At 41.1% G+C, this 52,510-nt stretch carries 45 protein-coding genes (1 of these 45 only partly in view); 23 read left to right on the top strand and 22 right to left on the bottom strand.

What is annotated here, in order from left to right:
• Positions 1–132: 132 nt before the first annotated feature.
• From ACHSBP_RS12395 to ACHSBP_RS12385, 3 genes are all read left to right on the top strand, one after another.
• Positions 133–2,727 (top strand): TonB-dependent receptor, encoded by a 2,595-nt coding sequence (locus ACHSBP_RS12395; protein WP_395388975.1) that lies wholly within the window; start codon positions 133–135, stop codon positions 2,725–2,727.
• A gap of 239 nt (positions 2,728–2,966) precedes the next feature.
• Complete coding sequence (locus tag ACHSBP_RS12390) at positions 2,967–4,076, top strand: DUF3083 family protein (RefSeq protein WP_395388973.1); 1,110 nt, start codon at positions 2,967–2,969, stop codon at positions 4,074–4,076.
• A gap of 54 nt (positions 4,077–4,130) precedes the next feature.
• Positions 4,131–5,240, top strand: a complete 1,110-nt coding sequence (locus ACHSBP_RS12385) for an isocitrate/isopropylmalate family dehydrogenase (protein WP_010560209.1) — start codon at positions 4,131–4,133, stop codon at positions 5,238–5,240.
• On the opposite strand, the gene ACHSBP_RS12380 is transcribed toward ACHSBP_RS12385, so the two are convergent.
• From ACHSBP_RS12380 to ACHSBP_RS12340, 9 genes are all read right to left on the bottom strand, one after another.
• Positions 5,232–5,684, bottom strand: a complete 453-nt coding sequence (locus tag ACHSBP_RS12380; protein WP_010560208.1) for a hypothetical protein — start codon at positions 5,682–5,684, stop codon at positions 5,232–5,234. The genes ACHSBP_RS12385 and ACHSBP_RS12380 overlap by 9 nt on opposite strands.
• A gap of 136 nt (positions 5,685–5,820) precedes the next feature.
• Positions 5,821–6,765: a LysR family transcriptional regulator gene (locus ACHSBP_RS12375; protein WP_010560207.1), complete on the bottom strand. Its 945-nt coding sequence runs from the start codon at positions 6,763–6,765 to the stop codon at positions 5,821–5,823.
• Between the two features lie 238 nt (positions 6,766–7,003).
• A complete protein-coding gene (locus ACHSBP_RS12370; RefSeq protein ID WP_010560206.1) occupies positions 7,004–7,252 on the bottom strand; it encodes a hypothetical protein in 249 nt (82 codons plus the stop codon).
• Positions 7,253–7,264: 12 nt separating this feature from the next.
• Entirely contained in the window at positions 7,265–8,344 is a 1,080-nt protein-coding gene (locus ACHSBP_RS12365; protein WP_010560205.1) for a CsiV family protein, read from the bottom strand.
• Positions 8,344–11,811, bottom strand: coding sequence for a transcription-repair coupling factor (mfd, locus tag ACHSBP_RS12360; RefSeq protein ID WP_395388971.1), 3,468 nt, complete (start codon positions 11,809–11,811; stop codon positions 8,344–8,346). Before mfd ends, ACHSBP_RS12365 begins: the two co-directional genes overlap by 1 nt.
• Positions 11,812–11,826: 15 nt before the next feature.
• Positions 11,827–12,714: a carbon-nitrogen hydrolase gene (locus tag ACHSBP_RS12355; RefSeq protein ID WP_010560203.1), complete on the bottom strand. Its 888-nt coding sequence runs from the start codon at positions 12,712–12,714 to the stop codon at positions 11,827–11,829.
• A gap of 2 nt (positions 12,715–12,716) precedes the next feature.
• Positions 12,717–13,754 carry an agmatine deiminase family protein gene (locus ACHSBP_RS12350; protein ID WP_010560202.1) on the bottom strand — a complete coding sequence of 346 codons (1,038 nt, stop codon included), beginning with the start codon at positions 13,752–13,754 and terminating at the stop codon, positions 12,717–12,719.
• A gap of 60 nt (positions 13,755–13,814) precedes the next feature.
• Positions 13,815–14,396 carry a PilZ domain-containing protein gene (locus tag ACHSBP_RS12345; protein ID WP_010560201.1) on the bottom strand — a complete coding sequence of 194 codons (582 nt, stop codon included), beginning with the start codon at positions 14,394–14,396 and terminating at the stop codon, positions 13,815–13,817.
• A 79-nt stretch (positions 14,397–14,475) separates the two neighbouring features.
• The gene (locus ACHSBP_RS12340) at positions 14,476–16,137 is read right to left on the bottom strand and encodes a SulP family inorganic anion transporter (protein WP_010560200.1); all 1,662 of its coding nucleotides are present in this window, start codon (positions 16,135–16,137) and stop codon (positions 14,476–14,478) included.
• A gap of 193 nt (positions 16,138–16,330) precedes the next feature.
• Between ACHSBP_RS12340 and ACHSBP_RS12335 the strand changes: the two genes are divergently transcribed.
• From ACHSBP_RS12335 to ACHSBP_RS12310, 6 genes are all read left to right on the top strand, one after another.
• The gene (locus ACHSBP_RS12335) at positions 16,331–17,527 is read left to right on the top strand and encodes a lipoprotein-releasing ABC transporter permease subunit (protein ID WP_395388970.1); all 1,197 of its coding nucleotides are present in this window, start codon (positions 16,331–16,333) and stop codon (positions 17,525–17,527) included.
• The gene (lolD, locus tag ACHSBP_RS12330; RefSeq protein ID WP_010560198.1) at positions 17,520–18,203 is read left to right on the top strand and encodes a lipoprotein-releasing ABC transporter ATP-binding protein LolD; all 684 of its coding nucleotides are present in this window, start codon (positions 17,520–17,522) and stop codon (positions 18,201–18,203) included. Before ACHSBP_RS12335 ends, lolD begins: the two co-directional genes overlap by 8 nt.
• A complete protein-coding gene (locus ACHSBP_RS12325) occupies positions 18,200–19,426 on the top strand; it encodes an FtsX-like permease family protein (protein ID WP_010560197.1) in 1,227 nt (408 codons plus the stop codon). Before lolD ends, ACHSBP_RS12325 begins: the two co-directional genes overlap by 4 nt.
• The gene (gene gltS / locus ACHSBP_RS12320) at positions 19,427–20,632 is read left to right on the top strand and encodes a sodium/glutamate symporter (RefSeq protein WP_010560196.1); all 1,206 of its coding nucleotides are present in this window, start codon (positions 19,427–19,429) and stop codon (positions 20,630–20,632) included.
• Position 20,633: 1 nt separating this feature from the next.
• Entirely contained in the window at positions 20,634–21,164 is a 531-nt protein-coding gene (locus ACHSBP_RS12315) for a DUF924 family protein (protein ID WP_010560195.1), read from the top strand.
• 68 nt (positions 21,165–21,232) lie between these two features.
• On the top strand, positions 21,233–21,673 hold the full coding sequence (locus ACHSBP_RS12310) for a DUF4826 family protein (RefSeq protein ID WP_010560194.1): 441 nt from the start codon (positions 21,233–21,235) through the stop codon (positions 21,671–21,673).
• On the opposite strand, the gene ACHSBP_RS12305 is transcribed toward ACHSBP_RS12310, so the two are convergent.
• From ACHSBP_RS12305 to cspD, 8 genes are all read right to left on the bottom strand, one after another.
• Positions 21,657–22,118 (bottom strand): GNAT family N-acetyltransferase, encoded by a 462-nt coding sequence (locus ACHSBP_RS12305; protein WP_084616533.1) that lies wholly within the window; start codon positions 22,116–22,118, stop codon positions 21,657–21,659. The genes ACHSBP_RS12310 and ACHSBP_RS12305 overlap by 17 nt on opposite strands.
• Before the next feature lie 8 nt (positions 22,119–22,126).
• On the bottom strand, positions 22,127–23,296 hold the full coding sequence (locus ACHSBP_RS12300; protein WP_010560192.1) for a cupin domain-containing protein: 1,170 nt from the start codon (positions 23,294–23,296) through the stop codon (positions 22,127–22,129).
• An 81-nt stretch (positions 23,297–23,377) separates the two neighbouring features.
• Positions 23,378–24,748 (bottom strand): adenylosuccinate lyase, encoded by a 1,371-nt coding sequence (purB, locus tag ACHSBP_RS12295; protein WP_010560191.1) that lies wholly within the window; start codon positions 24,746–24,748, stop codon positions 23,378–23,380.
• A gap of 28 nt (positions 24,749–24,776) precedes the next feature.
• A complete protein-coding gene (hflD, locus tag ACHSBP_RS12290) occupies positions 24,777–25,376 on the bottom strand; it encodes a high frequency lysogenization protein HflD (RefSeq protein WP_010560190.1) in 600 nt (199 codons plus the stop codon).
• The gene (mnmA, locus tag ACHSBP_RS12285; protein WP_010560189.1) at positions 25,376–26,476 is read right to left on the bottom strand and encodes a tRNA 2-thiouridine(34) synthase MnmA; all 1,101 of its coding nucleotides are present in this window, start codon (positions 26,474–26,476) and stop codon (positions 25,376–25,378) included. The genes hflD and mnmA overlap by 1 nt, the downstream gene beginning before the upstream one ends.
• 87 nt (positions 26,477–26,563) lie before the next feature.
• The gene (locus ACHSBP_RS12280; RefSeq protein ID WP_010560188.1) at positions 26,564–27,232 is read right to left on the bottom strand and encodes an rRNA large subunit pseudouridine synthase E; all 669 of its coding nucleotides are present in this window, start codon (positions 27,230–27,232) and stop codon (positions 26,564–26,566) included.
• Positions 27,233–27,321: 89 nt separating this feature from the next.
• The gene (locus ACHSBP_RS12275) at positions 27,322–29,550 is read right to left on the bottom strand and encodes an NADP-dependent isocitrate dehydrogenase (protein WP_010560187.1); all 2,229 of its coding nucleotides are present in this window, start codon (positions 29,548–29,550) and stop codon (positions 27,322–27,324) included.
• Positions 29,551–29,824: 274 nt separating this feature from the next.
• Positions 29,825–30,040, bottom strand: coding sequence for a cold shock domain-containing protein CspD (gene cspD, locus ACHSBP_RS12270; protein WP_010560186.1), 216 nt, complete (start codon positions 30,038–30,040; stop codon positions 29,825–29,827).
• A gap of 257 nt (positions 30,041–30,297) precedes the next feature.
• Here cspD and clpS point away from each other — a divergent pair, with 257 nt between their 5' ends.
• Together clpS and clpA are read left to right on the top strand one after the other, a co-directional pair.
• Positions 30,298–30,615: an ATP-dependent Clp protease adapter ClpS gene (clpS, locus tag ACHSBP_RS12265; RefSeq protein ID WP_010560185.1), complete on the top strand. Its 318-nt coding sequence runs from the start codon at positions 30,298–30,300 to the stop codon at positions 30,613–30,615.
• A 23-nt stretch (positions 30,616–30,638) separates the two neighbouring features.
• Positions 30,639–32,909 carry an ATP-dependent Clp protease ATP-binding subunit ClpA gene (gene clpA, locus ACHSBP_RS12260; protein ID WP_010560184.1) on the top strand — a complete coding sequence of 757 codons (2,271 nt, stop codon included), beginning with the start codon at positions 30,639–30,641 and terminating at the stop codon, positions 32,907–32,909.
• A 64-nt stretch (positions 32,910–32,973) separates the two neighbouring features.
• On the opposite strand, the gene infA is transcribed toward clpA, so the two are convergent.
• The 4 genes from infA to trxB form a co-directional block, all read right to left on the bottom strand.
• A complete protein-coding gene (gene infA, locus ACHSBP_RS12255) occupies positions 32,974–33,192 on the bottom strand; it encodes a translation initiation factor IF-1 (RefSeq protein ID WP_010560183.1) in 219 nt (72 codons plus the stop codon).
• A 97-nt stretch (positions 33,193–33,289) separates the two neighbouring features.
• Positions 33,290–33,994 carry an arginyltransferase gene (locus ACHSBP_RS12250; protein WP_010560182.1) on the bottom strand — a complete coding sequence of 235 codons (705 nt, stop codon included), beginning with the start codon at positions 33,992–33,994 and terminating at the stop codon, positions 33,290–33,292.
• Positions 33,987–34,706, bottom strand: a complete 720-nt coding sequence (aat, locus tag ACHSBP_RS12245; RefSeq protein WP_010560181.1) for a leucyl/phenylalanyl-tRNA--protein transferase — start codon at positions 34,704–34,706, stop codon at positions 33,987–33,989. The genes ACHSBP_RS12250 and aat overlap by 8 nt, the downstream gene beginning before the upstream one ends.
• A 41-nt stretch (positions 34,707–34,747) precedes the next feature.
• Positions 34,748–35,701, bottom strand: coding sequence for a thioredoxin-disulfide reductase (trxB, locus tag ACHSBP_RS12240; protein ID WP_010560180.1), 954 nt, complete (start codon positions 35,699–35,701; stop codon positions 34,748–34,750).
• A gap of 245 nt (positions 35,702–35,946) precedes the next feature.
• On the opposite strand from trxB, the gene pssA reads away from it, so the two are divergent.
• A complete protein-coding gene (gene pssA / locus ACHSBP_RS12235) occupies positions 35,947–37,272 on the top strand; it encodes a CDP-diacylglycerol--serine O-phosphatidyltransferase (RefSeq protein WP_395388981.1) in 1,326 nt (441 codons plus the stop codon).
• A 76-nt stretch (positions 37,273–37,348) separates the two neighbouring features.
• Here the strand turns inward: pssA and ald are convergent, their stop codons facing one another.
• Positions 37,349–38,467: an alanine dehydrogenase gene (ald, locus tag ACHSBP_RS12230; protein ID WP_395388968.1), complete on the bottom strand. Its 1,119-nt coding sequence runs from the start codon at positions 38,465–38,467 to the stop codon at positions 37,349–37,351.
• A gap of 146 nt (positions 38,468–38,613) precedes the next feature.
• Between ald and lrp the strand changes: the two genes are divergently transcribed.
• The 11 genes from lrp to ACHSBP_RS12175 all read left to right on the top strand — a co-directional run.
• Positions 38,614–39,081 carry a leucine-responsive transcriptional regulator Lrp gene (gene lrp / locus ACHSBP_RS12225; RefSeq protein WP_010560177.1) on the top strand — a complete coding sequence of 156 codons (468 nt, stop codon included), beginning with the start codon at positions 38,614–38,616 and terminating at the stop codon, positions 39,079–39,081.
• A 96-nt stretch (positions 39,082–39,177) separates the two neighbouring features.
• Positions 39,178–41,784 (top strand): DNA translocase FtsK, encoded by a 2,607-nt coding sequence (locus tag ACHSBP_RS12220; RefSeq protein WP_010560176.1) that lies wholly within the window; start codon positions 39,178–39,180, stop codon positions 41,782–41,784.
• Position 41,785: 1 nt separating this feature from the next.
• Positions 41,786–42,451 carry an outer membrane lipoprotein chaperone LolA gene (gene lolA / locus ACHSBP_RS12215; protein WP_010560175.1) on the top strand — a complete coding sequence of 222 codons (666 nt, stop codon included), beginning with the start codon at positions 41,786–41,788 and terminating at the stop codon, positions 42,449–42,451.
• Entirely contained in the window at positions 42,444–43,787 is a 1,344-nt protein-coding gene (locus tag ACHSBP_RS12210) for a replication-associated recombination protein A (RefSeq protein WP_010560174.1), read from the top strand. Before lolA ends, ACHSBP_RS12210 begins: the two co-directional genes overlap by 8 nt.
• Complete coding sequence (gene crcB, locus ACHSBP_RS12205; RefSeq protein ID WP_010560173.1) at positions 43,774–44,160, top strand: fluoride efflux transporter CrcB; 387 nt, start codon at positions 43,774–43,776, stop codon at positions 44,158–44,160. Before ACHSBP_RS12210 ends, crcB begins: the two co-directional genes overlap by 14 nt.
• Positions 44,161–44,166: 6 nt before the next feature.
• Positions 44,167–45,459 (top strand): serine--tRNA ligase, encoded by a 1,293-nt coding sequence (serS, locus tag ACHSBP_RS12200; RefSeq protein WP_010560172.1) that lies wholly within the window; start codon positions 44,167–44,169, stop codon positions 45,457–45,459.
• A 244-nt stretch (positions 45,460–45,703) separates the two neighbouring features.
• On the top strand, positions 45,704–46,954 hold the full coding sequence (locus ACHSBP_RS12195; protein ID WP_395388967.1) for an efflux RND transporter periplasmic adaptor subunit: 1,251 nt from the start codon (positions 45,704–45,706) through the stop codon (positions 46,952–46,954).
• 12 nt (positions 46,955–46,966) lie between these two features.
• The gene (locus ACHSBP_RS12190) at positions 46,967–47,689 is read left to right on the top strand and encodes an ABC transporter ATP-binding protein (protein WP_395388966.1); all 723 of its coding nucleotides are present in this window, start codon (positions 46,967–46,969) and stop codon (positions 47,687–47,689) included.
• 3 nt (positions 47,690–47,692) lie between these two features.
• Entirely contained in the window at positions 47,693–50,089 is a 2,397-nt protein-coding gene (locus ACHSBP_RS12185) for an ABC transporter permease (protein WP_395388965.1), read from the top strand.
• Positions 50,090–50,095: 6 nt separating this feature from the next.
• Positions 50,096–51,463: a sigma-54-dependent transcriptional regulator gene (locus ACHSBP_RS12180; protein ID WP_395388964.1), complete on the top strand. Its 1,368-nt coding sequence runs from the start codon at positions 50,096–50,098 to the stop codon at positions 51,461–51,463.
• Positions 51,450–52,510: the 5' portion of a sensor histidine kinase gene (locus tag ACHSBP_RS12175; RefSeq protein WP_395388963.1), read on the top strand. It continues 223 nt past the right edge of the window; only the first 1,061 of its 1,284 coding nucleotides appear in the window; it begins with the start codon at positions 51,450–51,452; the stop codon falls past the right edge of the window. Before ACHSBP_RS12180 ends, ACHSBP_RS12175 begins: the two co-directional genes overlap by 14 nt.

Genomic DNA, 52,510 nt, shown 5'->3' with positions numbered 1-52,510 from the left:
TATATCCGAAGCCATGTTTCTAGCGTCAATTTAGGAACAACAATCTGTATCTGAAAGTGGGTAATGCAACAAGTTATTCACTTAGTTGAAGTGCTTTCAACTAAAGGGTTAGACAACTAATAAAGGTTTATTATGAATAAAACTAAATTGGGCTTAGCGATTGCCGCAGCAGTTCCACTATTCTCTGCTCATAATGCTGTAGCAGCTGAAGAAACGTCAGCAAGTGCTGTAGAACGTATCGAAGTAACAGGTTCACGTATCAAACGTACTGATATGGAAACAGCAAGCCCGGTAACAGTGATTGGTGCTGATGAAATTCGTGCCTCTGGCGCAGCGTCAATTGATGCCGTTTTACAAAAAATGACTGCTGCAAGCGGTGCAATGACTAACCCAGCAGTAAACAATGGTTCTGGTGGTAATGCGCGTGTTGATTTACGCGGTTTAGGTGCACAACGTACATTAGTACTTGTTAATGGTCGTCGTATGATCAACTCAGGTACAGGTGCTGCATCAACCGTTGATTTAAACACAATCCCAGTGTCAATGATCAAACAGGTTGAAGTACTAAAAGATGGTGCTTCAGCAGTATACGGTACTGACGCAGTAGCGGGTGTTGTAAACATTATCTTAAAAGATGATTTCGAAGGTCTAGATATGAACCTTAACGGCGCGATTAGCGGTGAGGGCGATGCAGACGAAACATCATTTGATATCACAATGGGTTCAAGCTTTGACCGCGGTAACGTGGTAATTGGCTTACAATACACAGACCGTGGCGATGCGTCTCAAGCGGACCGCGATTTCTCTGATTGTCCAATCGAAGAAGATTTCGACAATGGTAGCTTCTACTGTGGTGGTTCTCCTTACTCACCGTTCGGTCGCGTATGGGGTGACACTGCTGATCTTCAAGGTAACGCAGACGGCAGCTGGCATGACTATGTAACTGAAAACGATGCGTATAACTTCTCACAGGCGAGCTATTTATATACGCCAATGCGTCGTTTAAACCTAACGGGTGTTGGTAACTTTGACCTAACTGACGATACACGTTTAGTAACTGAATTCACTTACTCAAAGCGTTGGTCAGATCAGCAAATGGCACCACAGCCAGTATGGTTTGATTTTAAATACGATGCTGACGCAATGGGTGATTCACTATTATCTCACGGTGTAGTTGATGGTGAGGAGATCTCTTACGGCCGTCGTATGACTGACGTTGGTCCTCGTGGTTACGAGCAAGTTGTTGATACAGTTCGCGCAGTAATTGGCTTAAACGGTGAATTCGATAACGGTTGGGGCTGGGATACGTCAGTTGTATTCGGTCGTAACGACTCAGTTGACCGCGCTACAAACTTACTAAACATGGGCTCAATTCAAGACGCTATCAGCAAGCAAGAATTCAACCCATTAGATCAAGGCGACTGGTCAAAAGAGAACTTAAAGCCTTACAACTACACTGAAAACAACTCAGGTGGTAGCCAGTTATTAGTTCTTTCAGCTGGTTTAAACGGCGAAGTAATGGAATTACCAGCAGGTTACGTAGGTTTTGCTGCAGGTATCGAGCACCGTGAAGAAAAAGCATGGTATGTGCCAGATTCACTTACATCACAAGGTTTAGCTAACGACCCTCGCGTTGATCCTACAGGCGGCCGTTTTGACGTAAATGAAGCTTACGTTGAATTAGCAGTACCACTTCTAGCTGACGCACCGTTTGCAGAAATGGTTGATTTAAGTGCAGCAGTACGTGCATTCGATTACAGCACATTCGGTTCTGACGAAACGTGGAAACTAGGTTTAACATGGCGTGTAAATGATGAGTTTATGGCTCGTGCAGTACGCTCAACCGCTTTCCGTGCACCAACAGTTAACGAACTATATGCAGGTCAAGGTCCGTCATTTGAGCAAATTGATTTACCATATGCTCAAAAGCAAGCTGAAGTAACGGTTGGTGGTAACGAAAACCTAACACCAGAACAAGCTGACACACTAACAGCTGGTTTTGTATATGCACCATCTTGGTTAGACGGTTTCTCAATGACGGTTGATTACTTTGATATCGAAATTGAAAACGCAATCGCACGTGAAAACGAGCAATACATTGTTGAAACATGTCTTGATGCGACAGGTCAAAACGTTAATAACGATTTAGCACTATGTCAGTTCGCATCTGTTAAATATAACGACAAAACACGTCGTGTAACGTTTAACAACCAACTTAAAAACATTGGTACTGAGCACACTAAAGGTTACGATGTAAACTTCAAGTATACATTCGACGCACTTGGTTTAGCTTGGCGTACTGGTCTAGATGTAACAATTCTAGACGAATACACAGTTGAATCGGCAGGCGCAGGCAGCGTAGATTACGCAGGCCTAATCACTTCGGGTCTAGGTAGCTACGCAGAGCTAAAAACTAACTTAAACCTTAAAGTGTCTGGCGACAACTGGGATGCACAGTACGAAGCGCGTATGATCGATGGTGTTGATGACTACTCATGTCAAAAAGCAGACGCAAAATGTTTAGTACCAAGTGTTGGTACTGTGGTTTACCACGACATCAGCGGTTCTTACATGCTTAATGACACTGTGTCATTACAAGCTGGCGTAAACAACTTATTTGATAAGCAAGCGCCTTACTACACAGGTAACAACGATTCAAACACTGACCCGTACACGTACGATGTACTTGGTCGTCGTTTCTTCGCTGGTGTAAACGTTAAGTTCTAATTTAAGAATAATTAGCGATAAAGCCGCAGGTTAATAACCTGCGGCTTTTTTATTCACAAAACGATCATTGTGATGTCATTCAAATGTAATATTTGACATTAATTATCGAATAAAATGCGTTGTAAACTACTTCAAGAATGCATTTCTCGTCTATTTAATTTACCTGTCACTAAACTGCAAACTAATTGTCATTAAACCCACCTAAGCTCTCGGCAAATCCACAATTGAGTTGAAAGCACATGGGAATCATCAGGAATAGAAGTTTAATTAGTCGTAATAAGCAGCAAGATAATCGCGTTTATGTACCGGCTGATTCAAGGGATAATCAGTATGTGATCGCGGAGATCGCGGTAAATGACGCGCTTGTTGCACAATTATCTGACAAAACACTTAACCCATCGCCAAAAGAATTACTTTCGTTATTGCTTAACAAGGTAAGACGTATTGTCGCAAACCATGAGATAGATTTTGTTGCCTTGATTGCGTCAAACAAGTTTATCCGAGTACGTTATGGTGTTGATAATGAAATTAACACCACTAATGAGCAGCACATCGTTTACTACAACCCAGAAAAAAGTAAAGGCGTGGTGGGTGTATGTGCAGACGATGCAAACGCAATCCACTCTTTTCGCTTAGTGTGTTTCGCTACCGGCGAAAATTTACGTGAAAATGCAGCGTTATTTCATCAAAAAGTTGTGATGTTGGTAAATGAGATTAAAGCGGCGTTTAGCTTTGTTGATGCAATTAAACTACAAGATCACCAACACATTAGTTTCGGACTTGAAAAGCACTCTTCGGCTACCCAATCGAAAGCTCATGGTTTTCGTGTTATTGAAAAACGTTATGAAAGCTCTGGTTTAACCTTGCCGCAAGAGCGCAACAGTAAAGCCTTTATCGTGGTAAAAGCCAATTTTAGTGAGCTACTGAGTGAAAAAGTGCTGAATCATGAATACGATGTCAGTCAGATACATGGTGAAGTATCACACTTGTTTATTCAACTTGCACAAGAAGCTGGCATCAGTCATTTAGCCTATGTTGCATCGAATCGCTACCCGGTTGTTAAGTCAAACTTAGTCTCAGGCAGTGCTAATCAAAACGGTGAGCTAGTGAGTTTAAATTTTGGCAATACAGAACATGAAGTGATCCAATTAATTGACGACGACTACATCAACAGTAACGCCTATTTAGTATTTTACATGCCTGAAAACTGTGTAGTGAAAGCAGGGTATGCTGCCTACATTAACAAGGTGATTAAATTGATTGATAAACTTGGCCAAAAGTTGCACCTCGCTGAGCACGACAAAGCCATGTTACTAAGGTTTTATCAACACTTTAGTTATAAAGCTTGAACCTAAGCTTACATATTTGTCATAGTGTAGGAAAATAAATCAATCAACCACACTATGACAATCCAGTCCAATCAAGAATTTTGTGTACCTTATGTTGAAGGTGATGGTGTAGGCCCAGAGTTAATGAGCTATGCCCGTGCCGTCGCTGATCAGGTGCTTAAAAAGTGCTATGGCGAGCAGCGTAGAATTATTTGGAAAGCTGTACTTTGCGGTGAGAAAGCCGCAGCGCAGTATCAAGGTGATTGGTTTCCTGAAGAAACATTGAATGTAATTGAACAATACAAATGCGCATTAATAGGGCCTATTACCGCACCGATAGGTTATGGTTTTAAATCCCTTAATGTTGCGCTACGCCACGAACTTGGATTGCGCGCGTCGTATACACGATATGTATCACATAATGGTAATTCTCTTTATGTTTTGCGCGATAACAGTGAAGATTTACCGATAAAGCTTGAGTGGCAAACGGATTCATTTGATGGCAATTTACTTGCGACATTTTTAAAAGAAGAGCTAGGTGTCAATAAGGTGCCACTGGCAGAAAAAAGTGTAATGGCACTTAAGTATATTTCAGAAAGTGGCGTAGATATGTTGCTATCTTCTGCAACTGAGCTCGCAAAATCGCGCAATATTAAAAACATTACTATAGTGCACCATGCCAATAGTTTACCGATTTCTGAGGGCAGTGTTGTGCGTTGGGCGCTCAGTTCAATCAAGCGTTACAGTCAAAACTCAGACGATGATTCATTGCCAAAATATGTTGATGATATTGCAATTGATGTGTGCTCTTTGCTGCAGTTTTTCACGCAAAACCGCACAGAGCAGGGCGATACCATTTATATTTCAGCGAACTATTTAGCGACCATTTTAAATGAATATTTTACGGGTAGTTTAGGGCAAATAAACAAGGTAAGCCAAACTAATTTTGGCAATGACATCTGTATTTTTGAACCAAAACACGGACCGTTGCACAGTTTAGTGGGTAGTGATGAGATAACCCCAGTTGCACTGATAAATGCAGTTGTTTCGCTGTTTTATCATTTGGGTTGTTTAGAAGCGGCTAACTATCTAACAAAGGGTTTATTTGAGGCGGAAAAAAGCTTAAAGGATAACACGATATCCTTTAAGCAATTTCAAGAAACATTAGCCTTAACATTAGGCTGATAGTTTTAGTTGTGATTGATAAAGCGGTCGCAAGTAATCAACGCATTGTTGATATACCGACAGCAGCGCTGCATCAATATTCTTAACATCAACGACTTGCGCATTACCTGCGGCAGCAATAAAAGCTGCAAATACTAACGTTGGCGTGGGACAGCTGTATTTATCTTTAATTTCTAATGTTTCACCAGCCAACAGGCGAGCCGTAATGCTTGGTGTTGTAACGCTTGCAAGTTCACAGAGTGATTCATTGCTAATCGTGTGTTCGCACGGCTTAGTAATCGCTTTTCTGATTTTGCCACCAAATTCTTTTAATAGTTTGATGTAATTCTCGATAAACTGCGCCTGACATTCTGCATTATCTAAATGGTAAGTTGCTGTTAGCTGGTTAAATAAGTTTTCTTCGATGTATAAGAATTGATGTTTATGAAATTGACCTGAGCTCATTGTAATGTTCCTCGTTTTTGTTGATAAATTGGCATTTGCCTTAACAAAAAGAGTAACTAACCTAATCAAAATTTAAAAATTGAATAATTCAATTATTGATATAGATGTTGTCTATATTGCGGTGCTAAACCTAAGTTTAACTCGGTAAACTCGATGCAAACTCTGTCAGTTGCTGGCGCAGCCAAGTGTGCGCAGGATCGTAGTGCTTTATGGGGCTCCAAACCATGCTGATTTCTTGCGGCACCATTTGAAATGGCAATGGCAGGGTAACCAATGGTTCGTTTTGAAAACTCGCCAATGCCAAGCGGTTAGGAATAGTAAGCAGTAAACTTGTACTTCCGGTGATTAACGCTTGTGCTTGAAAATGACGGGTAAAAATTTGAATATTACGCTTTTTTTCCATCTGCCAAAGGGCTTCGTCAAGCTCGCCAAGCTTACTGGGATGACTATCTTTTGAAATGCGGTTTTCACTGATAATACCACTGCGACTCACCCAAATATGAGGCTGTGTTAAATAGCTATCAAGACTTGGCATTTGTGCAAACGGATTATCCTGATGACAGATCACCCTAAAATTATCGCGCCATAATCGTTTTTGATGAAATGACGTCGGCGCTTGTTTAAAGCGGTTAATTGCGATATCAACACTGCCTTCTTGCAATTCACCAAGTGAACTGTCGCCAGGGGACGTAATGTTGTAGCTAATATTCGGATAACACTCAGCGGTTTTCGCTATAAACGGAAACAGTAAACAGCTTTCAATATAATCGTTGGTTAAAATTTTAAAGGTGTGTTGCGCAGTAACCGGGTCAAATTGACTGTCGGATTGGGTGATCGATTCACTGAGGCGAATAAACTCATTGATCTGCGGTTTTAGTGCTAATGCTTTTTCAGTTGGTTGCATGCCACCTGCGGTGCGAACCAATAAAGGATCAGAGAAATATTCACGTAGTCGTTTTAATGCAGCACTGACCGTTGGCTGTGTTAAAGCAAGCTTGTTTGCAGCGCGTGAAACACTTCGTTCTTCTAATAAGACGTTTAAATATACCAGCAGATTTAGGTCAATATTGCGAATATTCATAAGTTTCTGTACAAGCTTTGCGTTAAATCAAGGTACAACTTATACCAATTTGAATATTTATGCGATGCTTCTCGCACATAAAAATATGTATTCAGAACAGTTAGATGTGAATGCACTTAGCTTAATAATAAATATGTTTGTGCGGTAATTACGGCTTAGTATTAGTTAAACTTAGCGTTATTTAAAAATAAAAAAAGCCGAGATAGCTCGGCTTTTTTACGGTATCGGCAATAAGCGATTAAAGGCCTTTCTCTGAGTAAAGGGTTACTTTACCGCCTACAAAGGTTACCTTAATGTTTGTGCTGTCATTGCCCCAAGTACAGTCTGTGTGCATGGTTTTTTCTTCACATTGTGATGCGCTGCCAAGGATCGCTTCAACTTCTTGCTTGTCTTGACCTACTTTAATTTTTTCGTAGTTTTCTAAGGTCACTTTTGAACATGCAGTTAACGTAAGTAGTGCAGCAGCAGTAATAAATAATTTTTTCATAAGACAAAGTCCTTAATGGTTATAACGACGAATTTGCATAATAATGCCGAGCTTTGGATGGTCGAAATAATGTATTTCGGAGCTTATCACACGACGGAATTGTGAAAATCGTTCGGTTTTTAATACAGTTTCAGTGAGTTGTTGCAAAGCTAAGCCATTGTCACCATCTGTAAAGTTGATGTTGTCAACGGTCTGTTCCACTAACTCGTTAAGATCAAAATCGGCTTCAATATTGAGATAATTGCGACGAATAAATACTTTAAATTTGCCTTGTAGCTGCCATGTTTGTTCAGTTAAAAGCGGGCTAGGAGTGTTTTCGAACGGTTCAACGTTGTTAACAATATCGTTTGGAAACGCATCTATGTCTGAACTTTGCGGCACGCCATTTAAATCAATTGCCTCGCTTTGTCCAAATCGCGTATATTCATTAAGTATTTGTTCAAGTGATTTCTCATTTTCTGATCTATTAATAACTGCCGATAGGTTCTTTCCACCATACAAGTACATAGGTGTCGCGTTACGAATATTACTTTCAGGTTGGCGCCAACCGGTGTGCAATAACGGCGTTAAGCCACGTCGTTTTAAGCGGCTTACGGTTTCGTTAAGCTCTAGCTGCTCTTTTGATAACAAGTAAATGTAATCGGTGTGTTCGAACGTCAGTGCATCTGGGGTAAGCGGTAACGCCTCTAATTCGGCTACATTGCTATAACGTTGGCACTCAAGCTGCGCTAAGTTATCAAGTTCATCATCGTTATTAATTTGTGATGATGTCTCAAACGCTTCAATAACGTCATCGTTACTAATGGCAGGCTGGTCAAGGCCGTCAATCTGGTCGCCATTTTCATTATCGACTTCGATACCCATGCATTCTTTATATTTCACATTTTGCAGTTCTTGATAGGCTTCAGCGATAATGTCTTTACTGTTAGTGTAGTTAATCGCTGGGAAGTCTTCGGCTGAAAGATCTTCTTTTAATTCGCTGTCGGTGGGTCTTTCAAAAAAGATCAATTCAATATCAAACCAACGTAAATTGGCGCTGGCCATAAAACTTGCGCTAAGCAGGCTTAACGGCAAAACATATTTTATTATCATTATTTTACAACCTTTTGGGCAAAGTCTCTTAGCATTGCAGTCACGAGCTTTAAGCGCTCTTGGTTATTCTTTTCTTCAATCATAAAGCGCAATTTACTGGCGCCTTCCATCTTATAAAATTGCGGATTGGATTGCAGTAATCCAATAATAAAGCTCGGATCGACTTTAGTATCTTGGCCAAATTCAAAATAACCGCCTTTGATATTGGCATCAATCTTAGTTATACCAAGGCTTGAGGCTGTAATTTTGAGTTGTTGAATTGCAAATAGGTTTTGCAACGCTTCTGGTAGTAAACCAAATCGGTCAATTAATTCAACTGACAATTCATCCATTGCATCTTTATCAGTACAACTTGCAATACGTTTGTACATGCTTAAGCGTGTATTTACATCATGAATGTAGTCGTTTGGAATAAGTGCAGGAATTTTTAAATCAACGTCACTTTGTTTGCGTAGCAAGTTTTCAAGGCTTGGCTCTTTGCCTTGTTTTAACGCTTCAACAGCTTGGTCGAGCATTTCCATATACAAGCTAAAGCCTATGCTTTCAATCTGACCGCTTTGCTCATCACCTAATAGTTCACCCGCACCACGAATTTCTAAATCGTGCGTTGCTAAAGTAAAACCAGCACCAAGATCTTCAAGTGATGAAATTGCTTCTAAACGTTTCTTCGCATCTTTACTGATAAGTTTTTCATTTGGTGTCAGCAAATAAGCGTAGGCTTGGTGATGACTACGACCAACGCGGCCACGTAATTGGTGTAATTGTGCAAGGCCAAAACGGTCGGCTCTATCAATCAAAATGGTATTTGCGGTTGGAATATCAATACCAGTTTCAATAATAGTGGTACATACCAACACGTTAAACTTTTGGTGGTAAAAATCCGACATTAATGATTCGAGTTCTTTTTCGCGCATTTGCCCATGGGCGTACTGAACATTTGCTTCAGGTACTAACGCGGCGATATCGTTTGCGAAGCTGTCGATGGTTTCAACATTGTTATGTAAGAAGTAAACCTGACCACCGCGTTTAATTTCACGAATGATTGCTTCTTTAATCAGTTCATCGTCGCTTTGACGAACGAAGGTTTTGACTGCTAAACGTTTAGCCGGTGGGGTGGCAATAATTGATAAATCGCGCATGCCACTCATTGCCATATTCAGCGTACGCGGAATTGGCGTTGCGGTGAGGGTTAAAATATCAACATCAGCACGTAGCGACTTAATTTTTTCTTTTTGGCGTACGCCAAAACGGTGCTCTTCATCCACAATCAGTAAGCCAAGATCATCAAACTTAATGTCTTGCTGCAATAACTTATGTGTTCCAACAACAATATCAATTTTACCTTCTGCTAAGCCTTCAAGCGTTTGTTTTTGCTCTTTTGCCGTTTTAAATCGCGACAATAAGGCGACTTCAACGGCAGAGTTGGCGAAACGGTCTTTAAAGTTTTCAAAATGCTGTTGAGCGAGCAGGGTAGTTGGCACTAAAACCGCGACTTGCTTAGAGTCGTTTACTGCGACAAACGCGGCGCGCATCGCAACTTCAGTTTTACCAAAACCAACATCACCACACACAAGTCTGTCCATCGCTTGTGCTTTTTGCATATCATTCAGTACGGCACCAATGGCATTTTGTTGGTCATCGGTTTCTTCAAACGGAAAGCTATCGGCAAATTGGCGATAAGCGCTGCTGTCGTGATTAAATGCGTAACCAGGCTTAACTTCGCGCTGGGCATAAATATCAAGCAATTCAGCGGCAACATCGCGTACTTTTTCGGCGGCACGACGTTTGGCTTTTTCCCACGCTTCGGAGCCCAGTTTATTGAGTGGTGCAGTTTCTAAGTCGCCACCTGAATAACGCGATAATAAATGCAGTGATGCCACAGGCACATAAAGCTTTGCTTCGTTTAAATAATGAATGGTAACAAACTCAGTACTGACACCTCCGGCGTCAATGGTTTCTAGCCCTTGGTAACGGCCGACACCGTGATCTAAATGCACTATGGGTTGACCAATTTGCAGTTCAGCAAGGTTACGAATAATTGAGTCTTGACTGACTTCGTATTTATGTTTGCGACGGCGTCTTTGAGATATTTTTACACCAAGCAGCTCTTGCTCAGTGATAATGCATAAGTTCTGCGTAGTAAGGTGAATGCTTTGCTCAAGCGGTGAAACAATTAAGCCAACATCACTGTTTGCTGCTACAAATTGATCAATAGACTCGAACTCTGAAAGCTTTAACCCAGTTGGTTTCAGCAAGGTTAATAATGATTCACGGCGGCCGTCACTTTCTACTGAAAATAAAATACGCGTGTTATTACTTTTTAACGCGCTAATGTAGTTTAAGACGTGTTCAAACGGCTGCTTAAGTTGATGGTTTACACGGATATCAGGCACTGCATCAAGGGCGATATTGCTATTGCCTGCTTTCGTACCAAGCATTGCTTGAGAGAGCGCAACGCGCGGGGAACCATTTAGCGCAGAAAATAAGTTTTCTACATTAAGATAAAGCTTTGACGGTTCGAGCAGTGGGCGTAATGGATCAACTTTACGATTTTCGAAGCGTTTTTCAATATCTTGCCAAGTTTCACGGCAGCTGTGTTCAATATCGCCCAAGGTAAAAATAACGTTGTCACTTGGTAAATAATCAAACAGGGTTGCAGTGTTATCAAAAAACAATGGTAAATAATATTCAATACCTGCGGGTAAACTACCTTGGCTGACTTGTGAATAGACAGAGCCTTTTTCATGCGCCATGCCAAAGGTTTCACGATAGTTAATACGAAAACGCTCTATGTCATCTTCGTCGGTACCAAATTCGTGCGCGGGCAATAAGTCAATTTCTTGAATGTTGTCCCGTGAGCGTTGGGTCTCCGGATCAAATTGGCGAATCGAGTCAATTTCATCATCAAATAAATCAATACGCAGCGGCGTATTACTGCCCATCGGGAATAGATCGATGATGGAACCACGAATCGCAAATTCACCATGGGCCATTACTTGTTGTACGTTGATATAGCCAACCGACTCGAGAGCGGTGCGCAACGTCATGCTATCGAGTGTGTCACCAACTTTATATTTGATTGCCTTACCGTAAATAAATTCACACGGTGCGGTACGCAACATAAGCCCCTCAATAGGCACAATCAACACTCCATTATGCTGATTTCTAAGCTGACTTAATAGGCTTAAGCGCTGGGAAATTATATCTTGGTGCGGCGAAAAATGGTCGTAAGGCAAGGTTTCCCAGTCTGGAAATAAGTTAACTGGGATACTTGGCAATAGGTAATTTAGCTCAGCTTCAAGCTTAAGCGCCTGCTGCGTGTTTTGAGTGACAATTAATTTAAATCCAGCGTGGCTTTTTACCGCATCTGAAATTGCTAAACTTAAGGCTGAACCTGCTAAATTGCCCCACGCAATTTTGTCGTTTTGGGTTTTGATCCAGGGTAAGTTAAGCCACTGACTTTGCATTAATGTCACTCCTTACTAATCTCGGTATAATTTCGTTAGATCTTGGTAATGGTCGATACGACGGTCACGTAAATACGGCCAAATACGACGTACGGATTCACTGCGTGCACGATCGATATCGGCATACAGGATTTCATCGTCATTATTTGACGCGTGCGCCAAAATTTCGCCCTGTGGACCAGTAATAAAACTATTGCCCCAGAACTGAATGCCCTTACTTTGCTCGCTTGGATCGGCTTCATGGCCTTGGCGGTTACAGGCAATCACAGGCAGTCCATTTGATACCGCGTGAGCACGCTGGGCAATAACCCAAGCATCAAGTTGACGTTGTTGTTCAGCACTGTCGTCGTCTAAATCCCAGCCAATGGCAGTTGGGTAAATTAAAAACTCTGCACCTGCCATTGCCATTAAACGCGCAGCTTCAGGGAACCATTGATCCCAGCATACTAACACGCCAAGTTTACCAATTGAGGTCTCGATTGGTTGAAAACCTAAATCGCCCGGTGTGAAGTAAAACTTTTCATAAAAGCCAGGGTCATCAGGAATATGCATTTTACGGTAAGTGCCCGCGATTTCACCGTCAGTATCAAGTACAACGGCGGTATTGTGATACAAGCCCGTTGCACGTTTTTCAAATAATGAGGTAACAATAACGACATTTAACTCTTTGGCAAGGGCACCGTAAAGCGCTGTACTTGGGCCTGGAATCGATTCTGCTAAGTCAAAGTTATCGGTACTTTCGACTTGGCAAAAGTAAAGACTGCGATGCAGTTCTTGCAATACAATTAACTTGGCACCATTTTTTGCGGCCTCTTTTATGCCAAGTACTGTTTTGTCTTGGTTATGCTGTAAATCACCGCTATTTGAATGTTGAATTGCCGCAACTTTAATCGTTTGAGACATAATTAGCTCCGTAAAAAACCGTAAGGTAATTGCATGGTAATACAGTGTAAGCTGCCAAATTGGTGAATTAATGGCAGACAGTCAATACCAACAACTTGATGTTGAGGGTAGGCTGCTGCGATTACATCAAGTGCAGCTTGATCATTAGCATCTTGGTAAGTAGGTACCAATACCTTGTTATTGATAATTAAATAATTGGCATAGGTTGCTGGAAGGCGCTCGCCATCGTTATCGTATTTCGCGTGTGGCCAAGGTAAGGCGTGCAAAGTATAAGGCTCGCCACTTTTTGTAGTGAATGTCTGTAACTGCTTAGCCATTGCGTCTAACGCTTGAAAGTGCTCATCGTTTTGATCAGGGCAAGAAACGTAAACTAAGGCATCATTTGGCGCAAAACGCACTAACGTGTCGATATGGCTGTCGGTATCGTCTCCTGCAAGGTAACCGTGATCAAGCCAAAGAAAGTGATTAACGCCTAATAATTCCGTTAGCTTTGCTTCTAGCTGTGCTTTGTTTAAATTGTTTTCACGATTGTCGTTTAATAAGCATTCGCTGGTTGTTAACAGTGTGCCGTTACCATCGCTTTCAATACCACCACCTTCGAGTGCCAGCGGCACTTTTTGTGATGAAGCGTTATTGGCTAATACTGTGTTAAATAGCTGCTGATTAATCGCATTATCTAGTTCTGATTGAAACTTATTACCCCAGCCATTGAAGGTAAAATCAAGGGCATGAAGAGTGTCACCACGATATGTGCTAATTGGCCCATGGTCACGCGCCCACGTATCATTAGTTGGGCATACAACAAAATGGACCTTGTCTAGTGTTAGGTCGTTGCTATGAAAAAGCGTACTAATATGTTGTTTTAGCGCATCATTATGCGCAACAATCACAAGTGCTTGCTGCGACAGAATTTCTTTTGCGATAGCAAGGTAGGTGAGCTCAACTTGAGGCAAAATATCGGCCCAATCAGTATCTTTATGCGGCCAAGTTAAAAGCACGGCATCTTGCAATGCCCATTCAGCTGGAAAAACAGTGTTCATAGTAGTTAACAAGGGTAATTTTGGCCAATATTAGCAAATGGCGACACTATTTATTAGTGTTTAATTGATGTTTTTCTTTGATTGCTTCTTTTTTAACACTTTGGCTTGTGTATGCAGGCTTGCTCTAACCATAAGCTCTTGATCTTGCTCTCGAATGTGGCTGAATATAAATCGTGTCTTATATCCATCTTGGTGCGGTTCACTATCCACAACTTGGGTAAAGCAAAACACTGCTGCCGCTTCATCCGCTAAAAACAGTTTGCTCCGAAAAAAACTGTTGGGGGTATAGGAAGTGTTTGTTTGCAGTACAAAGCCGCTGCCACCAAAACTTACCGTTTCTAGCTGAGCTTCGTCTTCATTTTCCGTCGCTAATATATGCGACAAAATAAGGTCAATTTTACGTGACTGTAATTTAAGGTACTGCGCTAAATCATCTGCTACATCACCTAACTGTCTGAGTGGGCGAAGGGCGGTTTGCTCTAGCACGTTTACTTCATTGGCTAGTTTAAATAGCGGTGGGATTATTCTGTCTATGTCACTGTCATCGCTAGGCAATTTATCTTCGTTAACCTGTTCTAAGTTAATGCTAATTGCGTGTTCGATTTGAAAGTATTGATTAAATTGTTCGATGAGGTCGGACATATGCATTGTAAATAATTAAATAATAAATAATCTTAGCCCGAACAGGGGAGTTCAGGCAAAGAATTTATTTAACTTTCAGTTAGCTGCCGGTGAACGGCACGTTCTCGATAACTTCTAACGACTGATTAAGTGCCTCAAGTCGTGTATTTACAAAACGCTCTTTACCGATTAATTCATCAATGCCAAGCCTTTCAAGTTGATGTTTAGCATCATTATTTGGGCAATATAAAAAGACTTCACAGCGTGCTTCTATAGCATCTTTAATGGCATTTTCTAAGGCGAGGCCAACGGTCATATCGATCATTGGTACATCACTTAAATCTAGGATCATCGCTTTGTACTTATGTACAGAAGAATGCTGACGAGAAATCGCTTTAGATACACTGAAAATCATTGGACCCGACAAGTAAAAGAACAGAATATTGCCTTTTGCTTTGTCTAAAATTGCGCGCTCTTGTTTATTTAACGGTACATCATCGTCATCAGCATCACTAATAGCTTTGACTTGTTTTGCCTGCTCACGACTTAATCGTTCAATCACGATGATATTTGAGATAAATACACCCAAACCAACCGCAATAAGTAAGTCAACAAAAACAGTTAATAGCATTACCGCATACATAATCGCGGTTTGCTGCATGCTGGCTTTGTGTGCGCGCTGCAAAAAACTCCAATCGAGAATCGAGATACCAACATACAGCGCGATACCTGCAAGCACCGCCATTGGAATTGGCTCAATTAAACTGCCCGCAACTAATACCACAAGCATCAAAATAACGGCGCGAATAATTGCCGCGGCAGGAGATCGAGAACCCACTTGAATACTTACAACTGTGCCCATGGTTGCGCCTGCGCCCGGCAGTGCGCCAAATAAACCTGAGATCATGTTAGCAATACCTTGACCTTTTAGTTCTTTATTTGAATCGTGTTCTTGACGCGTTAATGAATCCGAGATTACGGCAGTCAACAGGGTATCAATACAACCAAGTGTGCCAAGTACCATGGCCTCAATGATCATGGTAACGAATTGGTCGGCGGTAAATGTCGGGAATACTAAATTAGGTAATCCAGTTGGAATTTCACCGATACGGCGAATCGATTCATCGCTAAATAAAATTACGGAAACAAGCGTAATTGCGATAAGTGCAACGAGTTGAGCGGGGATATATTTACGGTATTTCTTTGGGAAGTAAAATAAGATACCGAGCGTTGCAAGACCTAAAAATAATTCTGAAAAGTGAAGATTGAAAATTAAACTGGGGAGTTCAGTCAGCGTGCCGACTACGCCACCAGATGGCGTTTGATGGCCTAAAAGTGGTGCTAATTGTAAGATAATTAAAATAACACCAATGCCTGACATAAAACCGGAGATAACACTGTAAGGCATTAAGGTAACGTATTTACCCAGTTTTAATGAACCAAGTAAAAATTGAAATGCGCCGGCCATCATCACCACGGTAAAGGCCATTGCCATGCCTTGCTCTGGATGTTTGGCCATCATTGCAGTGAGTACTGCGGTCATTATCACGGTCATCGGACCGGTCGGCTCAGAAATGAGCGAGTTAGAACCACCAAACAGTGCAGCGAATAAGCCCACTAAAATAGCGCCCCAGATACCGGCTTCGGCACCCGCGCCTGACGCCACACCAAAGGCTAGGGCAAGTGGTAGTGAGATAATTGCAGTAGTGACACCACCAAATAAGTCACCACGGAGTTGAAAGTGCTTAAATCGCTCGAACAAAAGGCATACCCCTATATTGCAGACGCGGTATTCTACCTAGACTGTTTAAATAGTTACAGTAGCTTAGCTGGAATTATGGCAAAAATTTCACTGATCAGATCTGTTATTCTGAGATTGCCTAGAAAATAATACACTTCTTATTAATAAGTGTTAAACTTCCAAAAAATTACACTTATTAAACAATCAGTAATCTATGTTTCAGCCAGTTAGTTTGTTTATTGGCATGCGCTATGCGAAATTAGCCAAGGGCAACGGCTTTATCTCCTTTATTTCATTTTTCTCTATCGCGGGTATTACGCTTGGTATTATTGCGTTAATTTGTGTGACCAGCGTAATGAACGGGTTTGAGAACCGACTTAAGCAATCTATGCTTCAAATTACGCCGCATTTATCTGTTGCACTACCTGATAAGCAAAACCACCCCTTATATCAAACCTTGGCAACACATCCAGATGTTACCTCAATATCACGTTTTAAAAGCAGTGAAGGGTTGGTTGTGTCAAATACTAAATTATTAGCGGCAAAAATTTATGGCATAGATGATAGCCAAGACACGCCTTTGACAGCCATGCTTAATAGTGAAACCGTTAAACAATTGGCGAACACTAAATATTCGGTAGCGATTACGCGGCGCTTAGCAACAGAGCTTAATGTTTTTGTCGGCGATAAAATTCGCTTAATGCTACCGAGTGTCACTACCTTTACCCCAGTTGGACGTATGCCATCGCAACGTTTATTTACCGTTGCAGTACTGCTTGATAACAGCGCGTTTCACAGTCAGGTAATTTTAACGAGTACATCAAACTTATTAAGACTTAATCGTATAAAACCATCGAGTTTTGACGAATTTGCACTGTATTTAACCGATCCATTTAAATTAGATGACCTAATTAATGACATGCCAGAGCTGAAAACGCTGAAGGTAGCAGATTGGAAAGATACCCAAGGTTCGCTCTTTTCTGCAGTGGCAATGGAAAAGCGCATTATGAGTTTATTACTTGGACTGATTATTTTAGTTGCGGTATTTAATATTCTCTCGGCTTTGACCATGATGGTATCTGAAAAACAGTCTGAAATTGCTATTTTACAAACCTTAGGTTTAACACCCAACGGTGTGTTACAGGTATTTATGGTACAAGGTTTATACAATGGCTTAGTTGGCAGTGTACTTGGGGTATTACTTGGTCTAGCTGTTGCACTAAACATTAATGAAATATTAGCACTGATTGGCATTCAAATTATTGCAGGTATGCAGTTACCGGTCGATGTCTCTTGGTTACAAGTAGGTGTGATCTTTACGTTAAGTATTGCGATGAGCTATTTAGCCACTTTTTATCCCGCTAGACGCGCTGCGAAATTAGCACCAGCACAGGTTTTACGATATGAATAATCACCTAGTAGTAAAATGTGAACACCTCGCTAAGTCTTATCAAGATGGCGATGTTAAAGTTGATATTTTAGATGATTTAAATTTAACCCTCGAAGCGGGCACAACACTTGCCATTGTTGGCAGCTCAGGTTCGGGAAAAAGTACGCTATTACATTTGCTTGGTACATTAGATAAGCCTAATAGCGGTAAAATCGAAATAAAAGGTGTCGATACAACGACGCTTAATCGCAAGCAGCAAGCCGATTTTCGTAATAAGCACATTGGTTTTATATATCAATTTCACCATTTACTGATGGAGTTTAGTGCGCTTGAAAATGTAATGCTGCCGCTATTGATTGGGGGAATGGCAAAATCAGACGCCAAAATCCAAGCAAGTGAAATGCTCGAAAACGTGGGATTAAGTCATCGAATTACGCATAAACCGGATCAACTCTCGGGTGGTGAACGTCAGCGTGTTGCCATTGCCCGTGCGCTTATCACCAAACCTGCATTAGTGCTTGCTGATGAACCGACAGGTAACCTTGATAAAGATAATGGCGAGAACATATACGAACTGATTAACCAGTTAAAAACCACCCACAATACTGCGTTTATTGTGGTGACCCATGATTTAGAGTTAGCGGCAAAGCTTGATAAAGCCATGTTTATTAAACAGGGAAAGTTGGTTAGCCAATGAGTTTAAGTGTTTATTTAGTTAAAGGCTTTCGACGCGGCAAAGGCGATACCACGGTTAGTGGCTTTTTTAGTAAGTCATCAACAATTGGTATTTCACTTGGTGTGGCGGTGCTTATTTTGGCGCTATCGGTGATTAACGGCTTTGAAGTTGCACTAAAAGAGCGCTTATTAAGCGTTATTCCACATATTGAGTATTATGCGCCAGCAAAACCGCTGGATAATTTCGCTTCTCATCAAGAAAAACTACTCAGTCACCCAGAAGCGGTCGCAGTTGCCCCTTATATTAAGCTAAATGCAATGGTGTCGCACAAAGGTAAAATGCATGGCGTGCTATTAAAAGGCGTCGATCCAGAGTTAGACGCGACCGTGTCAGACAGCGCTAAGTACATTTCCCCTAAAAGCAGCGTTAATCTTGAAAAGGGTGAGCTTATTCTCGGTAAGGCTCTGGCAAATAAGTTACAGCTGGAAATTGGCGATATGGTATCTGTGTTACTGCCAGAGCCGGGCACTCAATCGCTCGCGAGTATTAAGCGAATTAATTTAAGCTTAGTTGGCACCATTAATTTAGGTGGTCAACTTGATATGAATTTTGGCCAAATTACATTAAGCCAAGCGCAACAGCTAAAAAATGTGAGCAATACCCAGTTTGATGGGCTGCAAGTTAAGATACGTGATGTATTTAATGTGCGAAACAGTGCGCTTGCGATAGGTCAAAAATTAGATGAATTGGTGTATATCGAAACCTGGTACCGTAGTCAGGGCAATTTGTATCAAGATATACAAATGGTGCGCTTAATTGTTTACATCACGGTGTTTTTAATTGTTGCTGTTGCCAGCTTTAATATTGTCTCTACCTTGATTATGGAAGTGAAAGAAAAGAGCGCGAGTATTGCGATTTTAAAAACCATGGGTGCAACCGATGGCACAATTGTGCGCTGCTTTTTACTGCAAGGTATTCATCAGGCGGCAATAGGGTTAGGTATTGGCTTGATTCTAGGCATTATTTTATCGCTGACAGTAAGCGATATTTATTTATTAATAAGTGAATTGCTAGGCAAAAATGTGTTGTCTGGTGTTTACTTTATAGACTATCTACCAAGTCAGCTTAACGTAAACGATTTACTGATCACCACGGTGATTACGTTTACAATGGCGATAATTGCGTGCATTTATCCAGCAGTTAAAGCCAGCAAAACGGACCCTGCAAAAATACTAGGACATTAAATGCTGATAGATGAACGGCTTACCTTAATGGCGGCAATACTGGTTTACTTTTTAGGTAAATGGTTAAACCGTCGTTATAAGCCGTTACAAAGCTTTAATATTCCAGAAGCCGTTACCGGCGGCATTGTTGCCTCAAGTTTAGCGGCTTTGTCGTTTTATGTTTTCAATACTGAAATCACATTCTCACTTCAACAGCGCGATGTGCTACTCATCATTTTCTTTACCACGATTGGCTTAAATGCACAGTTAGATAGCCTAATAAAAGGCGGTAAAAGCTTAATGATTCTATTACTACTGGCAGTCGGCTTTTTAATCTTACAAAACCTTGTTGGGATTGGTGTATTTACCTCGTTTGGCATGCCACCGGTGAGCGGATTGCTAGGTGGCTCGATTTCATTAAGCGGTGGGCATGGCACGGCAATCGCCTGGTCGCCATTTTTTAGTGAGCAGTATCAGATTGAAGGGGCGTTGGAACTCGCTTTGGCGTGCGCGACATTTGGCTTAATTTTTGGTGGTGTGCTTGGTGGTCCTATCGCGAAGTTCATAATAGAGAAACACCAGTTAAAACAAACGGTTTATTCTGCTAAGCCACTGAAAGTTGGGGTTTCCCATGACAATGCGAAATTTGCAAGTGTTAACATAGATCAGTTTCTGATCAGTATCTTTGTTATTTTACTGGCAATTGGACTAGGTAATCGTATTGAAGCCGCATTAGTTTATTTTGATTTTGAATTACCATTTTTTGTATGTTGTCTGTTTGCCGGCATCATTATTAGTAACACGGTACCACGCTTAATATCAGTCAAGCTTTGGCCTACCAATAGTGCGTCGTTGTCGTTTATTTCCGATGTCTGCTTAGGGCTATTTTTAGCAATGTCGTTAATGAGTATTAAGATTTGGACATTGACGAGTTTAGCAATGCCATTTGTTGTGTTACTTGTTTTTCAAGTGTTGGCGACAATACTCTATAGCACCTATGTTGTGTTTCCTAGTCTAGGTAAGAACTACGATGCAGCGGTAATGGCTTCTGGCTATGCTGGGTTGACCTTAGGCGCGACACCAACAGCAATTGCTAATATGACGGCGGTTACGCAACATTATTCGCCTTCAGCTAAAGCATTTATTGTTGTACCTTTGGTTGGCGCATTCTTTATTGATATTGTAAATGCGTTGGTGATTAATCAATTTATTAGTTGGCTGGGATGATATGAATTATCAAGATATATATGACTTTTGGTTTACGGAATTAACGCCAAATGATTGGTTTTCAGTCAATGACGCGCTAGATAAAACAATCGACAATAAATTTAAGATTATTCTTGATGCAGCGATTGCAGGTGAATTACATCATTGGCGACACACTGCGATGGGTTCGCTGTGTGAGATAATAGTGCTCGATCAGTTTTCACGGAACATTTATCGAGGCCAAGCTCAGGCGTTTCGCCAAGATCCGTTGGCGCTAGCTTTGGCGCAAACAGCAATTGATAAGGGCTTTGATAAGCAACTTAATGAAACTGAGGTCGGGTTTTTGTACTTACCATTTATGCACAGCGAAAGCGCGAAAATTCATGAATTGGCGATGATGCTGTATAAAGATCATCCTAGTTATGAATTTGAAGCGGCGCATAAGGCAATAATCGACCAGTTTGGGCGTTATCCACACCGCAACGCTATATTAGGGCGCAAATCGACTGAGCAAGAGTTAACATTTTTGACACAACCAAATTCATCTTTTTAACGTTACATCTTGCTTTGCAAAGGGTGACACAGTACAGTGATGAAATTGAAATTTTCTAAAGATGTATTATGGAAAACCAAGAACAAAAACCACAACCAACTCAAGCAGAAATTCAAGCTGCTCAAAATCAATGGATCCGCTCTACACTTGATCGCGCTAATAAACATTTAGCTGAAAAAGGCGTTATTCCAAAGACGATTCTAGATAAAGAAAGCCGTTATATTGCGCCTATGTGTGCAATTTGGAAAATCAAAAGTCAACAAGGCAAAACATATTGGGTTGTATCTGGCAATTTACCGACAGATCACGTTGAGGTGACTGCGGCAACCAATGCCCGTGACGCACTTCGCCATTTTTCGTTTCAATGGCAATTAAAAGCAGACCAGCTCGCAAAAAATAGTGCAGGTGACAAAGCGCAAATCGATTTTGCTAACTTGCTTGTGAACCGTGCTGAAGGTCTGTATGACTTATACAGCAATGAAAAACTTTGGACTAATGAACCAAAGTAAAGGGTTTAGGATCAAAACGCGATAACGGACACGATAATCGTTGTCGCGCTATTCCAGCCTCCATAAACACATTGCCTTGTTCGGCATAACCGCATCGCTTAAATTTTTCTTTCTCAACAATATTACAATTGAAACTTAGTTCTTCGGCACCTAATTCTTTTGCACACAGCGCAATTTGCTCAAACATTAGATTATAAAACTCATGAGTTCGGTAAGCTTGCAGCACAGCAACGCGGCCAATTTCACCTTGTTGCGTTATTCTTGCGGTTGCTATGCTGTTACCTTGATGATCAAACCCAAGCAGATGCTGACAACTTAAATCGCACTTATCAAATTCAACGTCTTTTGGGATATGGTATTCATAAACAAATACTTTTTCCCTCACTTGTTTGAGTTCGTTACGCTTTTCTCGCCATGTGACCTGTTTAAATGTGAAGCTCATCATTTCCTCTACTAATCGAAATACCAATAGCCCTCATTTAAAAGATTAGTAAAGTTTTGCATAAAGTGTGAACAAGTTGTGGAACTTTTAATCTGATCGGATGTCACTGTTACGTTTTGGCAAAGTGTTTCCACCCATGAAAGGCACGAAAGTGGTAGGGTAAGTACATCACCGTTTACTGCAAACAACACATTGCTTTCTGTTGATAAATAAAAGCAGCGAAGACCACCTAGGCGATGAATTTCAATATCTTGGTTTAGTAATTCAAGTACATAACTTGGATCGTATTCATCTTCAAGCGGCGCTAAATCGAGATCGTGTTTTGCTTCACTCAGACTTTGTAACAACCATAAATTAAAATCTTGATTGTTATTAAGTGCATCTAGCATTTGTTGTTTAACATCTGCGACTTCATTTGCTAAAAACTCACCGGGGTTATTACGTAATTGAAGCGTTGGATCACTGTAACGTGTATTACCCGAATCGTTATCAATGAGGTAATCTGAAAATGACGACAATAATTCGCGCTGATTTGGCGCTCTAAAGCCAACTGAATAGTTCATGGCGTTTTCGACTGCGTAACCTTCGTGAGGGCAGCCAGGTGGAATATATAAAATATCGCCTGGTTCAAGTACTTCATCAATACAGGCATCAAACCCGTCAATTTGCAGCAGATCTTTACACGGAATAACTTCATTGAAGGTTTGCTTAGATTCGCCAACGCGCCAATGTCGTTTACCTTGGCCTTGAATAATAAATACATCGTATTGGTCTAGGTGAGGCCCAACGCCGCCATCGGGCGTAGAGAAGCTGATCATCAAATCATCAATACGCCAGTTTGGAATAAAGCGAAACGGCTCGATTAACTCGGCAGCCTCAGGATGCCAGTGGTCAACGGCTTGCACAAGAAGTGTGCTGTTTTTTGGTGTTAATAATTCGAAATCTTCAAACGGGCCGTGGTGTGCTTGCCATTCATTGTTGTGATTAGAAATGAGACGCGACTCAATGCATTCCTCCATCGCAAGGCCTGCAAGTTCATCTGGACTAATTGGATCAACAAAGTCAGCAAACCCCGACTTGATTAACGCCGGTTTTTTTTGCCAATACTCATTAATAAATTCTTGTTGAGAGAGGGTTTTAACACCATCTGGTGTTTTGATATTGAAACTGAGTTGATACATAGGCGTCTCTAAAAATTGATAATAAAAAAGCGAAAGATATTAGAAATACCTTTCGCTTTTTATTCAAGCTAAAACTGCTAGTTATTTGATGTCGTCGATAAATTCAACTGCACGGCCAATATAATTAGCCGGTGTAAGTTGTTTTAATTCTTCTTTTACCGCTTCTGGTAAATCAAGATTATCGATGAAATCAGCCATGATCTCTTTGTTAACGCGCTTACCACGTGTTAACTCTTTAAGTTTTTCATATGGCTTTTCAATGCCATATTTACGCATTACAGTTTGGATTGGCTCAGCAAGTAGTTCCCAGTTCTGGTCAAGTTCAGCAAGTAGCTTCTCTTGGTTAACTTCTAATTTGCTAATACCTTTAAGTGTTGCTTGGTAAGCGATTAACGCATAACCCATACCTACACCTAAGTTACGTAACACGGTTGAATCCGTAAGGTCACGCTGCCAGCGAGATACTGGTAGTTTTTGCGCTAGGTGTGCAAAAATTGCGTTCGCAATACCTAAGTTACCTTCAGAGTTTTCAAAATCAATTGGGTTAACTTTGTGTGGCATGGTTGATGAACCAATTTCACCTGCAATTGTTTTTTGCTTGAAGTGATTAAGCGCAATGTAGCCCCAAACGTCACGGTCAAAATCAATTAAGATAGTATTGAAACGTGCAATTGCATCGTAAAGTTCTGCGATGTAATCGTGTGGCTCGATTTGTGTTGTAAACGCATTCCACTCAAGACCAAGACTTGTTACAAACTTTTCAGCATGTGCATGCCAGTCGTAGTTAGGGTAAGCGCTAATGTGTGCGTTGTAGTTACCAACTGCACCGTTGATTTTACCAAGTAATTCTACATTAGCGATTTGGTCGCGTTGACGCTTTAAGCGCATGTACACGTTTGCCATTTCTTTACCCATAGTTGAAGGTGAAGCTGGCTGACCGTGAGTACGACACATCATCGGAATTGTTTGGTATTCTTTTGCAAGTGCGTGAACAGCATCAAGTAGCTTATCGCAGTATGGTAAAAGAACATTTTCACGTGCTTCTTTTAACATTAAACCGTGTGATAGGTTATTGATGTCTTCTGAGGTACATGCAAAGTGAATAAATTCGTTAATTGCATTAAGCTCGGCGTTGTCAGCTACTTTTTCTTTTAGTAGGTATTCAACCGCTTTCACGTCGTGGTTTGTGGTGCGCTCAATGTCTTTAACACGCATTGCATCTTCTACATTAAAGTTTGCAACGATGTTATCTAAGATTTGATTTGCTTCAGCGCTTAGTGATGGTACTTCGTCGATACCCTCGGCAGCAGCAAGTGCTTGTAACCAGCGAACTTCTACAGTAACGCGGTATTTAATTAGGCCATACTCACTAAAGATTTCTCTAAGCTCAGTTGTTTTGCTGCCGTAACGACCATCAACAGGTGAAATAGCAGTTAACGCTGAAAGCTCCATAATCACTCCTAAATATTTGTACTAGAGATTAACAATACTGTTTTGCAATTTTGACAATTTTACCTTTGCCAAAGAAAAAGTGGCGGCGTTTACCACCAACTTGGCGCCATAATACTGCGGCGCGTATACCAGCTAACAACAGGGCGCGAATACGATGTTGCACCGATTTTTGTTGTAGCAATGCTGGTTTACCAAATACTTGAATACGTTGTCCAAGCGGACTAATTACATCTGCATAAATATCCGCAAGGCTTGCAATAATGGCGTCATCTGAAATTGATAAATGTGCCAATCGTGTGTCGATTGAATTAATGCGTGAGCCAAGTTCATTTAATGCTTTGGGGTTTGCGTTTAAAGCACGTTCTAACTGAATTAAACCGCCAACGTACTTTACAAGCTCAATGCTTTTATTTTGGCCTGATTCGAGTTGTTCAACAACTAATTGATAACCTTGGCGTAAATCCATATCACGAAATACATCTGACGGTGCATCTGGATTGGTTACTAAAATACCCGAAAGTAGTTGCTGCATTTCATAATCGGTAATTGAACCGGTTTGCGCAACTTTTTGCACTGCTTTGGTAATTTGGCACATGGCGGCAAGCGCCATAACCTGATTTTTATCCATTAGCGGATCACCGAATCAATAATACCGCCACCTAAACATGTTTCATCTAGGTAAAATACCGCAGATTGACCTGGGGTAACGGCTTTTTGCGGCTCATCAAATAATACGCGTGCAACGCCGTCTTCACCAACCAGTAAAGTGCATGGAATATCAGTTTGGCGATAACGGGTTTTCACTGTGCAACGTAGCGTTGATTGCGGACCTACGCGGTCAACCCAGTGCAGCTGGTTTGCCATTAGGCCGTTTGAATATAGGCGAGGGTGATCTTTACCTTGACCAACAACAAGTACGTTACGCGCAATATCTTTATCTACAACATACCAAGGCTCACCCGAACCTTCCTTCATACCACCAATGAGTAGGCCTTTGCGTTGACCTAAGGTGTGATACATTAAGCCTTCATGCTCGCCAACATCGTTGCCTTCGCAATCTTCAATTTTGCCAGGTTGAGCTGGTAAGAATTTTTGTAAGAAGTCTTTAAATTTGCGCTCACCAATAAAGCAAATACCCGTGCTGTCTTTCTTATCGTGGGTAATAAGGCCTTGTTCTTCCGCGATACGGCGTACTTCAGGCTTTTCAATTTCGCCTACTGGGAATAAGGTTTGCGCAACATGCTCATGACCAAGGGTGTATAGGAAATAGCTTTGGTCTTTATTGTCATCAAGGCCACGTACTAAGGTTGCTTTACCGTCTTTTTCAGCGCGGCGAACATAATGACCAGTTGCAATATAATCTGCACCGAGCGCTTCAGCAGCAAATTCAAGAAACGCTTTAAATTTAATTTCTTTGTTACACATAATATCGGGGTTAGGCGTACGGCCTGCTTTGTATTCAGCAAGGAAATACTCAAACACGTTATCCCAATATTCTGCGGCAAAGTTTACCGTGTGTAACTCAATACCCAGTTTTTCGCATACAGCTTGTGCATCTTTTAAATCTTCTGCAGCTGCACAGTATTCATCAGTATCATCTTCTTCCCAGTTTTTCATAAACAAGCCTTCTACCTGATAGCCTTGTTGCTTAAGTAAATAAGCTGAAACGGAAGAGTCTACACCGCCAGACATGCCAACGATGACTTTGATGTTACTGTTATCACTCATGATATTGAATTACTCCGAAAATTTGAGGCGCGAATTATATCATAGCTGTTTTAATAAAACATGTTCTAAAATGCGCGAGTAAGGTGCTTATTTATTCTCTGTTATAAGTCTATATTCGCCATTTTCAATACCGTCCAAGGTGTATTTACCAATGGCGTAACGAATTAAGCGTAACGTCGGAAAGCCAACATGTGCTGTCATACGTCTTACTTGGCGATTTTTACCCTCGGTGATGGTGATTGACAGCCAAGTTGTCGGAATTGCTTTGCGCTCACGAATAGGTGGGTTACGGGGCCAAACGTTGGGCTCATTGATCCGCTTAACGTCTGCCGGTAGGGTTTTACCATCTTTCAGTACAACGCCTTGCGATAGGGCGTTTATGGCATCTTGTGTTACATCACCTTCTACTTGCACCCAGTAGGTTTTCGGTGATTTATGTTTAGGTGAAGCAATTTTATGTTGCAGCTTACCGTTGTTGGTAAGCAGTAATAATCCCTCACTGTCTCTATCGAGACGACCTGCGGCATACACATCTTTAATGTCGATAAAATCAGCCAGTGTTTTGCGATTACCTTCATCGGTAAATTGGCTTAGCACATCAAAAGGCTTGTTAAATAACACGATATGAGTTGGCCCTTGGTGTGGCTTTACATCGCGCGTTTTGATGTGTTTTTTAGCTGCGGCGACACGTTGTTTATTTGGTCGTGTTGGCTTTTTAGTAATTTGTGCAGATTTAGGTTTAGATAATCGAGTCATGACTTTGATTAATTACAAGCAAGGTAGGTATTGTAGCAAATAAAAAAGGGCAACAACATGTTGCCCTTTTTCTTATTCAAACAGTACGATTATGCGATTTGCGCGATAATGTTGTTGAATGTTTCGCTTGGACGCATTGCTTTGTATGCAAGCTCTTCGCTAGGCTGGAAGTAGCCCTTAATGTCAACTGCAACGCCTTGTGCATCGTTAAGCTCTTTAACGATAACCGCTTCATTTGCTGTTAATTGCTCTGCAACTGGTGCAAACTTCGCTTTAAGTTCAGCGTCTTTGTCTTGTGCAGCAAGTTCTTGTGCCCAGAACATCGTTAGATAGAAGTGGCTACCGCGGTTATCTAATTCGTTTACCTTACGAGAAGGTGATTTGTTCTCAAGTAAGAATTTAGCTGTTGCCGCGTCTAGCGTATCTGCTAATACTTGTGCCTTAGTGTTACCTGCGTTTACTGCAAGGTGCTCGTAAGAAGCCGCTAACGCTAAGAATTCACCAAGTGAATCCCAACGTAAGTGGTTTTCTTTTTCGAACTGCTGAACGTGCTTAGGTGCTGAACCACCTGCGCCTGTTTCAAATAAACCACCACCGTTCATTAATGGAACGATTGATAGCATTTTAGCACTTGTACCAAGCTCAAGAATTGGGAATAAGTCAGTTAGGTAGTCACGTAGTACGTTACCTGTTACTGAAATAGTATCTTGACCTTCTTTGATGCGCGCTAATGAGAATTGCGTTGCTTCAAATGGTGCAAGAATGCGAATATCAAGGCCGTTAGTATCGTGGTCTTGTAGGTATCGGTTAACTTTCTTAATTAACTGCGCATCGTGAGCACGGTTTTCGTCTAACCAGAATACCGCTGGCGTGCTAGTTGCACGTGCACGATTCACTGCAAGCTTAACCCAATCTTGGATTGGTAGGTCTTTAACTTGACACATGCGGAAGATATCGCCCGTGTCAACGTCGTGAGACATTACAGCAACGCCTGCTTGGTTAACTACGCGTACTTGACCTTTTGCTTTAATTTCAAATGTCTTGTCGTGTGAACCGTATTCTTCCGCTTTTTGAGCCATAAGGCCAACGTTTGGTACGCTACCCATAGTTGTTGGATCAAATGCGCCATTTTCTTTACAGAAATCAATCGTTGCTTGGTAAACACTTGCATAACAACGGTCTGGAATAAGTGCTTTGGTGTCTTTTAGTTTGCCATCTGGACCCCACATTTGGCCTGATGAACGAATACATGCTGGCATTGAAGCATCAATGATGATGTCACTTGGTACATGTAAATTTGTAATGCCACGGTCAGAATCAACCATTGCAAGTGCAGGGCGGTTTGCATAAACAGCTTGTAAATCAGCTTCAATTTCAGCGCGTGTTGCGTCATCTAACTGTGCGATTTTAGCGTAAACATCACCAATACCGTTGTTAGCATCGACACCTAGCTTTTCAAAGGTTGCAGCGTGTTTTGCAAATACGTCTTTGTAGAATACTTTTACAGCGTGACCGAAGATGATTGGATCAGATACTTTCATCATGGTTGCTTTCATATGTAATGAAAGTAATACGTCTTCGTCTTTTGCTGCGTTGATTTCACGCTCTAAGTATGTATTTAACGCTGCAACATTCATTACAGAGCTGTCGATGATTTCGCCTGCAAGTAATGGAACTGATGCTTTTAATACTTCAACATCGCCATTTTCGTTTACGAATTCAATACGCACATCATCAGCAGCATCAACCGTCACTGATTGCTCAGATGCAAAGAAGTCGCCTTCGTTCATTGATGCAACGTGTGATTTAGAATCGCTTGCCCATGCGCCCATTGAATGCGGGTTATTTTTAGCATAGTTTTTAACAGAACCAGGTGCGCGACGGTCAGAGTTACCTTCACGTAGTACTGGGTTTACAGCACTGCCTTTAATTTTGTCGTAAGTTGCTTTAACTTTCGCTTCTTCTTCGTTTTTCGGCTCTTCAGGGTACTCAGGAAGTGCGTAACCTTGAGCTTGTAATTCTTTGATTACTGCTTGTAGCTGAGGAATAGATGCACTGATGTTTGGTAGTTTAATGATGTTTGCGTCAGGTGTTTTTGCTAGTTCACCTAATTCAGCTAGTGCATCACCGATACGTTGTTCTTCGGTTAAGTACTCTGGGAAGTTTGCGATAACGCGACCTGCAAGAGAGATGTCACGTGTTTCAACGTTTACGTCAGATACAGCGCTGAAGGCTTTAACGATTGGTAAAAACGAGTACGTGGCAAGTGCCGGTGCTTCATCCGTTTTTGTATAAATTATCTTAGATTTACTAGTCATTATTATTCCTAACTTTTAAATGCCATTACTATGGCGTTCAATACTTACATTGAAAGGGGTGTGATTTTGCAAAATCACAAAAACTGAATGTAATTGACTTAGTCTAGCGTTATTTATAGTGCTGACAATTGGCCGATAGTATAGCAGGGCTAGTTTAAATAAAAAGAATTAGCAATCACAAAATGTTCAATTGACATGGGAGGGTAAATTTTAGGCATAAAAAAAGCGGGCGATCCGCTTCTTTATTATTATAATGTGTCGTAAGCAGTACTACTTAGACTTCGCCTTCAGTTGGCGCAATATTGGTCGCGTGTAGGCCTTTCGGACCTTGTTGCAACTCAAATGTTACATCTTGGCCAGCTTTAAGTGTTTTGTATCCATCCATTTGAATGGTTGAAAAATGCGCAAAGATATCCTCCGTGCTGCCTTCTTCTACGATAAACCCAAACCCTTTTGCGTTATTGAACCATTTGACTTTTCCGCAAGCCATACCTCAACATCCTTCTATAAGTTGACTAAAATCATGTTATTCTACATGGTAAATTACTTAACAAGCTTAAAACGAACCAGTGCTGCGGATTACACAAGCTTTTGTTCGTAAATTGCTTAGTAAATAATCACATATTGACTGTAGTTTAATTGACCAAACAGTCAAGTTTTTTTTAATTGTTTTTAACAATTTAAATAATTTTTTAATTTTTAAGACTCAAAGTTGCTTGAGTTTACAAGAGATGACTATATTAAATTATGAGTGGGACACAATTTTCAGATTTAGTAGATAGCCAAAAGGAAAAACAGCGACAAAGTATTAAGCCGCCGCGCAAGTATAAAGTTATTTTAAATAATGACGATTACACGCCAATGGACTTTGTTGTTGAGGTTTTAGCACGATTTTTTAATATGGATTCAGACAGGGCGACTGAAATTATGTTAAAGGTCCATTATGACGGCAAAGCTGTCTGTGGCGTTTACAGTGCAGAAGTCGCTGAAACCAAGGTAGCGCAAGTGAACCAATACGCGCGTGATAATGAACATCCACTGTTATGTAGTTTTGAGCCCGAATAAAGAAGTATTTAGAGGAGTTTATTATGCTTAATAAAGACTTAGAAATTACCTTAAACTCCGCATTCAGAGAAGCGCGTAGTCGCAGGCATGAATTTATGACTGTGGAGCACTTACTGTTAGCGCTATTAGATAACCCATCGGCAATTGATGCGTTGTCGAGCTGTGGCACCGATTTACAATCACTTAAAATCGCGTTGTCAGATTTTATCGATGAAACCACACCATTAATCCCCGACTTAGAAGAAGAGCGCGAAACACAGCCAACGCTTGGTTTTCAACGCGTATTGCAACGCGCTGTATTTCATGTGCAGTCGTCGGGTAAAAGTGAAGTGAACGGTGCTAATGTACTTGTTGCAATTTTTAGCGAGCAAGAAAGCCAAGCTGTTTATTTACTTAAAAAATGCGACATTACTCGCCTCGATATCGTTAATTATATATCACACGGTATTTCGCGTTTAGACGAGGAAGAAAGTCACCACCCAAGTGAAGAAGAGCAAGAGATTGAAAACAGTGCCGAGCAGAGCGCAGATGAGAAATCTAAGCTAGAAAACTTTACCACAAACCTTAATACGCAAGCAGAGCTTGGCTTAATCGACCCGCTGATTGGGCGCGACAGTGAAATTGAGCGCACTATTCAGGTGTTATGCCGTCGTAAAAAGAACAATCCATTGCTTGTGGGTGAGGCGGGCGTTGGTAAAACTGCTATCGCAGAAGGTCTTGCTTATCGCATCGTCAACGAGCAAGTGCCAGAAGTTATTTCAGATGCGACTGTATTTTCACTCGATATGGGCGCGTTGCTTGCTGGTACAAAATACCGCGGCGATTTTGAAAAACGTTTTAAGGCGTTGCTAAAACAACTTCAGCAACACAAAAACGCAATTTTGTTTATTGATGAAATCCACACAATTATTGGCGCGGGTGCAGCCTCTGGTGGTGTGATGGATGCATCAAACCTAATTAAACCGTTACTATCAAGCGGGAAGCTTCGTTGTATGGGTTCGACCACGTACAACGAATTTAAAAATATTTTTGAAAAAGACCGCGCTTTAGTACGTCGTTTCCAAAAAATCGATATTGTTGAGCCGTCAGTTGCCGACACTACTAAGATATTAATGGGCTTAAAAGAACGCTATGAAGAGCACCATGGCATTCGCTATACGCAAACAGCACTGAAAGCTGCTGCTGAACTATCAGCTAAGTATATCAATGAACGCCACTTACCAGACAAAGCGATTGACGTGATTGATGAAGCGGGTGCAAGTCAGCGTTTGTTACCCGCATCGCGTCGTAAGAAAACAGTAACGGTATCGGATATTGAACACATTATTGCGAAAATCGCGCGTATTCCAGAGCAAAATGTATCAAACTCAGATAAGCAAGTTCTGCAATTACTTGATCGTAATCTGAAAATGGTGGTATTTGGTCAAGATGATGCCATTGATGCACTAAGTGCAGCAATTCGATTATCGCGTTCAGGTTTGTCTAGCGAAGATAAACCAATTGGTTCGTTCTTATTTGCAGGGCCAACGGGTGTCGGTAAAACTGAGATCACCAAGCAACTTGCAAAATGTTTAGGCGTTGAACTTGTGCGTTTTGATATGTCTGAATACATGGAAAAACATGCGGTAAGTCGCTTAATTGGTGCACCTCCTGGTTATGTGGGTTATGAACAAGGCGGCTTATTAACTGATGCAGTGATTAAACAGCCTCATTGCGTGGTATTGCTCGATGAAATCGAAAAAGCGCATCCTGATATTTACAATGTATTGTTGCAAGTAATGGATCACGGCACGCTCACGGATAACAACGGCCGCAAGGCAGATTTCAGAAACGTTGTACTTGTGATGACGACTAATGCGGGTGTGCAAGAAACAATTCGTAAATCAATTGGCTTTAAGCAACAAGATCACAGCCACGATGCGATGAGTGAGATTAATAAAACGTTTACACCTGAATTTAGAAACCGCTTAGATAACACCATTTGGTTTAATCACTTAGATGAAAAAGTGATCTTGCAAGTGGTTGATAAGTTCATTGTTGAGCTGGAATCACAACTCGATGCTAAATCAGTGTCACTGGAAGTAACCGAGCCTGCACGTAAATGGCTTGCAAAAGAAGGCTACGATAAAGCGATGGGCGCTCGCCCAATGGCTCGCCTGATCCAAGAAAAGCTGAAAAAGCCATTAGCCAATGAAATTTTATTTGGTGAACTCAGTGATGGTGGTAACGTAAAAGTAAGCATTAAAGATAAGCAGCTTACATTTAGTTACGAAAATGAAAGCGTTGAAGCATAAGCAAAACATCAATAAAAAAGCCCGCAATTAGCGGGCTTTTTTTACATTCGATACTACTTAAAAATTAGCGAGCACGGAATACAATGCGACCTTTCGAAAGGTCATATGGCGTTAACTCAACCGTAACCTTGTCGCCTGTTAAAATACGAATATAGTTTTTGCGCATTTTACCAGAAATGTGTGCAACAACCACGTGACCGTTTTCTAATTCAACGCGGAACATAGTGTTAGGGAGTGTGTCAAGGACAGTGCCTTGCATTTCAATTACGTCTTCTTTCGCCATATTGAGCGTATAACCTCAGTTGTATTCTTTAAAGCTGCAGATTTTGCCGAAAACCCATGCATATGTAAAGCTATGATTGGCATTTACAGTCATCTTTTTATAATTCCAGATGCCAAACATTATTATTGAGCTTTTGGTAAGGTTTAAATTTAGTTTTGTAATTCATTTTGCGACATTCATCGATTTGGTAACCCAAATACAAATATTGCTTGTTGATGCTATTAGCAAATTCGATTTGTTTCAAAATCATCATGGTGCCAAGACTGTAATCTTCAAAATCAGGGTCGAAGAAAGTGTAAATAGCAGAAAGCGCATTACTTAATGTGTCTGTGACCGCAACTGCAATCAATGTGTTATTGTGCCAAAGTTCAAGGTAGTTAATTGGTAACCAACTACAGGTCAAAAAGCTTTCGTATTGTTCAACAGATGGTGGAAACATAGCACCGTCTTGGTGTCTTAGCGTGATATATTTTTCGTACAGTGTGTAATAAATATCTTTGCTGACACTACTTACTTTAAGTTCGAACTGCTTACTTTTATTAATGATGCGCTTTTGTGATTTACTTGGTGAAAACTGTGACACATCAAGGCGGATAGCTTCACAGGCGGTACAGTTAGCACAATGTGGACGATAAATCTGGTCGCTAGAACGACGAAAGCCCAGCGCAAGAAGGTGTTCAAAACGCTGCTGGGTATAAAAATCGTGGTCTAGTACCACCAGTAAGCGCTCTTGCTCTTTATCGATATAACTGCATGGGAATTGTTGGCTTATCCCCAATTTTACCGGCATATGCTCAGTCATAAATATCCGTCAATTGTGCCTTATTCCACATAGTGGGGTGAATTGGTTGATCATCTTTTACAGTAAGTTTAGCCAAAAATTCTTCACGTGTAATGCAAGTAGCACCTAATGACGATAAATGCGGGTTTTCGATTTGGCAATCAATCAAGTTAATATTATGGTTTCGCAAGTGATTATGTAGCGCCCAAAATGCTAGTTTTGAACAGTTACTTTCAAAATGAAACATCGACTCACCACAAAACACATGGTTAACCATAATGCCATACAGTCCGCCAACTAATATGTTGTCTTGATTATACACTTCGATACTATGCGCATACCCTTGATTGTGAAGTGCGATATACGCTGCCTTCATATCATCGGTTATCCACGTACCTTCAAGTTGTTCTCGTTGCTTAATACAATTATTTATAACACCGCTAAAATCAGTATTAACGGTAATGGTGTATTTACCCTGTCGAGCGAGTTTACGCAAACTGCGGCTGATGTTGATGTCGCCGATATTTAATACCGCTCTGCTGCTTGGACACCACCACATAATTGGCTCACCTTGATTAAACCAAGGAAAAATACCACTTTGATAGGCGGTTATTAATCGTGGCGTTGATAAGTCGCCACCAATTGCAAGCAAACCATCAGGCTCGGATAAAGCAAGATCTGCGGGAGGAAATTGAGTTGATAATGAATCGAGTAGTGTAAGTTGTGCTGTCATAAAAAAGGCTGCGTTAGTGGCAGCCTTCAGTTTAGCGAATTTTACTTGAGATTGTCTAGGTAGCGCTCGGCATCAAGTGCTGCCATACAACCTGTACCCGCTGAGGTAATTGCTTGGCGATAAATGTGGTCGCTTACGTCACCTGCTGCAAATACACCTTTAACACTGGTTTGAGTTGCATTGCCGTTTAAGCCCGACTCAACAACTAGGTAGCCGTCTTTCATTTCAAGCTGGCCTTCAAACATACCTGTATTTGGCGAGTGACCGATAGCAATAAATACACCTGCAACGTCAAGCTCATTAGTGCTTTCGTCTGTGGTTGATTTAGTACGAAGACCTGTTACACCCATATCGTCACCAAGTACTTCATCAAGCGTTTGGTTAAGGTGCAGGGTAATGTTACCGTTCTCAACTTTATCCATTAAACGATCGGTTAAGATTTTTTCACTACGGAAAGTGTCACGACGGTGTACTAAATGTACTTCAGACGCGATGTTAGATAGGTAAAGTGCTTCTTCAACAGCTGTGTTACCGCCACCTACAACCGCTACTTTTTGATTACGGTAGAAGAAACCGTCACATGTTGCACATGCTGAAACGCCACGGCCTTTAAATGCTTCTTCTGAATCTAAGCCTAAGTAACGAGCAGACGCACCTGTTGCAATAATAAGTGCGTCACATGTATACGTGCCTGAATCGCCTGTTAGGGTAAATGGACGGTTATTTACATCAACAGTGTGAATGTGATCAAAAATGATCTCAGTTTCAAAACGTTCAGCGTGCTCTTTCATACGTTCCATAAGAGCAGGGCCGGTTAAACCGTGCGCATCACCAGGCCAGTTTTCAACTTCAGTTGTCGTTGTTAGCTGACCACCTTGTTGCATACCTGTGATTAATACAGGGTTTAAGTTTGCTCGTGCTGCGTATACTGCAGCTGTGTAACCTGCAGGGCCTGAGCCTAAAATAAGTAATTTACTGTGTTTGCTTGCGCTCATCGCATTTCCTAATTAATACTGCTTTTGCTAATTAATGCGGTTGATTCTATTAAAAACAAGGCAGATGTAAATTATTTTACGGAATTTGATATTACCAACTTGGCGTAAGCGTCAATTTAACGTAACACCCGTCGCAAATTTAGCCACTTAGCAAATCTTTCTCTCAAAAATTGTGCGTTTAATCTAATAATTTGTTATGTTGACGCTTTTATACAAAACTGATGCTATAGGATAACAGCGTGCGTTTGGATTTTTGGCAAAAAGAGCCAAGCTTTAAACTTGATAGCGAGCAAATATCAATATTGCTTGATGCGTCGTCTTATCGAGCAAAATTATTATCGTTAATTAAAAATGCTAAACAGCGCATTGTTATTACCGCGCTCTATTTACAGGATGATGAAGCGGGCCGTGAAATTTTAGAGGCACTTCATCGAGCGTCAAATGCGAACCCTGAACTACGCGTCGACATTTTGGTTGATTATCACCGTGCCCAGCGCGGCTTAATTGGTGAAGCCCAAAGTGAAGGTAATGCCGCACTATACTTAAAACTGCAACAAGCCCATCAAAATCGTGTGCGTGTTTTTGGCGTTCCTGTAAAAGGTAAAGAAGTATTTGGTGTGTTGCACCTAAAAGGTATGGTGATAGATGATACCGTGCTTTACAGCGGCGCGAGCTTAAACAATGTTTATTTACAATATGAACAGCGCTATCGCCTTGACCGTTATTTCACTATTGCTAATCAAGCACTAGCAGACTCCTTCACACAGTTTGTTGATGACTACCTGATTGCGTCAAGTGCGGTAATTCGTCTTGATGTACGTCCGATTAAAAAATTAGCAGAGTGCAAATCTGACCATAAAGCCCTGATGAAGTCGCTAAAACGTGCGAAGTATCCGTATGTTACATCGTCAGACGAAGGCTCAATTGATAGCTTTTTATTTTTAGGTTTTGGTCGTCGCGGCAATATGCTTAACCGAGCGATTAAAAATCTGTTTGAACTCGGTGAGAAAGAGTTGGTTCTTTACACCCCTTACTTTAATTTTCCGGCGCCACTATTGCGCGTACTTAGAAAGAAATTAAAGCAAGGGCTAAAAGTGACCATTGTTGTGGGTGATAAAACCGCGAACGATTTTTATATTTCGCCCGATAAGCCGTTTAGTAAAATTGGTGCGTTGCCGTATTTGTACGAAACTATATTGGCTAAGTTTTTAAAACTTAATGATAAGTTTGTGCAAGATGGCCTTTTAAATGTGCATCTTTGGCGTCATGACAGCAACTCATTTCACTTAAAGGGCATTAGTGTCGATAACCGTTATCAAATGATGACAGGGCACAACTTAAACCCTCGAGCGTGGGGTTTAGATATCGAAAACGGTATTTTATTTGATGACAGCCAAGGTTTACTAACAGATGTACTTGAGCAAGAAAAGCAACAAATATTAACGCATTGTACTAAGTTAAACAGCTACAAAGAGCTGCAAACAATGCATGATTACCCAGAACCGGTTGCTAAACTTTTAGGGCAAGCGAAGCGTGTTAAAGTTGATTTTATTATTAAGCGCTTTATTTAATTAATAATGTTTGAAACTAAAAAACACACATAAAAAAAAGCAGCTTTCGCTGCTTTTTTTATGCTTTGCAGAATGATTAGCTATTTAAAGCATCTTCTGGCGTTACGTATTCCATGTTGAAGCCTTCAGCAACTTCTTTACATGTTACTTTGCCTTTAAATACATTTAAGCCATTCATGAAGTGTGAGTCTTCAAGTAATGCAGCTTTGTAGCCTTTGTTAGCTAGCTTAATAATGTACGGTAGTGTTGCATTGTTAAGTGCAAACGTTGACGTACGAGGAACTGCACCTGGCATGTTTGCAACACAGTAGTGAACAACGTCATCAACAATATAAGTAGGCTCTGCGTGCGTTGTTGCTTTAGAAGTTTCAATACAACCACCTTGGTCGATTGCAACGTCAACAATAGCTGCGCCTGGCTTCATACGTTTGATGTGGTCTGCTGTTACTAGTTTTGGTGCTGCAGCACCAGGGATTAGAACACCACCAATTACAAGATCAGCTTCTAGTACGTGCTTTTCCAATGCATCAGCAGTTGAATAAACAGCTTTAACGCGGTTACCGAATTGTGCATCGATACGACGTAAAACATCAACGTTACGATCAAGAACAACAACATCAGCGCCCATGCCAACCGCCATTTGTGCTGCGTTGTTACCAACCATACCTGCGCCAATAACAACAACTTTTGCTGGCTCAACACCTGGTACACCACCAAGTAGCATACCGCGACCTGCATTTGATTTCTCAAGTGCTTGTGCGCCTGCTTGAATTGACATACGGCCCGCTACTTCAGACATAGGCGCAAGAAGTGGTAAACCACCGCGTGCGTCTGTTACTGTTTCGTAAGCGATACAGATAGACTTAGACTTAATTAGGTCTTCAGTTTGTGGAAGATCTGGTGCTAAGTGTAAGTAAGTGAATAGAATTTGGTCTTCGCGTAGCATTGCACGCTCAACTGCTTGAGGCTCTTTCACTTTAACAATCATGTCTGCTTTAGCGAAAACTTCTTCAGCAGTATTTAGAATTTCAGCACCTGCGGCTTCATAATCTTCGTTTGTAAAACCAATGCCAATACCTGCATTCGTTTCTACAAACACACTGTGACCGTGGTTGATTAACTCACGAACACTTGCCGGAACCATACCTACACGATATTCGTGGTTTTTAATCTCTTTAGGTACACCGATAATCATAAATTCACCTTACTTTGAACTGTGGTAATAGATAATACTATTTTATCTAGCTTTAATTAGTCGATGTAACTTTATTTAATTGAAATATTGGTTAATAAAACCATATAATCAAAAAACAAAGAGTAATATTCTAATTTGGTTAGCTAGTGTTAGATCGCATTGATAAAAAGATAATAGTCGAATTACAAAAAGATGGCAGAATTTCGAATGTGGAACTTGCGCGCCGTATAGGTTTAAGTGCAACACCTTGTTTGGAGCGGGTAAAAAAACTCGAGAGGGAAGGGTATATAAAAGGCTATAAAGCCATTATCGACCCAAAAAAAGTAGGCGCAGCATTATTAGTTTACGTTGAAATTACTCTGACAAAAACCTCACCTGATGTATTTGAAGAATTCAGTAGCGCAGTAAAAACCCATGATGAGATTTTAGAATGTCATCTTGTTTCTGGTAACTTTGACTTTCTATTAAAAACCCGTGTAGCAGATATGTCTGCATACCGTGACTTATTAGGTGATATATTACTGCGTTTACCGGCAGTTTCAGAAAGTCGTACTTATGTTGTCATGGAAGAAGTGAAAAGTGATGATGTTTCGCTTCTAAAAGTAGCACCATAGTAATAGAATAAGCACACTACATACTATTTGTATCTTAGAAAGTGTTATTTGCGCTGATGTAGTCGGAAGTAAAGAATAATAAAAAGGGGAGTTGTAATGCGCCTTAATGGTGTTCAAAGATTATTAGAAGCAGGCCTTATTTTAACGACTGCATTTGCAGCGTTTGTGTTAGTTGCTTTATTAACATTTGACCCAATCGATCCGTCTTGGTCTCAAACGGGTGACTATATCAAAGTAAAAAACATGACAGGTACAGCAGGGGCGTGGACTGCCGATTTACTGTACTTTAGTTTTGGTTGGTTGGCGTTACTTGTTCCCGTTATTATTCAAGTCATCGGTTATTTGCTGTTTAAAAAAACACACCAAGTATTTAAGTTAGACTACCTCACTTTGTCATTACGCGTTGTTGGTTTGGTACTGTTTGTCGTGTCATCAACGGCAATTAGCAGCATTAATTTCGATGACTTCTATGAATTTTCTTCTGGTGGTGTAATTGGCGATGTGTTTGCCAATGCCATGTTGCCTACCTTTAACTTTACTGGCACAAGTATCATTTTACTGTGTTTTTTCTTTTCAAGCTTAACCCTGCTGACAGGGGTTTCTTGGGTACAGTTTGTCGACCAAATTGGCCGTTTTGCAATGCATGCTTTTCTATGGTTAAAAGCGTTACCAGAACGATTAGCAGAACGAAAAGAAGCGAATAACGCACCGATTAAAACCGTAACTAATGAATCGGTTACTCAAGCGCCAAAACAAGTAACCTATCATGTTGACGAATTACCAGAGCAAGAAGTAAGCGATGAGCCACAAGAGCCGACAATCGATGTTCAGCCTGAAACCACAATCGAACCAACTTTTGGCGATGATATTGAAAATACTGACATTGAAACAGCAAAACAGCCTGAGGCGAATAATAAAAGCGAAATGCACCCGGCACTACAAGAATTCGACGAGATAATTAGTGATGATTTAAGTTTTTCAGCGCTTGACGATATTCCGTTTGATGACGATAAACAAACGAATGCGCCAAAGGCTGCTTCGGAAGATTTTTTAAGCACGCTAGAACCACAATCAGATGCAGAGCCTACGTTGGCACCGGTTGTGCAGCCAAGCGTAAATGAAACCCCAACAGAGCCAGCGCGCAAATCTACATATGTTAAGCCAAAAACAGCCAAAGAGCAGTTTGAAGACTTACTTGAGGTGACACCGCCAGCAACGCCAATGCCAACGTTAGATTTGCTCGATAGACCAGATAAAAAAGAAAACCCAATTACACAAGAAGAGCTGGATGCGGTTTCTCGCTTAGTTGAAACCAAGTTATTAGATTTTGGTGTGCAAGCGCAGGTTGTAGGAGTTTACCCAGGCCCTGTCGTTACGCGTTTTGAGCTGGACTTAGCACCAGGTATTAAGGTCGCGAAAATTAGCGGCCTCGCGAAAGATTTAGCGCGTTCACTTTCAGCAGTAAGTGTGCGTGTAGTGGAAGTGATCCCTGGTAAAACCTATGTTGGCTTAGAACTGCCCAATCAGCACCGCGAAATTGTACGCCTCTCAGAAGTTATTGGTGCGAAAAAATTTGCTAATAACCCGTCTGACTTAGCAATGGTGTTAGGTAAAGACATTGCAGGCGTACCTGTAGTTGCTGACCTTGCAAAAATGCCACACCTTCTAGTTGCTGGTACCACAGGCTCGGGTAAATCTGTGGGTGTAAACGTAATGATTTTATCGTTACTGTTTAAGTCGACTCCTGATGATGTTCGCATGATCATGATTGACCCGAAAATGCTTGAATTATCGGTTTACGAAGGCATTCCACACCTGCTGTGTGAAGTTGTAACAGATATGAAAGAAGCAGCTAACGCGCTGCGTTGGTGTGTTGGTGAAATGGAACGCCGATACAAACTCATGTCTGCATTGGGTGTACGTAACTTAAAGGGTTACAACCAAAAAGTGTTAGATGCCATTGAAGCAGGCGACCCAATTAAAGACCCGCTTTGGAAAGATACAGATGGTATGGAAACGGAAGCGCCTGACTTAGGCAAGTTGCCAGCCATCGTTGTGGTTATTGATGAATTTGCCGACATGATGATGATTGTTGGTAAAAAAGTTGAAGAGCTCATTGCCCGTATTGCTCAAAAAGCACGTGCTGCGGGTATTCATTTAGTGCTAGCAACTCAGCGTCCGTCAGTAGATGTAATTACGGGTTTGATTAAAGCGAACATTCCAACGCGTATGGCATTCCAAGTATCAAGTAAAATTGACTCGCGTACGATCTTAGATCAGCAAGGCGCAGAGCATTTATTAGGCATGGGTGACATGCTTTACTTACCGCCAGGTACTAGCGTGCCAATTCGTGTGCATGGTGCATTTGTTGATGACCACGAAGTTCACGCGGTGGTAAATGATTGGAAAGCGCGCGGTAAACCAAATTATGTCGACGAGATATTGAACGGAGAAGCCGTTGAAGATGTCTTACTTCCAGGTGAGACTGCCGAAAGCGACGAAGAAAGCGATCCGCTTTACGATGAAGCGGTCGCATTTGTAATTGAAAGTCGTCGTGCGTCTGTATCGAGTGTTCAGCGTAAATTGCGGGTTGGTTACAACCGTGCAGCACGCTTAGTCGAGCAGATGGAAATGTCCGGTATCGTATCAGCGCCGGGTCACAATGGCACTCGTGAAGTAATTGTTCCGAATAATGCAGGATAATATGACAAAAAGAATCACATTAATTGTTGCGAGCGTATTCGCGATGAGCACGGTAAGTGTAACAGCAGTGCACGCGCAAACAGAAACAGCGCAACACGTCGTAGACAGTAAAGCGCAAAGTGAATTAAAAACGCGTTTAACAAAGCTAAACAACTTACAAGCAGACTTTTCTCAAACCGTAATCGACAATACCGGTAGCGAAATTATGCAAGGTACGGGTTTATTAAAAATTAAGCGTCCAGAAAAGCTTTATTGGAAGCAAACATCACCAGATGAAACGGTTCTGGTTTCTGATGGCATTAAAACCTTTTATTACGATGAGTTCGCAGAACAAGTCACTATTTTAGATAGCAAAAAACTAATCGATAATACGCCGTTTGCGTTGTTAACTTCTGCGGATGAAAGCTTATGGCAAAACTACTCAGTAACGCATGCAGATAACGCGTATGTGATTACACCGAACAATCAAGGTCAAAGCCAAGTAGAGCGTTTAGAGCTTAAATTTGATGCAGATGCATTACGCTCAATGACAGTGTTTGATAATACAGGTCAAACTTCCGTTTATGTGTTCTCAAAACAGCAAGTTAATCAAACCATTGATGATGCGTATTTTCAATTCACCATTCCAGCTGACGTATTAGTGGACGATCAAAGTCAAGGTGAGTAATTTAAGCTTTTCATTTGCCCCAGAAATTAGGCCGCTCGCAGCACGCATGCGGCCAACTAATTTAAGCCAATACATAGGGCAAAAACATCTGCTTAGCGAAGGTTCACCACTGTACAACGCTATTTTAGCCGGTCGTTGCCATAGTTTAATTTTATGGGGGCCGCCCGGCGTTGGTAAAACAACGTTAGCTGAAGTCATCGCCCATCATGCAGATGCAAACGTGATCCGTTTATCAGCAGTGACCTCAGGCGTGAAGGAAATACGAGAAAGCGTTGCATCGGCAAAAGATCATTTAGCAATGCAAGGGCAGCGTACATTGTTATTTATTGACGAAGTGCACCGCTTTAACAAGTCGCAGCAAGATGCGTTTTTACCACATATCGAAGATGGCACTTTTATTTTTATTGGTGCCACAACGGAGAATCCTTCGTTTTCACTGAATAATGCAATTTTATCGCGTGCACGCGTGTATCAATTAAAAGCGCTTGAACAGCAGGACTTAATGCAAGCCATACACAGTGCGCTTAATAACGATGAGCAGCTACAGCAAAAGCAAATCGAGATTGATAATGCTGCAATTGAAAAACTGGCACTCGCAGGAGATGGCGATGCTAGACGTACGCTTAATTTACTTGAGCAAGCCATTGATATGGCCGATCAACAAAATGATAAACTGATTGTGAGCGAAAATGTGCTGGCGAATGTTCTGCCTGCACATATTGCAAAATACGATAAAGGCGGCGATTTATTTTACGATCTTATTTCAGCGTTTCATAAGTCAGTTCGCGGCTCTAATCCTGATGGTGCGCTTTATTGGCTTTGCCGTATTTTAGCAGGTGGCGGTGACCCGCTTTACGTTGGTAGACGATTATTAGCGATTGCTACAGAAGATATCGGCAACGCCGATCCTCGTGCGATGCAAGTCGCACTTAATGCTTGGGATATTTATCATCGTGTAGGGCCTGCAGAAGGTGAAAGGGCGCTTGCCCAAGCCGCGATATATTTAGCCAGTGCACCAAAGAGTAACGCAGTTTACACAGCGTTTAAGCAAGCAAAACACGATATTGCCAATGAGCCAAGTTTTGAAGTGCCGCATCATCTGCGTAATGCACCAACCAATTTAATGAAAGACCTTGGTTATGGTGCAGAGTATCGCTATGCCCATGATGAACCAGGTGCTTACGCTGCCGGCGAGAAATATCTTCCGGAAGAAATCGCAAATAGAAAATACTATCAACCGACAGAGCGCGGTCTTGAGCAAAAGATAAAAGCAAAGCTCGACTATTTAACCGAGCAAGACAATTTAGCCACTAGGAAACGTTATGACAGGGATTAAACTCTATTTTTACGTTGCTCTTGGTGGTGCAACAGGTGCGTGTCTTCGTTATTTTATTAGTGAATCAATGATAAAACTTTTGGGAAAGGGATTCCCTTTTGCTACCCTGACAGTTAATATTCTCGGTTCATTAATGTTAGGCGTTTTATACGGCCTACTAGAAAAAGAATTAATTGTTGTTAACCCCACCAAATCACTTATCGGAATTGGCTTTTTAGGGGCGTTAACAACGTTTTCAACCTTCTCGATAGATACGCTATTGCTGTTACAGCAAGGGCACTGGTTGAAAGCAACACTCAATGTATTTTTAAATGTAATTGGTTGTGTTTTTGTTGCCTATTTAGGTATGCAGCTAGCAATGCAAAAAGGTTAAAAAAGAATGTTAGACCCACGATTTTTACGTCAGGATATCGAAGAAGCCGCAGAGCGCCTAAAAGGCCGAGGTTTTGAATTAAACGTAGCAGAAATTCAAGCGCTTGAAGAAAAGCGTAAAGCGCTACAAGTTAAAACACAAGAATTACAAAATGAGCGTAACACACGCTCCAAAGCAATTGGTCAAGCAAAAGCAAAAGGTGAAGACATTGCACCTCTGTTGGCTGCTGTAGGTTCCTTAGGTGATGAGCTGGATGCTGCTAAAAAAGAACAAGACGAAATCCTTGCTGAATTAAATGCCATTGCTGCAACGATCCCTAACTTACCAGATAGCGAAGTACCATTTGGTAACGACGAAGACGATAACGTTGAAGTGGTTAAATGGGGCGAGCCAAAACAATATGACTTTGAAGTAAAAGATCACGTTGATTTAGGTGAAGGTTTAGCAAAAGGCTTAGATTTTGAAGCGGGCGTTAAACTTTCAGGCGCACGCTTTACTGTAATGCGCGGCAAAGTGGCGCGTATGCACCGTGCCCTTGTGCAATTTATGCTTGATACGCACACAGACACAAACGGTTATACCGAAATGTATGTACCGTATTTAGTAAACAAAGACAGCTTGTACGGCACAGGTCAGTTACCTAAGTTCGCAGAAGATTTATTCCACACAGAAGCAATCAGCGAGCATAATGAAGGGTTTAGCCTAATTCCAACGGCAGAAGTACCATTAACTAATCTTGGCCGCGATGTTATTTTTGATGAAGCTGAATTACCATTAAAAATGACTGCACATACACCGTGTTTCCGCAGTGAAGCAGGTAGCTATGGCCGTGACACACGTGGTCTTATTCGTCAGCACCAGTTCGACAAAGTTGAATTAGTACAGCTAGTAAAGCCTGAAGACTCAATGCAAGCGTTAGAAGATCTGACTAACCACGCCGAAGGTATTTTACAAGCACTTGAACTACCTTACCGTAAAGTAATTTTATGTACTGGTGATATGGGCTTTGGCGCAAGCAAAACATACGACTTAGAAGTATGGCTTCCGGCGCAAGACACCTACCGTGAAATTTCAAGCTGCTCAAATATGCAAGATTTCCAAGCACGCCGTATGCAAGCACGTTTCCGTCGTCAAGGTGAGAAAAAGCCTGAGTTATTGCACACACTAAATGGTTCTGGTTTAGCGGTTGGTCGTACACTTGTAGCGATTCTAGAGAACTACCAGCAAGCAGATGGCTCGGTAGTAGTACCAGAAGTGCTTCGTCCATACATGGGCGGCTTAGAAGTTATTACTGCCTAACAGTTAATAGTATTAAAAACCGGCGATATGCCGGTTTTTTTATGCCTGTTAAATAGCCTGTCTATCACGTAGATAAATAGTGTTTCGCTATCGACACACATTAAAGTTAGAAACTGTATCGAAAGTGGCACAGTTATCTGGATTTATTCTAATGTAAAATTTATAAGTCATTGGAAAATATATAAAATAATCTTGGCCTGATAATTGTAATTATCCATGTAATGCAATTATTGGATTATGCTTTATGGACATAAAAATAGAGAACAAATCACATAAGCTTAAAAGACCATTGACCTACGCGGTTTTTGCGTGTGTGCTACTAAGCGCTGTTATGTTTATTCGTCATTATACCCAAGGTGCGTCAAACTTGGTTAAACGAGACGAAATCTTGGTCGCAAAAGTTAAACAGGGCGATTTTGCGATAGACGTAAAAGGGTTGGGCAGTCTAGCACTTGAAAAACGCAATTTGATAACGACAAATGCGGGCGGCAAGGTTGTTGAAGTGTTGGTAAAGCCGGGTGAATATGTTGAGCGAGGCGACATTATAGTGCGTTTAGACAATCCGCAAATCAAAGAGACACTCATTCAAAAAAATAGCCTGTTACTTAAAATGGTTGCGCAACATAAAGCGGAGTTGGCACAGCAAAAAGCCTATCTTCAAGAAGCTGAAACCGCCTACCATGATGCCGATCTTGCGCACAAAGCCAACACAATGGAGTGGCAAGCGCAGGCAACCTTAATAGCACAAGGCAATAGCACTATTTCGAAACTTGAACATCAGCGCAGCGAATTCACCGTAAAGCGCAGTTTAAAGCAACTTGCGTTACAAAAAGCGAAAGTGGCAACGCAAAAAGAAATACTCGCCGCAAAACAAAACGCGCAACAAGCAGAGCAACAAAGCTTAAAATCGGAAATCAGTTTGCTTAGTCAACATATTTCACAGTTAGATGTGAAATCACCTATTACTGGGCAAATCCAAGATGTGTTTGTTGAGCTAGGCACGCAGCTGGCAAGTACAGGCTCAGTTGCCGAAGTAGCAGATCAAACCAAACTAATTGCCAAAATAAATGTAGCGGAACTTGATGCACCTAACGTTAAAGTAGGCCAGCAGGCTACAATTGATACCTATACTTCTCGCTTAGATGCACAAGTCACTCGCGTATCGCCCAAAGTGAACAACGGCCATGTTGAAGTTGAGCTTTCATTAATTGATGCAATTCCGTCAGAAGCGCGCGATAAACTCAATATTGAAGGCATTATTAACACTAGCTTTAAAACTCACACACTATTTGTTGCGCTACCGCGTAACGCCATTGCCGAAAGCACAAACAATGTATTTGTGTTGGAAAAGCATCTTGCAACCAAACAAGCGGTAACATTTGGTAAACGCTCCGTGAATTATATTGAGGTTGTAGCAGGGCTAACAATCGACCAAGAAATTATTATTTCCGATATGGAAAAATATACCAACGACACTCAAGTGCTTGTACGCTAGAAGGAAATTACAATGAATCCAGTTATCACATTAAAAAACATCGAAAAATTATTCAAAACTGATGAAATTGCAACGCAAGCACTTAATGGCATTAATCTAGTGGTTAATCCTGGGGAGTTTGTGGCTATAACAGGGCCTTCTGGTTGCGGTAAGTCGACGTTACTTTCTGTGCTAGGGCTGATTGATGAGCCAACAGCAGGCGACTACACCATTAGCGGCAAACAAGCGATTAATTTAAGTTCTGATCAACGCGCGCACATTCGCGCAAATCATATTGGTTTTATCTTCCAAGCATTTAACCTTATAAGTGACTTAAATGTACTCGAAAATGTGATGTTGCCACTGACCTATATTGGTGGCTACTCGGAACAACAAATGATAGAAAAAGCGCGTAAGGCGTTGACGTTAGTTGACCTTGAAAATCGCATTAATCACTTTCCTTCACAGTTATCAGGTGGTCAGCAGCAGCGCGTTGCGGTAGCTCGCGCGCTCATTAACGAGCCTGATTTAATTTTAGCGGATGAACCAACTGGTAACTTAGATTCGAAAAACGCGCAACAAGTATTGCAGTTACTAAAAGATTTACACCTGTCAGGTAAAACAATTTGTATGGTAACCCACGATGTAGAGTCAACGCACTATGCCAGTCGTACGTTGAACATGTTAGACGGTGCAATTGTGCGTGATAAACAGAAAACCTCGGATACTAACCCTTCAGTGGCGTTAGAGGTATAAGCTATGGGGCTTTTATTAGACTTTCGCTATGCGCTGCGCAATATCGTTAAATCACTGCGTTTTTCACTGTTAATGATCTTTATTATGGTAGGGAGTTTAACCATTTCATTGATAGGGTTTAACTTTATTCATACCATCGCGTTTTCGCACTCAAGTTTTCATCACAACAAAGAAGACATTCGCATCTTAAAGGTATGGAATTCGTTAACATCGCAACGAGAATTTACGTATTCGATGTTAGATGGCTTTAAACAGCTGGATGAGGTCAATTCACTTGAAAGCTGGATCACCATTAAGCGCAGCAGTTTATGGTTGAGTACGCAACATTATGGTAAGCATTTTCGAGCGTCTTATGTTGACCCGTCATTTTTTAAGTTTTTGGGACAAGAGCCGGTAATTGGGCGAGGCTTTACGAACGTCGATTACAGTAATAATGCGCCTGATGTGGTAGTGATTTCACATATCGTGTGGCAGCAACTATTTCAGGGCGATAGCGCTATTCTTGGTAAACAGTTAAACGTGGCAGGCAAGCCGCATACTATTGTTGGCGTAATGGAAAAGCGTAATCATTTTCCGATTTTTTCAAAGATTTGGCTGCCGCTAAAGCAGGCGAATATGAAGCCTGATGATGGTATCGATATTCTTTATAAGTTGCCAAATGCCGAATTCGAACGCACCTTCGAAACCCAAATCGCTCATTATTTTTACAACGCAATCAAAGATCAGGTAAGTGACAGTGATAAACAAACCGGGCAGGGTGTGCGTATTGAGTCACTTACCTTGGTTGAACTCAATACCGATGGTGAAGCCGTATTCGTATTTGGTTTGTTTGTGTTTGGTATTGTGATTGTGCTGTTTATTTCAGGGGTGAATATTGGCAACTTACTGTTTGCGAAAATTATGGAAAAGCAAAAGGAGTCTGCTATTCGCGCTGCAATCGGTGCAACACAAAAGCGTGTGATCCAGCAGCATGTTACAGAAGGTCTAATATATTGCATCGTTAGTTGGGTATTTGCCTTGATCTTTACGTCGTTAGGACTAGAAATACTGAATTTTTACATGAATGTAATGTTTGGCGGAAAAATGCCGTATTGGTGGTATTGGCATTTAAATGTGCAAACAGTTTTAGTCTCGCTGTTACTATTAGCCATTATTTTTACATTTGCTGTGTTACTGCCGGCATATAAATCGGCAAAGTTTAATATTAGCAATGTACTGCGCGATGGTACACGAGGCGCAACGGGTAAAGAAACCACACTGATGTCACGCCGCTTATTGTGTGTACAAGTATCATTGGTGAGTTTTTTGCTAATGATTGCAAGTACTGTTGGTTATGTGATGTATTCAATTGCAACGAATATTGATGGCGAACTCAGTAAAGGCGTTTACTCGGTTTATCTAGAGTTTGATAACAATGATGATCTAACCAACGACGAGCAATTAACACTAATAAATACGTTAGCGGTGGGGCTTTCAAAACAAGGCAATATTATTGACGCGGTAGTGTTTGATTCGCATATACACGCTGACGTACTGTACCCAAATGGTGATATCTATAATGAGAAGTTTATCAGTATTAGTGCAGAGTCACATTTGTTTGCCCGAGAGTTGTTAACTGGGCGAAATTTCAATAGCAATGACAACAGTGAATCAAAACCAGTAGTAATCATTAGTGAGTCACTTGCTAACGCTTTGTTTGGTAATCAAAATGTGATCGGGTCTCAGCTAATGCTGCAAGACGCAATGTGGCCAAGTGTTGAAATTATCGGCGTTGCAACAGATTTAATCAGCGGAGTATCAGGTGACTCGCGCCATGAGCTTTACTTTAGTTTACGCCAAACCCATTTTATGGATGACAGTGTAAACATTCGATTATTGACCAATAACACGGCTAATGAGGCGTTGGAGGACTTCTATCGCGTTAAGATGCAATTATCTCATGATTTAACCATGTATTACATGTTCGACCATTACGATAACCACACATCCATGATTAATTCATTTGCAGCAATTATTTATGTATTTTTGCTGGTAGGTGGTTTCGCTCTAACGCTATCGCTAATCGGTATTTATGCGATGGGTATTAGTAATATCAATAAATCCCGTTATGAGATAGGAATTCGCCGCGCGATTGGGGCTAAAGATAGTCAAATTATGCGGTTATTTATTAAAAAGAATATTACGCATATTTTGTACGGTATTGGTACGTCGTTGTTAGTGTTTGGCATTCTATGTTATCTTGCAGAAAGCTTTTTAAGAGGAAATGTGCCAATTAACATTATGTTAGAGGCGGGTGCATTGACTGTAGTTGTGGTACTTGCAGCGGTTTGTCTCGCACTATACGTACCAGTAAGGCACGTTATTAAACAGCAGCCTGCAACAAGTTTAAGAATGGATTAAGGTTTCTTGAAAACAATTTTAGTTGTCGACGACTCGCTTGATATTCAAGCGAGTCTCAAGTTCTTTTTAGAAGATGAAGGGTATCTTTGTCACGGTGTGCTTTCACCGGATACAGCGCTCGATTATGTTGCAAAAAACAGTGTCGATTTAGTGCTGCTTGATATGAATTTTAGCCAAAACACTACCAGTGGCGCAGAGGGTTTAACTGCAATTGAAGCGCTGAAAGAACTAGACCCGCTGTTACCTGTGATTGTGATGACGGGTTGGGCAACGCTTGATTTAGCCGTTAAAGCGTTAACCACGGGGGCTGCAGATTTTATCGAAAAACCGTGGCAAGATGAACGTTTAGCTCATGCAATTAAACTTCAGCTGAACGCACGTCGCGATAAGCAAGACTTAGCGCGATTAACCCAAGAAAAACAACGCTCAATTGCACACCAATCCGCATTACACGCATATAGTACACAAAAGCAGCAAGTTTTGAGTCAACTCGAAAACTTAGCAAAAAGCGATATGAATATACTGCTAACGGGTGAAAACGGCACCGGCAAAAGCTATTACGCGAAGTATATTCATCAGCATTCTAATCGCTCTAAAGCCGGTTTTATCGCTCTCAATATGGGGGCGCTGAGTGATGAGTTGTTTAACTCTGAAGTGTTTGGCCATAAAAAAGGAGCGTTTACTGGCGCAAGCCAAGATCGTTTAGGAGCGTTTACCTTAGCTGAAGATGGCACCTTGTTTTTAGATGAGATCGCTAATTTATCAGCACAATCACAAGCAAAGTTATTACATGTGCTTGAAGAGCGAAAATACACAGCCCTTGGTAGCAGCAAGGTGTTAGAGAATAAAGCGCGTATTATTTCTGCAACCAATGCGGATTTATCTGAAGCAATTGCAAACGAGTTGTTTCGCCAAGATTTATATTACCGTTTAAATACAGTTGAAATTGAAATCCCCCCGTTAAGATCGTGTAAAGACGATATTTTACCGCTAGCAAACCAGTTTTTAACATCATTTTGTAAGCAATACGATAAGCCTGCTTTGTCACTAGCACAGTGCGCTAAACAGGCACTGCTTAACTATGGTTTTCCGGGTAATGTTAGGGAGCTTAAACATATTATTGAGCGCGTTATATTTATGGCGAATGGACAGCAAATAACTGCTCAAGATTTAATGTTAAGTGCTACAACAAGCAATAATAAACCAGATGTACAACACACAGTTGATATGACGCTCAGTATCGATGAAGTCATTGAACAAGCGTTATTATCACGACTCGAACACTTTAATGGCAACGCATCAAAAGCGGCCAAAAGTTTAGGTATGTCGCGCAGTGCTTGGTATCGCAAAATGTCTAAGTATGATGCGGTTTAACGCATTTTCAGGGCGCTGGCTGACAAGCCTGCTGTTATTGATACTCGTCAATGGCTTACTGATCACTCATGATTACCCGTTAGCGCTTATTATATTGGTAAATCTCACTTCAGCGTTATGGTTTTTAATAGAGACCTATCGCGATGCGATAGCTAAACGCAATACCATTAATTTAATCGATACGTTATTGATTTCATTGCGCCAAGGTGAGTATGCAATTAGAGCAAACGAGGCACAAGATAGCGCGCTAAGCTCCACTGTTGAACACTTAAATGCCCTTGCAACTAAAATGCAAATAGACCAGCGGTTAGTAACCGAGCAACAAGATTTGCTAGCGCAGATAATCGAGAAGGTTGATTTTGCATTGCTGGTGTTCAACGAACACAGCTGTATATTCAGAAATCAATACGCGGCGCAAACATTCGATGCAAGTGATCAAAGTAATATGTGGACTTGGTACAAGGCGTTACTAGCAAATCAACAACAAGGAAAAGTGGCTTTAACAATTAATGGCAAACAGCATGCATTTTTAATCGAGCAATCGCACTGCCGTATCGGTGAACAAAATTACGTTTTGTTAGTTTTAAAGCAATTGGATTCTATTTTATATCAACAAGAAAAAGACGCGCTTAAAAAGTTTGTTCGTATTCTAAGTCACGAGATTAATAATACACTGGCGCCAATTGGCACAGTCGCGCGCAGCCTAAATAAACGGCTCGCAAATGACATTGACACGAATAGTTTTGCAACGGGTTTAACGCTAATTAATGAACGTGCGAATTACTTAAAATCGTTTATGGATAACTATGTGTCGCTGGCAAAATTACCAGCGGCTCACAAAAACATTGAAAGCTGTGATACGTTATGCGAGCAGTTAAAGGCAATTTACCCGGATGTCCAAATTCAATATGAGCAAAGCGTGTTTGGCTTTTTCGATATAAGTCAGATAAAGCAAGTACTCTGTCATTTAATTAATAATGCACGTGAAGCATCTAGTCCATCACCACATGTGTTTTTAAAGCTTAGCGCAAACGATACAGACATTAT

Source organism: Pseudoalteromonas sp. XMcav1-K, from assembly GCF_044005875.1.
Lineage (GTDB): Bacteria > Pseudomonadota > Gammaproteobacteria > Enterobacterales > Alteromonadaceae > Pseudoalteromonas > Pseudoalteromonas spongiae.
Note: the sequence above shows the minus strand (reverse complement) of the source record. Positions and strands in the feature narration are given on the sequence as shown.

Excerpts from the sequence above, each read along its gene's own strand:
- ACHSBP_RS12395 (WP_395388975.1), top strand. The coding sequence starts at position 133 with ATGAATAAAACTAAATTGGGCTTAGCGATTGCCGCAGCAGTTCCACTA.
- ACHSBP_RS12390 (WP_395388973.1), top strand. The coding sequence starts at position 2,967 with ATGGGAATCATCAGGAATAGAAGTTTAATTAGTCGTAATAAGCAGCAA.
- ACHSBP_RS12385 (WP_010560209.1), top strand. The coding sequence starts at position 4,131 with ATGACAATCCAGTCCAATCAAGAATTTTGTGTACCTTATGTTGAAGGT.
- ACHSBP_RS12380 (WP_010560208.1), bottom strand. The coding sequence starts at position 5,684 with ATGAGCTCAGGTCAATTTCATAAACATCAATTCTTATACATCGAAGAA.
- ACHSBP_RS12375 (WP_010560207.1), bottom strand. The coding sequence starts at position 6,765 with ATGAATATTCGCAATATTGACCTAAATCTGCTGGTATATTTAAACGTC.
- ACHSBP_RS12370 (WP_010560206.1), bottom strand. The coding sequence starts at position 7,252 with ATGAAAAAATTATTTATTACTGCTGCTGCACTACTTACGTTAACTGCA.
- ACHSBP_RS12365 (WP_010560205.1), bottom strand. The coding sequence starts at position 8,344 with ATGATAATAAAATATGTTTTGCCGTTAAGCCTGCTTAGCGCAAGTTTT.
- mfd (WP_395388971.1), bottom strand. The coding sequence starts at position 11,811 with ATGCAAAGTCAGTGGCTTAACTTACCCTGGATCAAAACCCAAAACGAC.
- ACHSBP_RS12355 (WP_010560203.1), bottom strand. The coding sequence starts at position 12,714 with ATGTCTCAAACGATTAAAGTTGCGGCAATTCAACATTCAAATAGCGGT.
- ACHSBP_RS12350 (WP_010560202.1), bottom strand. The coding sequence starts at position 13,754 with ATGAACACTGTTTTTCCAGCTGAATGGGCATTGCAAGATGCCGTGCTT.
- ACHSBP_RS12345 (WP_010560201.1), bottom strand. The coding sequence starts at position 14,396 with ATGTCCGACCTCATCGAACAATTTAATCAATACTTTCAAATCGAACAC.
- ACHSBP_RS12335 (WP_395388970.1), top strand. The coding sequence starts at position 16,331 with ATGTTTCAGCCAGTTAGTTTGTTTATTGGCATGCGCTATGCGAAATTA.
- lolD (WP_010560198.1), top strand. The coding sequence starts at position 17,520 with ATGAATAATCACCTAGTAGTAAAATGTGAACACCTCGCTAAGTCTTAT.
- ACHSBP_RS12325 (WP_010560197.1), top strand. The coding sequence starts at position 18,200 with ATGAGTTTAAGTGTTTATTTAGTTAAAGGCTTTCGACGCGGCAAAGGC.
- gltS (WP_010560196.1), top strand. The coding sequence starts at position 19,427 with ATGCTGATAGATGAACGGCTTACCTTAATGGCGGCAATACTGGTTTAC.
- ACHSBP_RS12315 (WP_010560195.1), top strand. The coding sequence starts at position 20,634 with ATGAATTATCAAGATATATATGACTTTTGGTTTACGGAATTAACGCCA.
- ACHSBP_RS12310 (WP_010560194.1), top strand. The coding sequence starts at position 21,233 with ATGGAAAACCAAGAACAAAAACCACAACCAACTCAAGCAGAAATTCAA.
- ACHSBP_RS12305 (WP_084616533.1), bottom strand. The coding sequence starts at position 22,118 with ATGATGAGCTTCACATTTAAACAGGTCACATGGCGAGAAAAGCGTAAC.
- ACHSBP_RS12300 (WP_010560192.1), bottom strand. The coding sequence starts at position 23,296 with ATGTATCAACTCAGTTTCAATATCAAAACACCAGATGGTGTTAAAACC.
- purB (WP_010560191.1), bottom strand. The coding sequence starts at position 24,748 with ATGGAGCTTTCAGCGTTAACTGCTATTTCACCTGTTGATGGTCGTTAC.
- hflD (WP_010560190.1), bottom strand. The coding sequence starts at position 25,376 with ATGGATAAAAATCAGGTTATGGCGCTTGCCGCCATGTGCCAAATTACC.
- mnmA (WP_010560189.1), bottom strand. The coding sequence starts at position 26,476 with ATGAGTGATAACAGTAACATCAAAGTCATCGTTGGCATGTCTGGCGGT.
- ACHSBP_RS12280 (WP_010560188.1), bottom strand. The coding sequence starts at position 27,232 with ATGACTCGATTATCTAAACCTAAATCTGCACAAATTACTAAAAAGCCA.
- ACHSBP_RS12275 (WP_010560187.1), bottom strand. The coding sequence starts at position 29,550 with ATGACTAGTAAATCTAAGATAATTTATACAAAAACGGATGAAGCACCG.
- cspD (WP_010560186.1), bottom strand. The coding sequence starts at position 30,040 with ATGGCTTGCGGAAAAGTCAAATGGTTCAATAACGCAAAAGGGTTTGGG.
- clpS (WP_010560185.1), top strand. The coding sequence starts at position 30,298 with ATGAGTGGGACACAATTTTCAGATTTAGTAGATAGCCAAAAGGAAAAA.
- clpA (WP_010560184.1), top strand. The coding sequence starts at position 30,639 with ATGCTTAATAAAGACTTAGAAATTACCTTAAACTCCGCATTCAGAGAA.
- infA (WP_010560183.1), bottom strand. The coding sequence starts at position 33,192 with ATGGCGAAAGAAGACGTAATTGAAATGCAAGGCACTGTCCTTGACACA.
- ACHSBP_RS12250 (WP_010560182.1), bottom strand. The coding sequence starts at position 33,994 with ATGACTGAGCATATGCCGGTAAAATTGGGGATAAGCCAACAATTCCCA.
- aat (WP_010560181.1), bottom strand. The coding sequence starts at position 34,706 with ATGACAGCACAACTTACACTACTCGATTCATTATCAACTCAATTTCCT.
- trxB (WP_010560180.1), bottom strand. The coding sequence starts at position 35,701 with ATGAGCGCAAGCAAACACAGTAAATTACTTATTTTAGGCTCAGGCCCT.
- ald (WP_395388968.1), bottom strand. The coding sequence starts at position 38,467 with ATGATTATCGGTGTACCTAAAGAGATTAAAAACCACGAATATCGTGTA.
- ACHSBP_RS12220 (WP_010560176.1), top strand. The coding sequence starts at position 39,178 with ATGCGCCTTAATGGTGTTCAAAGATTATTAGAAGCAGGCCTTATTTTA.
- lolA (WP_010560175.1), top strand. The coding sequence starts at position 41,786 with ATGACAAAAAGAATCACATTAATTGTTGCGAGCGTATTCGCGATGAGC.
- crcB (WP_010560173.1), top strand. The coding sequence starts at position 43,774 with ATGACAGGGATTAAACTCTATTTTTACGTTGCTCTTGGTGGTGCAACA.
- serS (WP_010560172.1), top strand. The coding sequence starts at position 44,167 with ATGTTAGACCCACGATTTTTACGTCAGGATATCGAAGAAGCCGCAGAG.
- ACHSBP_RS12195 (WP_395388967.1), top strand. The coding sequence starts at position 45,704 with ATGGACATAAAAATAGAGAACAAATCACATAAGCTTAAAAGACCATTG.
- ACHSBP_RS12190 (WP_395388966.1), top strand. The coding sequence starts at position 46,967 with ATGAATCCAGTTATCACATTAAAAAACATCGAAAAATTATTCAAAACT.
- ACHSBP_RS12185 (WP_395388965.1), top strand. The coding sequence starts at position 47,693 with ATGGGGCTTTTATTAGACTTTCGCTATGCGCTGCGCAATATCGTTAAA.